General features: G+C 37.1%; 60 protein-coding genes, 1 tRNA gene and 2 pseudogenes (2 of these 63 cut by a window edge). 37 read left to right on the top strand and 26 right to left on the bottom strand.

Annotated features, from left to right (window positions below; translation table 11 throughout):
- A protein-coding gene (gene manA / locus VSAL_RS20690) for a mannose-6-phosphate isomerase, class I (protein WP_331386584.1) crosses the window boundary here: on the bottom strand, positions 1–678 show its 5' portion. 522 nt of this gene lie to the left of the window's left edge; the window shows 678 of its 1200 coding nt (coding positions 1–678); its start codon is at positions 676–678; its stop codon lies off the left edge, out of view.
- 76 nt (positions 679–754) lie between these two features.
- Positions 755–2656, bottom strand: coding sequence for a PTS fructose transporter subunit IIABC (locus tag VSAL_RS20685; RefSeq protein WP_012552163.1), 1902 nt, complete (start codon positions 2654–2656; stop codon positions 755–757).
- A 302-nt stretch (positions 2657–2958) separates the two neighbouring features.
- On the opposite strand from VSAL_RS20685, the gene VSAL_RS20680 reads away from it, so the two are divergent.
- The gene (locus tag VSAL_RS20680; RefSeq protein WP_012552162.1) at positions 2959–3813 is read left to right on the top strand and encodes a helix-turn-helix transcriptional regulator; all 855 of its coding nucleotides are present in this window, start codon (positions 2959–2961) and stop codon (positions 3811–3813) included.
- A 14-nt stretch (positions 3814–3827) separates the two neighbouring features.
- On the opposite strand, the gene VSAL_RS20675 is transcribed toward VSAL_RS20680, so the two are convergent.
- The 3 genes from VSAL_RS20675 to VSAL_RS20665 are packed head-to-tail and all read right to left on the bottom strand — an operon-like array spanning position 3828 to position 4665.
- Positions 3828–4226, bottom strand: coding sequence for a hypothetical protein (locus VSAL_RS20675; protein WP_012552161.1), 399 nt, complete (start codon positions 4224–4226; stop codon positions 3828–3830).
- Positions 4226–4450 carry a membrane protein insertion efficiency factor YidD gene (yidD, locus tag VSAL_RS20670; RefSeq protein WP_012552160.1) on the bottom strand — a complete coding sequence of 75 codons (225 nt, stop codon included), beginning with the start codon at positions 4448–4450 and terminating at the stop codon, positions 4226–4228. Before yidD ends, VSAL_RS20675 begins: the two co-directional genes overlap by 1 nt.
- Positions 4450–4665 (bottom strand): DUF4177 domain-containing protein, encoded by a 216-nt coding sequence (locus tag VSAL_RS20665; RefSeq protein ID WP_012552159.1) that lies wholly within the window; start codon positions 4663–4665, stop codon positions 4450–4452. The genes yidD and VSAL_RS20665 overlap by 1 nt, the downstream gene beginning before the upstream one ends.
- 268 nt (positions 4666–4933) lie before the next feature.
- On the opposite strand from VSAL_RS20665, the gene VSAL_RS20660 reads away from it, so the two are divergent.
- Together VSAL_RS20660 and VSAL_RS20655 are read left to right on the top strand one after the other, a co-directional pair.
- Complete coding sequence (locus tag VSAL_RS20660; RefSeq protein WP_012552158.1) at positions 4934–5536, top strand: flavin reductase family protein; 603 nt, start codon at positions 4934–4936, stop codon at positions 5534–5536.
- A 53-nt stretch (positions 5537–5589) separates the two neighbouring features.
- Complete coding sequence (locus VSAL_RS20655) at positions 5590–6465, top strand: DMT family transporter (RefSeq protein ID WP_012552157.1); 876 nt, start codon at positions 5590–5592, stop codon at positions 6463–6465.
- Between the two features lie 95 nt (positions 6466–6560).
- Here the strand turns inward: VSAL_RS20655 and VSAL_RS20650 are convergent, their stop codons facing one another.
- Positions 6561–7304 carry a phosphatase gene (locus VSAL_RS20650; RefSeq protein WP_012552156.1) on the bottom strand — a complete coding sequence of 248 codons (744 nt, stop codon included), beginning with the start codon at positions 7302–7304 and terminating at the stop codon, positions 6561–6563.
- A 142-nt stretch (positions 7305–7446) separates the two neighbouring features.
- On the opposite strand from VSAL_RS20650, the gene VSAL_RS20645 reads away from it, so the two are divergent.
- Positions 7447–7626, top strand: a complete 180-nt coding sequence (locus VSAL_RS20645) for a hypothetical protein (protein WP_012552155.1) — start codon at positions 7447–7449, stop codon at positions 7624–7626.
- 2 nt (positions 7627–7628) lie between these two features.
- On the opposite strand, the gene VSAL_RS20640 is transcribed toward VSAL_RS20645, so the two are convergent.
- The 4 genes from VSAL_RS20640 to VSAL_RS20625 all read right to left on the bottom strand — a co-directional run bounded on the left by VSAL_RS20640 (position 7629) and on the right by VSAL_RS20625 (position 12371).
- Complete coding sequence (locus tag VSAL_RS20640; protein WP_148234227.1) at positions 7629–9752, bottom strand: transporter substrate-binding domain-containing diguanylate cyclase; 2124 nt, start codon at positions 9750–9752, stop codon at positions 7629–7631.
- 280 nt (positions 9753–10032) lie between these two features.
- Positions 10033–10590, bottom strand: coding sequence for a glutaredoxin domain-containing protein (locus VSAL_RS20635; RefSeq protein ID WP_012552153.1), 558 nt, complete (start codon positions 10588–10590; stop codon positions 10033–10035).
- A gap of 172 nt (positions 10591–10762) precedes the next feature.
- A complete protein-coding gene (locus VSAL_RS20630; RefSeq protein WP_012552152.1) occupies positions 10763–11383 on the bottom strand; it encodes a LysE family translocator in 621 nt (206 codons plus the stop codon).
- Between the two features lie 115 nt (positions 11384–11498).
- Complete coding sequence (locus VSAL_RS20625; RefSeq protein ID WP_012552151.1) at positions 11499–12371, bottom strand: LysR family transcriptional regulator; 873 nt, start codon at positions 12369–12371, stop codon at positions 11499–11501.
- Positions 12372–12449: 78 nt separating this feature from the next.
- On the opposite strand from VSAL_RS20625, the gene VSAL_RS20620 reads away from it, so the two are divergent.
- The 3 genes from VSAL_RS20620 to VSAL_RS20610 all read left to right on the top strand — a co-directional run bounded on the left by VSAL_RS20620 (position 12450) and on the right by VSAL_RS20610 (position 15745).
- Positions 12450–13634 carry a multidrug effflux MFS transporter gene (locus VSAL_RS20620; protein ID WP_012552150.1) on the top strand — a complete coding sequence of 395 codons (1185 nt, stop codon included), beginning with the start codon at positions 12450–12452 and terminating at the stop codon, positions 13632–13634.
- A 238-nt stretch (positions 13635–13872) separates the two neighbouring features.
- Positions 13873–14529: a 2OG-Fe dioxygenase family protein gene (locus VSAL_RS20615; RefSeq protein WP_012552149.1), complete on the top strand. Its 657-nt coding sequence runs from the start codon at positions 13873–13875 to the stop codon at positions 14527–14529.
- The gene (locus VSAL_RS20610) at positions 14513–15745 is read left to right on the top strand and encodes a cysteine desulfurase-like protein (protein ID WP_044583602.1); all 1233 of its coding nucleotides are present in this window, start codon (positions 14513–14515) and stop codon (positions 15743–15745) included. The genes VSAL_RS20615 and VSAL_RS20610 overlap by 17 nt, the downstream gene beginning before the upstream one ends.
- Here VSAL_RS20610 and VSAL_RS20605 read toward each other — a convergent pair.
- Complete coding sequence (locus VSAL_RS20605; RefSeq protein WP_012552147.1) at positions 15712–16029, bottom strand: c-type cytochrome; 318 nt, start codon at positions 16027–16029, stop codon at positions 15712–15714. The two genes, VSAL_RS20610 and VSAL_RS20605, sit on opposite strands and share 34 nt — an antisense overlap.
- A gap of 203 nt (positions 16030–16232) precedes the next feature.
- On the opposite strand from VSAL_RS20605, the gene VSAL_RS20600 reads away from it, so the two are divergent.
- A complete protein-coding gene (locus tag VSAL_RS20600) occupies positions 16233–17069 on the top strand; it encodes a hypothetical protein (RefSeq protein WP_197535575.1) in 837 nt (278 codons plus the stop codon).
- A 12-nt stretch (positions 17070–17081) separates the two neighbouring features.
- Here VSAL_RS20600 and VSAL_RS20595 read toward each other — a convergent pair whose 3' ends face one another.
- Together VSAL_RS20595 and VSAL_RS20590 are read right to left on the bottom strand one after the other, a co-directional pair.
- Positions 17082–18569: an IS66-like element ISVsa2 family transposase gene (locus VSAL_RS20595; protein WP_012549008.1), complete on the bottom strand. Its 1488-nt coding sequence runs from the start codon at positions 18567–18569 to the stop codon at positions 17082–17084.
- Between the two features lie 291 nt (positions 18570–18860).
- Positions 18861–20054 carry an IS91-like element ISVsa9 family transposase gene (locus VSAL_RS20590; protein ID WP_012548955.1) on the bottom strand — a complete coding sequence of 398 codons (1194 nt, stop codon included), beginning with the start codon at positions 20052–20054 and terminating at the stop codon, positions 18861–18863.
- Positions 20055–20127: 73 nt separating this feature from the next.
- Here VSAL_RS20590 and VSAL_RS20585 point away from each other — a divergent pair, with 73 nt between their 5' ends.
- From VSAL_RS20585 to VSAL_RS20560, 6 genes and pseudogenes are all read left to right on the top strand, one after another.
- Positions 20128–21075 carry an NAD(P)/FAD-dependent oxidoreductase gene (locus VSAL_RS20585; RefSeq protein WP_231850942.1) on the top strand — a complete coding sequence of 316 codons (948 nt, stop codon included), beginning with the start codon at positions 20128–20130 and terminating at the stop codon, positions 21073–21075.
- Positions 21072–21803: a DUF1365 domain-containing protein gene (locus tag VSAL_RS20580; RefSeq protein WP_012552146.1), complete on the top strand. Its 732-nt coding sequence runs from the start codon at positions 21072–21074 to the stop codon at positions 21801–21803. The genes VSAL_RS20585 and VSAL_RS20580 overlap by 4 nt, the downstream gene beginning before the upstream one ends.
- 76 nt (positions 21804–21879) lie before the next feature.
- A pseudogene (locus VSAL_RS24200) lies at positions 21880–23081 on the top strand (class I SAM-dependent methyltransferase).
- Positions 23082–23138: 57 nt separating this feature from the next.
- On the top strand, positions 23139–23672 hold the full coding sequence (locus VSAL_RS20570; protein WP_012552145.1) for a DUF2878 domain-containing protein: 534 nt from the start codon (positions 23139–23141) through the stop codon (positions 23670–23672).
- On the top strand, positions 23656–24162 hold the full coding sequence (locus VSAL_RS20565) for a chalcone isomerase family protein (protein WP_017021437.1): 507 nt from the start codon (positions 23656–23658) through the stop codon (positions 24160–24162). Before VSAL_RS20570 ends, VSAL_RS20565 begins: the two co-directional genes overlap by 17 nt.
- Positions 24159–24662, top strand: a complete 504-nt coding sequence (locus VSAL_RS20560) for a DUF3833 domain-containing protein (protein WP_012552143.1) — start codon at positions 24159–24161, stop codon at positions 24660–24662. The genes VSAL_RS20565 and VSAL_RS20560 overlap by 4 nt, the downstream gene beginning before the upstream one ends.
- Positions 24663–24711: 49 nt before the next feature.
- On the opposite strand, the gene VSAL_RS20555 is transcribed toward VSAL_RS20560, so the two are convergent.
- Positions 24712–25650: a ChaN family lipoprotein gene (locus tag VSAL_RS20555; protein ID WP_012552142.1), complete on the bottom strand. Its 939-nt coding sequence runs from the start codon at positions 25648–25650 to the stop codon at positions 24712–24714.
- A 179-nt stretch (positions 25651–25829) separates the two neighbouring features.
- On the opposite strand from VSAL_RS20555, the gene VSAL_RS23690 reads away from it, so the two are divergent.
- Positions 25830–25967 (top strand): hypothetical protein, encoded by a 138-nt coding sequence (locus tag VSAL_RS23690; protein ID WP_017021440.1) that lies wholly within the window; start codon positions 25830–25832, stop codon positions 25965–25967.
- 20 nt (positions 25968–25987) lie between these two features.
- On the opposite strand, the gene VSAL_RS20550 is transcribed toward VSAL_RS23690, so the two are convergent.
- From VSAL_RS20550 to VSAL_RS20540, 3 genes are read right to left on the bottom strand one after another with little or no spacing between them, the layout of a single operon-like run.
- Positions 25988–27856, bottom strand: coding sequence for an alkaline phosphatase D family protein (locus tag VSAL_RS20550; protein WP_012552141.1), 1869 nt, complete (start codon positions 27854–27856; stop codon positions 25988–25990).
- Between the two features lie 51 nt (positions 27857–27907).
- Positions 27908–29347 carry a deoxyribodipyrimidine photo-lyase gene (gene phrB / locus VSAL_RS20545; protein ID WP_012552140.1) on the bottom strand — a complete coding sequence of 480 codons (1440 nt, stop codon included), beginning with the start codon at positions 29345–29347 and terminating at the stop codon, positions 27908–27910.
- The gene (locus VSAL_RS20540) at positions 29337–30281 is read right to left on the bottom strand and encodes a YbgA family protein (RefSeq protein ID WP_012552139.1); all 945 of its coding nucleotides are present in this window, start codon (positions 30279–30281) and stop codon (positions 29337–29339) included. The genes phrB and VSAL_RS20540 overlap by 11 nt, the downstream gene beginning before the upstream one ends.
- Positions 30282–30429: 148 nt before the next feature.
- Between VSAL_RS20540 and tyrR the strand changes: the two genes are divergently transcribed.
- The 3 genes from tyrR to VSAL_RS20525 all read left to right on the top strand — a co-directional run bounded on the left by tyrR (position 30430) and on the right by VSAL_RS20525 (position 32884).
- Positions 30430–31977 (top strand): transcriptional regulator TyrR, encoded by a 1548-nt coding sequence (gene tyrR / locus VSAL_RS20535; RefSeq protein WP_012552138.1) that lies wholly within the window; start codon positions 30430–30432, stop codon positions 31975–31977.
- A gap of 11 nt (positions 31978–31988) precedes the next feature.
- Positions 31989–32546 carry a ribosomal protein S5-alanine N-acetyltransferase gene (gene rimJ / locus VSAL_RS20530; RefSeq protein ID WP_026025403.1) on the top strand — a complete coding sequence of 186 codons (558 nt, stop codon included), beginning with the start codon at positions 31989–31991 and terminating at the stop codon, positions 32544–32546.
- A 131-nt stretch (positions 32547–32677) separates the two neighbouring features.
- On the top strand, positions 32678–32884 hold the full coding sequence (locus VSAL_RS20525; protein ID WP_012552136.1) for a hypothetical protein: 207 nt from the start codon (positions 32678–32680) through the stop codon (positions 32882–32884).
- A gap of 71 nt (positions 32885–32955) precedes the next feature.
- Here the strand turns inward: VSAL_RS20525 and bioA are convergent, their stop codons facing one another.
- Positions 32956–34224, bottom strand: coding sequence for an adenosylmethionine--8-amino-7-oxononanoate transaminase (gene bioA / locus VSAL_RS20520; protein ID WP_173362153.1), 1269 nt, complete (start codon positions 34222–34224; stop codon positions 32956–32958).
- A gap of 118 nt (positions 34225–34342) precedes the next feature.
- Here bioA and bioB point away from each other — a divergent pair, with 118 nt between their 5' ends.
- The 4 genes from bioB to bioD are packed head-to-tail and all read left to right on the top strand — an operon-like array spanning position 34343 to position 38041.
- Positions 34343–35395, top strand: coding sequence for a biotin synthase BioB (gene bioB / locus VSAL_RS20515; RefSeq protein WP_012552134.1), 1053 nt, complete (start codon positions 34343–34345; stop codon positions 35393–35395).
- The gene (gene bioF, locus VSAL_RS20510) at positions 35379–36530 is read left to right on the top strand and encodes an 8-amino-7-oxononanoate synthase (RefSeq protein WP_012552133.1); all 1152 of its coding nucleotides are present in this window, start codon (positions 35379–35381) and stop codon (positions 36528–36530) included. Before bioB ends, bioF begins: the two co-directional genes overlap by 17 nt.
- A 7-nt stretch (positions 36531–36537) precedes the next feature.
- A complete protein-coding gene (bioC, locus tag VSAL_RS20505; protein WP_012552132.1) occupies positions 36538–37365 on the top strand; it encodes a malonyl-ACP O-methyltransferase BioC in 828 nt (275 codons plus the stop codon).
- Entirely contained in the window at positions 37358–38041 is a 684-nt protein-coding gene (bioD, locus tag VSAL_RS20500) for a dethiobiotin synthase (RefSeq protein ID WP_012552131.1), read from the top strand. The genes bioC and bioD overlap by 8 nt, the downstream gene beginning before the upstream one ends.
- Positions 38042–38112: 71 nt before the next feature.
- On the opposite strand, the gene VSAL_RS20495 is transcribed toward bioD, so the two are convergent.
- Complete coding sequence (locus VSAL_RS20495; RefSeq protein ID WP_012552130.1) at positions 38113–38349, bottom strand: hypothetical protein; 237 nt, start codon at positions 38347–38349, stop codon at positions 38113–38115.
- Between the two features lie 159 nt (positions 38350–38508).
- Entirely contained in the window at positions 38509–39387 is an 879-nt protein-coding gene (locus VSAL_RS20490) for a LysR family transcriptional regulator (protein ID WP_012552129.1), read from the bottom strand.
- A 101-nt stretch (positions 39388–39488) separates the two neighbouring features.
- Here VSAL_RS20490 and VSAL_RS20485 point away from each other — a divergent pair, with 101 nt between their 5' ends.
- Both VSAL_RS20485 and VSAL_RS20480 read left to right on the top strand, forming a co-directional pair.
- Positions 39489–40556, top strand: a complete 1068-nt coding sequence (locus VSAL_RS20485; protein ID WP_012552128.1) for an HlyD family secretion protein — start codon at positions 39489–39491, stop codon at positions 40554–40556.
- A 12-nt stretch (positions 40557–40568) separates the two neighbouring features.
- Entirely contained in the window at positions 40569–41588 is a 1020-nt protein-coding gene (locus VSAL_RS20480; protein WP_012552127.1) for a DUF2955 domain-containing protein, read from the top strand.
- Between the two features lie 67 nt (positions 41589–41655).
- Here VSAL_RS20480 and VSAL_RS20475 read toward each other — a convergent pair whose 3' ends face one another.
- Both VSAL_RS20475 and VSAL_RS20470 read right to left on the bottom strand, forming a co-directional pair.
- Positions 41656–42129: a hypothetical protein gene (locus VSAL_RS20475; RefSeq protein WP_012552126.1), complete on the bottom strand. Its 474-nt coding sequence runs from the start codon at positions 42127–42129 to the stop codon at positions 41656–41658.
- Positions 42122–42766, bottom strand: coding sequence for a winged helix-turn-helix domain-containing protein (locus VSAL_RS20470; RefSeq protein WP_012552125.1), 645 nt, complete (start codon positions 42764–42766; stop codon positions 42122–42124). Before VSAL_RS20470 ends, VSAL_RS20475 begins: the two co-directional genes overlap by 8 nt.
- A 404-nt stretch (positions 42767–43170) precedes the next feature.
- Between VSAL_RS20470 and VSAL_RS20465 the strand changes: the two genes are divergently transcribed.
- The 4 genes from VSAL_RS20465 to VSAL_RS20450 all read left to right on the top strand — a co-directional run bounded on the left by VSAL_RS20465 (position 43171) and on the right by VSAL_RS20450 (position 45469).
- A complete protein-coding gene (locus tag VSAL_RS20465; protein ID WP_044583601.1) occupies positions 43171–43485 on the top strand; it encodes a hypothetical protein in 315 nt (104 codons plus the stop codon).
- A gap of 17 nt (positions 43486–43502) precedes the next feature.
- Positions 43503–43895 (top strand): EAL domain-containing protein, encoded by a 393-nt coding sequence (locus VSAL_RS20460; RefSeq protein ID WP_158306895.1) that lies wholly within the window; start codon positions 43503–43505, stop codon positions 43893–43895.
- A gap of 153 nt (positions 43896–44048) precedes the next feature.
- Positions 44049–45053, top strand: coding sequence for a glycosyl transferase family protein (locus VSAL_RS20455; protein ID WP_012552122.1), 1005 nt, complete (start codon positions 44049–44051; stop codon positions 45051–45053).
- A gap of 146 nt (positions 45054–45199) precedes the next feature.
- Complete coding sequence (locus tag VSAL_RS20450; protein ID WP_012552121.1) at positions 45200–45469, top strand: DksA/TraR family C4-type zinc finger protein; 270 nt, start codon at positions 45200–45202, stop codon at positions 45467–45469.
- Positions 45470–45536: 67 nt separating this feature from the next.
- On the opposite strand, the gene VSAL_RS20445 is transcribed toward VSAL_RS20450, so the two are convergent.
- Complete coding sequence (locus VSAL_RS20445) at positions 45537–46037, bottom strand: GNAT family N-acetyltransferase (protein ID WP_044583600.1); 501 nt, start codon at positions 46035–46037, stop codon at positions 45537–45539.
- 305 nt (positions 46038–46342) lie between these two features.
- On the opposite strand from VSAL_RS20445, the gene VSAL_RS20440 reads away from it, so the two are divergent.
- The 9 genes and pseudogenes from VSAL_RS20440 (at position 46343) to VSAL_RS20400 (ending at position 54770) form a co-directional block, all read left to right on the top strand.
- On the top strand, positions 46343–47521 hold the full coding sequence (locus VSAL_RS20440) for an MFS transporter (protein ID WP_012552119.1): 1179 nt from the start codon (positions 46343–46345) through the stop codon (positions 47519–47521).
- A gap of 6 nt (positions 47522–47527) precedes the next feature.
- The gene (locus VSAL_RS20435; protein ID WP_012552118.1) at positions 47528–47806 is read left to right on the top strand and encodes a GNAT family N-acetyltransferase; all 279 of its coding nucleotides are present in this window, start codon (positions 47528–47530) and stop codon (positions 47804–47806) included.
- Between the two features lie 89 nt (positions 47807–47895).
- Positions 47896–48240 (top strand): HopJ type III effector protein, encoded by a 345-nt coding sequence (locus VSAL_RS20430; protein ID WP_012552117.1) that lies wholly within the window; start codon positions 47896–47898, stop codon positions 48238–48240.
- Between the two features lie 26 nt (positions 48241–48266).
- Entirely contained in the window at positions 48267–49244 is a 978-nt protein-coding gene (locus tag VSAL_RS20425; RefSeq protein ID WP_012552116.1) for a Gfo/Idh/MocA family protein, read from the top strand.
- A 427-nt stretch (positions 49245–49671) separates the two neighbouring features.
- The gene (locus VSAL_RS23590) at positions 49672–49851 is read left to right on the top strand and encodes a hypothetical protein (RefSeq protein ID WP_044583599.1); all 180 of its coding nucleotides are present in this window, start codon (positions 49672–49674) and stop codon (positions 49849–49851) included.
- Positions 49839–50342: pseudogene (locus tag VSAL_RS20415) on the top strand (Na+/H+ antiporter NhaC family protein); the annotation flags it as partial. The gene VSAL_RS23590 and the pseudogene VSAL_RS20415, both read left to right, overlap by 13 nt.
- A gap of 211 nt (positions 50343–50553) precedes the next feature.
- Positions 50554–50628 (top strand) — tRNA-Gly (locus tag VSAL_RS20410).
- Positions 50629–51008: 380 nt separating this feature from the next.
- Positions 51009–53342, top strand: coding sequence for a Lon protease family protein (locus tag VSAL_RS20405; RefSeq protein ID WP_012552115.1), 2334 nt, complete (start codon positions 51009–51011; stop codon positions 53340–53342).
- Between the two features lie 189 nt (positions 53343–53531).
- Positions 53532–54770: a hypothetical protein gene (locus tag VSAL_RS20400; protein ID WP_012552114.1), complete on the top strand. Its 1239-nt coding sequence runs from the start codon at positions 53532–53534 to the stop codon at positions 54768–54770.
- A 27-nt stretch (positions 54771–54797) separates the two neighbouring features.
- Here VSAL_RS20400 and VSAL_RS20395 read toward each other — a convergent pair whose 3' ends face one another.
- From VSAL_RS20395 to VSAL_RS20385, 3 genes are all read right to left on the bottom strand, one after another.
- Positions 54798–55160, bottom strand: coding sequence for a DOPA 4,5-dioxygenase family protein (locus VSAL_RS20395; protein WP_012552113.1), 363 nt, complete (start codon positions 55158–55160; stop codon positions 54798–54800).
- Positions 55161–55349: 189 nt separating this feature from the next.
- Positions 55350–56381, bottom strand: coding sequence for an L-threonine 3-dehydrogenase (gene tdh, locus VSAL_RS20390; protein ID WP_012552112.1), 1032 nt, complete (start codon positions 56379–56381; stop codon positions 55350–55352).
- A protein-coding gene (locus VSAL_RS20385) for a glycine C-acetyltransferase (protein WP_012552111.1) crosses the window boundary here: on the bottom strand, positions 56381–56736 show its final stretch. It continues 841 nt past the right edge of the window; the window shows 356 of its 1197 coding nt (coding positions 842–1197); its start codon lies off the right edge, out of view — the gene reads right to left on this strand; it ends in the stop codon at positions 56381–56383. Before VSAL_RS20385 ends, tdh begins: the two co-directional genes overlap by 1 nt.

Here is a 56736-nt window from a genome sequence, read left to right as displayed (position 1 = left end):
CAATGCGAAAAGAGGGGAATCACACTGTACTTTGGCATATGCCATTAATTCATTAATTGCCGTTTCTTTCTTGTCATCTGATAATGAAAGAATGTTCTTGAAAAATATATTTAATCCCGTTGAATTAGGTTGTTCTTCAAATGCGGAAACAAAATGAGTAATACTTTTTAAGTTCATGCTTTTAAATAATGAAATGGACTCGTTAAAATCTCTAAATCCATTCATTGCTTGATAATCTGTTAAGGCGTAAACAAGCTCTGGTTTGTGGTTATTATCTTTGTAATTACGATTAAACGCAGTCAAAGGGATACCCGCTTGTTCTTCTTTATTATAGCCATCCACGGCTTGTTGTTTATTTGGATGAACTTGGATCGATAATGCTTTTTCTGCCGCTAATACCTTGAAAAGATAAGGTAATTCACCAAACATTTCTGCTGTTACTGAAGAAAGGAAAGACGCTTTGTCTTGATTAATTAAATCAGATAATAAAATAGATTCGTCATTAAACGTCGCGCTAGAGCAGCCATTTGGGTGGGCGCCCATCCACAATTCAGCTTGTGGTTTATGGCTTGGATTTTCAATACCAAATAGACTTTCAATTGAAGTGCTGCTTCCCCACGCATAATCTTGAATTACATTGTTCATTGGAAAAAAGAAAGGTTGAGTTTGATTGTTCATATAATGCTCACAAATCATCAGAAAGTCCCAATCACAAAATTAATAAGTGATTGGGACAAAAAATTAAGATTAAGAATTAAATTGCCGCTAGAGACAGGGCTTTCGCTTGACGCATCTTTTTAATGGATACGCAAACAAGTGCAGTTACAACTGCGCCGCCAGCCATACAAGCAAGTGCAAGTAATGGTTTATTTATCGCGCCAAGTAGGGCGACAACGGGACCACCATGAGCAACACTGTTTGTGATACCAAATGAGAAAGCCATTACTGCGGCCGTCATCGAACCAAGGATATTCGCTGGGATCACAGAGATAGGATCTTGAGCTGCAAATGGAATTGCACCTTCAGAAATACCAACTAAACCCATTGCACCAGCTGCTTTGCCTGCTTCAATTTCTGATTCTTCAAAGATATTGAATTTACGACCAATGATGGTAGCTAACGACATGCCAAGTGGTGCGACAGGAATAGCACATGCCATGGCGCCCATGAATTGAGTTTGACCACTCGCAATCATGCCAACAGAGAATAAGAAGGCGACTTTATTGAATGGGCCACCCATATCAAAGCCCGTCATTCCACCCAGTACGATGCCTAATAAAATCACGTTACCAGAGCTCATGCTTGTTAGTAGTGCGGTTAATCCATCCATTAAACTTGCTATTGGTGCACCAATAACAAAAATGAATAATCCAGAAATGAACAATGAACCGGCAATAGGGGCAATCATGATAGGAACAAGGGGTTGGATAAATTTATGGTAGTTAACGCTCACGATAAATTTGACGAAGTAACCAACAAGAAGACCGGCAATGATGGCACCAATAAAGCCAGTACCTGCATCTGCACCATAAAAAGAACCGTTGTTTGCAATCCAACCACCAATAAGACCTGGAGTTAGTGCTGGGCGATCTGCAATCGCATAAGCAATGTAACCTGCAAGAACGGGGATCATTAAGGTGAAAGCAACAACACCAACATCTAATACTTTATTCCACAAACTACCGGGAGGAATAGCCATACCACTCTCAGTAGGTTGACCACCAAGCGCTAATGCTAATGCGATTAACAAACCGCCCGTAACCACAAATGGGATCATGTGGGATACGCCGTTCATTAGGTAACGGTATAAATCTGAACGTGCTTGAGAGGTTTTGTCTTTGGTATCTGTTGGTGTATTTACACTGTCAGTATCAAAAGGTGGTTGAGTTAGAGACTGAGTGATCAGTCCTTTTGCGTCTTTGATCGGAGCCTTAACACTGGTTTGAATCAGTTTTTTTCCTGCAAAATGAGTGAGGTCTACTTGTTTATCACAAGCAATAATAATGGCATCGGCTTGTTCTATTTCTTCTGCTGTTGGGCTATTTCTGACCCCAATAGACCCGTTGGTTTCTACTTTTATCTTATATCCTAATTCTGCTGCGCCTTTTTCAAGGGCCTCGCACGCTAAATAGGTATGAGCAATACCGGCAGGACAACCTGTGACTCCAATTAAAAATCCATTTTTAGGTTCTATTGCATCAATGGTTTCTGCTTTTTGTAGCAATAATTCAAGCGCTAATTTAGAAGAGGTCGCATTAAGAAATTTTTTGATAAACCCTTCTTCAATCAGTTTTGAAGAGAGTTCTGCAAGAACTTCAATATGATGATCAGCTCCATTTTCAGGTGAGGCGATCATAAAAAATAAGCGAGATGGCTGCCCATCTTCTGCTCCGTATTCAACACCTTCTTGGCTTACACCAATCATTACGGCAGGTTTAATTACAGCTGAACTTTTTGCATGAGGAAGAGCAACACCTTCTTCAAAGCCCGTATTTCCTAGTTCTTCACGGGCGTAAATATCAGATAAAAACTGGCCTATATCATTAATTCGACCTTGCTGATGAAGTATCGCAGCCATTTCAGAAAATACATCGTCTTTGGTTTTTGCGTGTAAATTTAAACAAATTAATTGTTCATTGATTAAGTCTGTGATCATGAATCATTCCCCATTTTTTCTATAAATTATTGCAGTGGGAATAGTGTGATTCTGATGAGAAAAATTCGTAAGTGTGCGAGAAATGCATTTACTGGATTATTGTATCCTCACTCTTCAAGTGTGATTAAACTCTGATTTTTATAAATCGAAAACTCTATAATGCACTAGTCAGAAAAGTATTTATTTAATAGGTAGTTAGTGGCATTTATTGCTTGTTTCTTGCGGGCGTTTTCATCTGGGAAATTGTATTTTTAGGTCGTTTTAGTGGACTAACGTGACCTTAGTTCAAGTAAGAAGAAACTATGACTTTAGTGTTTAGTACGGTATTAGAAGCGCTTTTATCAGAAAGAGAAAGTTTCAATCAAATTTGGTTTGCAGGAGATAAGATCACGCCTCCACAATGCAGTTACCAAGTGAATTTTCCTCGTTTAGAGTTAGTAATTAATGGCGAGTATTTGAATCAAATAGAAGATTCAGAGGTTGGGATACGTGAAGTTAAAGTCATGGCGGGTGATGCGTTATATATTCCTCCAAACTGTTGGAATAAACCGAATTGGGATGAAGACTGTTCAGTATTAAGTTTGTTATTTGGACGCCGACAAGTTGGGTTTAGCCTAGTGAGTAAACGCAAAGGGGAAAGTGGTTTTTATGACGTGCAAAAATACAGTATTCCGACGCGAACAGGTCATGCTATTGATAACATTTTAGAAGCACTGAATGCGTTAGCTCGTGAACCGAATAAAAAACTAATAGACGAACATTTATTATTGGCATTACTTAGTTATAGCATGACAATGCTTGGTGAACCTTCAGAGACAAAGTCACCGAAAAACCGCAGTGAAGATCTATACCAAGGAATATGTATTTACATTCAAGAGAATTTCCATAAAAGCATAGATAGAAGCAGTATTGCGAATCGCTTTAATATTTCTCCAAACCACTTATCTCGTATGTTTAGACAGCAGGGGCACATGACGTTAGCTGATTATATTACGTGGGTAAGGATAGAACGTGCCAAATTTATGCTAAAGAAATACACTTTTCGTTTAACTGAGGTGGCGACACGCTGTGGTTTTCAGGACGTGAATTATTTTTATCGCGTGTTTAAAAACAAAACAACGTATACGCCATCTGATTATAGAGCAATGATAAAGTAGGGCATGAAAATACCCTAGATAAATAGTTTGTTCTTGATTTTTTCTACAATGAGACAAGAAAGTTGGTAGTTATGTTCTCTCGCAATTTTTTGTGAAAAGAAAAGCTGTGGAAGTTCAATAATGGCAATGGCAATCAATATACAGAACCCGAAATCTTCACCTGAAAAAATCAAAAATAGGCTTAAAATTAACGCTAATAATTCACCAAAGAACCATAAATACTTCTCTAAATATAGATGATGAAAACCACCTAAAAATAAATAATTAAGAGTGGCATAAGTGTCAGGATCTTTTAGTTTTTCACTTTGTTCTTTATAAAATGCTTTTCGTTCATCAGTCGGGAGAGCCGCTACTTGTTTTCTAAGTAGCTCTTCCTTTTCTTCTAAGTCATTTAAATTACCAAGAAAACCCATTATGGAACCTCATCATAAATAATTTCAACCAAATCAGGTTGATTACAACGTTTTATTCTTTGTAATCCTAGTTTCCAGCCCTTAAAGGCCCCGTATTTTTGAATGCATTGCTTTGTGTATTCAGAGCAAGTTGGTTTAAAATTACATTCCAGACTTAATAGTTTTTTTGAACCACCTTTATGTTGATAAGAGCGGATCAATAGGATTGATAATTGTGCGAACATTAACGACCTAATGTAATAATAACGGCTTCACGTTTCCAAAATAGAAGAAATCGCTTTTGTTCTACTATTTGAAATGCCAGTTGCCAACCATCTTGTGCCTGTTTATTTAATTCGGCTTCCATTTTCTGAATTGGAACCCCACTAGCACCAAGAAATACAGTGCCACAACCGCCTTCTGTTAAATGAATTACTTTGTATTCTTTAAAGCCTGTCATCGCATTTTACTCTGTTGTTTTTTAAAGAAAATAATGTATTTTATAATCTGTATATTTACAATGTAAAAGAATGAAATAGTGAGTATTTGTGGTGTATATCTCAATTAATTATTAGCCACTTGGTGGCTTAATTTATAAGTAGACTATTTATACGACAGAATCGATTTTAGTTGTGCATCTCTATTGTATTTATCGCCATGTATTTTTTCTCAAATGAGGTGATTTAGGTTAGAGTAATGTTAATAATTAATGATGATAAGGATATCTGATGCGCTTTGAAACGGCTAGGTTAACACCACAAGAAAATTATAAGTTGTTAATCGGAGGGATCTTACCTCGGCCAATTGCTTGGGTTTCAAGCATTTCATCGTCAGGAGAGGTGAATTTAGCGCCGTTCTCATTCTTTACTGTGGCGAGTGCCAACCCCCCAATTCTTTGTTTCAATCCTATGTATAACCAAGATGCGGAAGCTAAAGATACGTTGAGAAATATTCGAGAACAGGGTGAGTTTGTCATTAATACGGTCAGTGCTACACATTTAGAGGTGATGAATAAAACCTGTCATGGTTTAGCCCATGATATTGATGAATTTGAGTACGCAGGGATTAAAAAGGCACAATCAGATTTTGTTACTCCTCCACGGGTTGCTAATGCGATTGTGAGTTTTGAATGCCGATTAAACCAAATTGTTGATCTTGGTGATGATGTTTTATCAGGGCATTTAATTTTAGGTGATGTTATTGCAGTGCATGTTGCGGATGAAGCGGTTTATGATGGCAAGATTGACAGTGATAAATTAGATGCGATAGCACGAATGTCTGGAGCCGATTACAGCTTAACAAGAGAACGGGTTCAATTATCTCGTTCATGAGTTATGACGCTTGTATTATTGAAACTAAGACGATGTAGGCCAGAAGGATTATTGTGAACTGGATATTTTTTACGTTATTGGCTGCGTTCAGTCAATCATGGCGAAATGCGTTTCAAAGTCGTTTAAGCAAAGAGCTAAATGTGACCGGAGTTACATTGTCACGTTTTTTATGGGCAAGTCCATTGGCTTTTATTTATTTGGCTTTACTTTATTGGGTCGATCCTGTGCCATGGCCGACTTTTACTGAATATTCTTATTTGTTTATTGTTGGTGCCTCTTTTATGCAGATCATCGCGACGGCTTTGATGGTTGTTTTATTTAAACAAAAGAATTTTGCTATTGGTGCTGGGCTTGCTAAAAGTGAAGCTCCTGTAGCGGCTTTTCTTGGGGTTTTATTTTTTGGAACGTCATTATCACTGCTCGGTTGGGCAGGGGTTGCTATTGGTGCGGTTGCCGTTTTTATATTGAGTTGTCCTGATGGTATTAAAAGTATCTCACTGAAAACTGTAATGATTGGCCTAGGGTGCAGTACGTCTTTCGCGTTAACCTCATTATGGATTAGAGAAGCAAGCCTAACGCTTAACTTACCATTTCCTCACCGAGCCGCTTGGATTTTACTGTTAGTCATTTTATTGCAAACCATCTTCCTTGTAGGCTATATGCTTTTTAATGATCGCCAAACGCTAAAGGCCATGTTTGTTAAACCTAGATTGGTTGTGATGACCAGTATCGCAAGTTTTATCGGTTCTTTAGGGTGGTTTAGTGCGATGTCACTTCAAACCGTCCCATTAGTGAAAACCCTCGGACAAGTTGAGGTGTTTTTTACTATGCTAATTTCATTGTTTTGGTTAAAAGAAAAAATCAAACGTAAAGATATTATCGCGTTATTATTAATTGCAATGGCGGCAGTATTGGTGATGTGGCACTAGCGGTATATCGTAAGATAAGAGATAAGAGATAAGAGATAAGAGATAAGAGATGGAAGATTAACTCAATCTTCCATGTTCATTTCTAAAAGAAAGCATTATTTTGATAGTGCTTCGAATTCAGCAATTGGAGCATGTCCACGTAATGCTAGAAAAGCTAAAAACTGTTTCGGGGAATGAGTAATAATTTTATCGAAGGGAAAATCTAAGGCATCAATTAATTGTTCTACTTTTTCAAATTTTCCTATGTCTTGACAAAAATGCGCATCACTTCCTGTCGTTATATACGCGCCTAATTCTTTCGCTATCTTAGCGATTTCATAGCAACGGTCAACACTACCTACTCGGCTGGTTCCTTTCAGTGATGTATTGTTTATTTCAATGGCAACGTTATGTTTAACCGCCTCTTGAATTACTTCTTTAAAATCAAAATCAAAATTTGGATTGCCTAAATGGCCTAATGCATCCACACGACCTGATGAGATAATCTTGATTAATGCTTGGGTGTGTACTAACTTATTTTTAGGGGGAAAAACTGGCTCGTGGAAACTTGCAATGATCCAGTCTAGGTTTTGGTCAACCGAAAGGGGAATATCTATATCTCCTTCTAGATTACAAATGTTGACTTCGCAGCCCCTAAGAATAGCGACACCATGAAGAAAACGAGGTAATACGCGCTGATTACTGAAAAACCAATAATGTGGCGCGCCAGGCATTGAAGAGGCGTGATCTGTAGTACAAAACATAGGTAAACCAAGTGTGGATGCTGAAAAAGCATTCTCACTGATTGTACTGTAAGCATGGCCACTAGCATAAGTGTGAGTATCTACCTGAATGCGCATTTGTTTTCTCCAATCAACAGCGATACGAACAGTATAACTGATTTTTGAAACTTTTAGCTTTACATTTGTCTGACAAAGTGCAAGAAAAAGAGAACTATTATTGGTTTAATCAATATGAAAATGGATATGATCGGAGCTTGTTATGATTACTGCAGATACTCTTAAAATTGAATTGAATGAACTGACCGTATATCAGTTACGCAATCTTCAACATGCGATCAGTAAAAAATTGAAAGAAAAGTCGGCTCAAAGTTACACAAAAAGAGCCGAGCTTTTGACTCAAGAAGAACTGGATATGTTAGCGGAAGTGATGAAGAACTAACGCTACCCAATGACCACTTTATTTCTACCTTGCTCTTTCGCTGCGTATAAAGCCGCATCAGCTTTAATTAATAGTTCTTCATAACTCAGATTTTCATTAAATTGAGCTATCCCAAAGCTCATTGTGATTGTTTGCTCATTGGTTGCAGGCATCTTCTCTATTTTCTTCCGTAGACATTCCGCTAATACCTTTGCTCCTGATGAGTGAGTATTAGGGCAAATGATAATGAATTCTTCTCCCCCCCATCGACCTACAATGTCAGAGGTTCTTATGTTATTTAGTAAGAGTGCTGACATATTAACGATCACTTCATCACCTGCAATATGTCCAAAAGTATCATTAATCTTTTTAAAATAATCGATGTCACACATGATAACGCTGAGTGGCATATCGGTGCGAAGTGATAATTTTTGCTGCTTAACTAAATGAGTATCTATTACTCGTCGGTTATAGAGAGAGGTTAAGCTGTCGTAAGTGGACAGTTGAATTAACTTAGTGTTGTATTTTTTTAGTAGTTTTTGTCTATACAGTAATGCACCAATGATCGCGACGATAACACCAAGTAAAACTTTAAATAATTTTACATCAAATGGACTTGTGTATTTTACTGACAGCCAATTATTAATGAGTGTGTTGGTTTCTTCAGGAGGAATAGAATGTATTGTTTTTTCAATGATGCTTTTTAATAAAGGTTCATCATTACGAGTTCCTATCCTAAGATCCCAAGTGTTTTCTACTTTGCCACTGATCATTAAAGAGGGGTAATGACGTTGTATTGCGTAACTTAATATTTCAACAGAATCAATGAAACCAAATAATTCACCACTGTTGACTTTCGTTAAGCCTTCTTCTAAATCATCTACAAACTCAACTTTTACAGAAGGGTGAAATAGAGGCGTCATATTTGATTGAGAGTAACCCCTAATAATACCAATGCTTACATCTCTTAAGTGGTTGAAGTTGGTAATGAAGCGGGCGTCGGTTTTCGTCGCGATAACAATGTCACTTTTATAGACTGTTTTTGTATAATCTAATGTACTCAATGTCGCGATGGTCATATCTATAGGAAGGATTAAATCACACTCTCTATTGTTAATTTTTTGTAGACTCTCGTTCCAATCTTTTGTTGGAATAAATTGAAATGGAATACTTAATTTCTCTTGAATTAATGAGATTAAAGACGTTGACATTCCTATGGGGTTGCCATTGTTAACGCCACTAAACGGCATGAGATCATTAGGAAGGCAATAGTTGAATTGTGATTTTGTGTTTAAGTACTCCAACTCTGCATCAGATAAGGGCAGTAAACCATCTTTAAATGCAATGGGTTTTTTTATTAGCCATTTATTATTCAAATTATGTATATCATCCAAAGAAATACTCTCGATTGCTTTATCAAGTATGTTTTTTAGGAGAATATTATTCTTATTTGTTGCAAGGTAATTATAAGTATCAGTAAAGTGCGCTTGATGATTAACATCTTTAGTATTCAATGACGTGAAATAATATTTTGAAAGGTAGTAATTAAAAACAGCAAGTGGTCCTATCGCGGCATCTGCATTGCCATTTAAGACTTGTTCGATAGATTCAAGGGTATTGGAAGCGAGTAATACATCAGAGTCTGGATAATGATGAGATAAAATATCTTGGTAGGCGTATTGTTCTACGACAGAAACGACTTTATCGGCAAGATAATCATCAAACGTGCCTAGATCCATATTATTAAAATATAAAGGTGAATTTGTTTTTTTTGATAATAAGGCATTTGTCATCGTGAAAAGTGGATTATGACTGAAATTTAAATATTTCTTTCTACTTTCTGTTTTTCGAATGTTCGTGATGATATCAATCTCATTATTTTTAAGTAACGTTAATGATTGCGCCCATGATGTGTGCTTCACATAGGTAATTTCAATATTGAGTTGTGCGGCTATTAATTGCATATAATCAGGGCTATAGCCCTTTAAAACCGCGTCTTCAATGAAACTATAAGGAGGAAAGTGTTCGTCACTATAGACCGTCAGTGTGGGATGGGAATTTAGATATTCTTGTTCTTCTTTAGTAAGTGATACGGTATGTGCTGCTAAAGTTGACCAACTAACTATCAGTAATAGAAAAGTTAGCATTTGTAGAAATATCATAAATAATAAATGCCCTGTAATTTGAGTCGCTATTATAATTTATTGAAGCATCAAATGTACACCATTGATATTGTAAATGATGCTGGATATTTTTAATGCATACCTAGAATCTATCTCTCCTTATTATAGCATTAACTTTGGTAATGAATTATTTTGATATGATTTATTTCATTTATAGTCGATATTATTCATAAAGCTAATGTGTTCTGGATTTGGCTATTAATATAAAACTCATATTTAATTATGAGTTTTATATTTGAGACAATTACTTATTTAAATGCAAAGTTAAGTTATCAAAGCCACCAATATACTTACCATCAAGCCATATTTGAGGAACGGTGACTGGCGTTTTTTCCCCTATAATTGCTTTCACTTCAGGGATCATTCTATAAAGTGCTGCGCTGTTTTTAACGACATCATGATAAATATAGTCGATTCCTTTTTCATCTAATGCGGCTTTTGCTTTTATACAAAAAGGGCAGGTTGCTTTTCCATAAACTACATTACCTTTTATTTCATCTCGTTGTACTACTTGAGCGATTACTGCTTGTATTAGCACTCCACGATTCAAGGCTTCACCTTCACTTATCACTGTGTTTTCAACAATAATAATGGGAGTATGCCATGCCTTGAGTTTTAAAGGCTCCCACCAATAAGTCAACCAATCTTTAACTTCTAATTCTATTGGAATACCGGAAAGCTCTGAATCAAAGGTATCTTGAAGAATGTCTTTGGTGAGAGTGCATTCTCCACAGGGGATATTCACTTTAAAGGGTCCCCAGCTACCACCCCAACGGTATAAGGTTATTTTAATTGGTTTCATTGTGACCCTCTATAATTAATAAAAGCGATAATTCATCATAGAACGTTTGTTTTAAAAATGAAACTCAATTGCTAATTAAATGTATAGAATTGAATTGCTTAGAAATAGAGTTGAGGGTATAAAAAAGCGACTATATAAGTCGCTTTTTTATACTGTTTATAGGCTGTCGGGATTAGCCCATGAATAACCAAATAGCGACACCTATCATTAATGTGCCTGAAATGCGGTTCATGATTTTTACGTTATTTGAATGACCTAAAACACGTTTAAGGCCTTTGCCTCCTACCGCATACAAAGTCATGCATAAAAATTCACAAATTAAGATGATAGAGACTAACGCAATTAACTGAGGGGCAATAGCATTGCTTCCATCAATAAAAGGAGGCAGTAATGACACCATAAAAGCCCAACCTTTAGGGTTTGCAATGGCAGTAACAAAACCTTGTACGACTAAATCCCAATCTTTTCCTTTTGGTGCTTCAGCTTGTTTGCCTGTCATGGCTAACTTGCCTCTAGAACGCCACATTTGAATGCCAATATAAGCAAGATAGGTGGCTCCAATGGCTTTAAAAATAGTAAATAACCAAGGGTAGTTGAGCATAATTGCAGCAACACCTAAAACAGCAGCGACAGCAACAACGGCTACGCCTACTAGTTCTCCCATCATCATCCATAATGTGCGTTTATAGCCGATACTCATGCCTAAGCTAAGTGCTAATGTCATGCACATTCCTGGGGTAACAGAAACAAAAAAGAAGGTTGGGATAAAAGCCCATAAAATAGCGGTATTCATTCTATTTACAACTCAATAAACTAATCGATAAGCGACATAGAGTACGGAAATCTAATGTGAATGCAATGAAAATAATATCATTATAATGTTAATTTTATTATTACTGTTATAACGATCAACTTAGTTTGTTTTTTAAATATTTTATGAATAACTGAGTTCGCGTATGTTCATACGTGAGCGCAGGGTAATAGGCATTAACTGAGATGTGATCGGCGGTATAGCCAGGAAGGATAGGGATAAGTTCACCTAGGTTTATATCTTCAATAAGCATTTGTCTACTCGCAAATAAAATACCCATACCACGTTTAGCTGCATGAAACAAAGCGTCTGGATTGGTTGTCGCAAAGTTGCCTCTTAATCGAATTCGCTTACCGTCTGACAGTTTGATTTCTCTAACGGGTCTTTCCCCCCAAATAAGTATGTTGTGATTGTTAAGATCATCTAGGTTCTCTGGGGTACCATTTTTTTCAATATAGGCTTTAGAAGCAAAGAATTCAGAATGATGCTGAAAAAGTGGGGTATGTTTATAGCTAAAGGTATTTAGTTGTTCTAATTCTCGACTAATAAAGACATCAACATTAGTATCAGGGATCTGGCCTGGTAGTGTGGTAATCAGTTGGACTTTTATTTTTGGATAAGTCGTTAAAAAATCATCTAAGTATTTAATAATGAATTTAGAGCCAACAGTTAACGTGGCGCCGATTCTTAATAAGCCCGTTGGCGTTTGATTAATGGCTTTTGTTTCATCAACTAAGTGTTGCCACTGATCTAACTGCAATCGAGCTCGTTGATAAAATAAGATCCCCGCTTCGGTCTGATGAACAGAACGGGTAGTACGAGTAAGTAACTGAACACCAACACGATCTTCTAACCAGTTGATACGTTTACTAATAGCGGATCCTGAGGTGTTCAATTGAAAAGCCGCGGCATTGAAGCTGCCTTCTTCAACCACTTTTATATAGCTTCTAACACTTTCTATCCAATCCATGATTACTTCCTAGTAAGACGTAATGTGATTCCTATCTACTGTATTATCATTTATACAGAGTGAATGTAAACTTACGTGATGACGCTATTTAATACAACCGATTTTAAGAAAACCCCTTTATTTCTCGCAATGATGATCATTGCAACAGGTCAAGTAGGGGTGAGTATTTATTTGCCATCATTGCCCTTAATCAGCCACGATTTAGGTGTTTCTTCCGCTGATGTGCAATTACTTGTTACGCTATTTTTAGTGGGCTTTGGCGTGTCCCAATTATTCTATGGACCCGTGTCTGATGCGATTGGACGTCGGCCTATCTTTATTTTAGGTCAAGGGATTTATTTATTAGGCACTCTTTTGTGTGTATCTATGACGGATAATTTTACTGCATTAGTGTTAGGGCGTTTACTGCAAGGTTTAGGCGCGGGGAGTGCCTCAGTATTAGGACGAAGTGTACTGCGAGACAGCTACAGCGGCTATCATTTGACTAAAGCCATGTCGTATATTTCGATCACGGCATCTATCTTACCAATATTAGCGCCGGTTATTGGAGGTTGGATAGCATGGCATTTTAGTTGGGAATGGGTCTTTGGTTTTGTTTTATTGTATCTCATTGGCATTTTAACATTAGGGTATTTTATTCTTCCTGAAACTCTGCCTTATAAACCAAAAAAATTCAGCTTAGCTCAAACATTACGGGATTACGGTGCTTTATTTCGTAATGCTCAGGTGATCTCTAGTGCCAGTTTTAATTGGATCAGTTATTTAGCTAGCTTAGTCTCTGTATCATTATTGCCTTTTTTATTACAGGGTGATTTAGGGTTAACGACGGCTGAGTATGGCGAGATAATGATCATCCCTTCGGCTGGGTTAATGATGGGCAGTTTTATTCTGAACAGTCTAAATAAAAAGTGGTCAATTAATCAGCTAATATGTCTTGCTCTCGTCATCATGTCAATTTCTGGTATATGGTTGGTTGTTTTTACTACGTCTCTATTTTCGTTAATATTTGGGTTTACATTATTAGCGGTTTCACAAGGGATCATCTTTCCATTGTCGATTACTTTACTATTGTCACCACACACTAAAAACGTAGGCACTATTTCTGCGTTATCTGGTTCTATCCAAATGTGTTTATCAGGTATTCTTGGTGGCTATTTAGTTAAGCATTGGGTTGTAGATCAAAACAGTTTAGGTGTCTTTTATTTATTGATTGCCTCTATGATGTTGTGTGTATTGTTTTGGAATAGGAAAGTTAGGCTATAAATAATATTAAAAATCAATAAATTAAATTTATTACAGCCGAGAGTTCTGGTTTTAAGCATACGGTCAGTTGTTCAGTGAATGATACAACTGCTATTTTGTTATTCTGCAGCGTTATCTTTTTAATCTTTCTATTAATGTAAATTAATGAACTAAAAAGTTTGATTTATTAGCATTTATGCGTAAATAATAAAGAATGTAAACTAATTGTTAATTTCGATTGCACTACGCAGGAGGTGCTATGTTACATTCTCACGATACGTCCTTACAGTTGACTCAATTGAGTTATGACGCAGTTCATCAACTCGCCCCCTCCTTCTCTGGGTTGCCTAAAACCATGCACGCGGATGGTAACTATCGATTAAGACGTTACTCCGTGATCTGTGTTGTTAATAACGATGTAGTGGAAACAAATAAGCATAACTTTGTACAAAGTGAAGACATCAATCACTTTCAAGGTGATGTTGTTCGTGAATTTGAAGGCATTGAAAAGGCGATTCTTCACAGTGAAGGTATGGCTGAAATGTGTCAAGTATTCATGGAGCTAAACCATTTACCCAATGGGCAAGAAATAGAAATCCATCAAATGCGTATTGCCGCTATTTACAAAGAAACCCAAATCGCACCAGAAGGTATTCATCAAGATGGGTTCGATCACATTGCCCTTATTGGTATTGATCGTTCGAATATTGAAGGCGGTGAATTACTGATTTATAAAGATTCAGAAGAAGCCCCATTTTTTAGAAAGATCTTAGAAGACGGTGAAGTGGCAATGGTTGACGATAGAAAGTTGTGGCACAACGGTCAGCCGATCCGCTTAATCGATCAAAACCATGAAGGACATATGGATGTTTTTGTACTAACGGCTAAGGATAAGAACGATGAACTTCACTCCTAATCACGTTCGATCCCAATTTGCCGCGTTATCACAGAAAGTTAATGATCAATCAGTGGTTTTTCTGGATGGTCCTGGGGGCTCTCAAGTTCCTAGTTCTGTGTTGTCTGCAATGACTGGTTATCTAGGGTATGCAAATTCAAACTTAGGAGGTCACTTTTTTTCAAGCCATGTCACAGATGCTGTGCTTAAACAGGCTCGTCAATCGTGTGCTGTATTTTTAAATGCTCCGACTGAAGATAATATTGTGTTTGGTGCCAATATGACGTCATTAACGTTTCAATTGAGCCGTACGATCAGCCGAGCTTGGAAAGCTGGAGATGAAATTATTGTGACGGCATTAGATCATTATTCTAATGTATCAAGTTGGCAGCAAGCAGCAGAAGATAAGGGCGTTATCGTTCACCAAGTGAGAGTGAATCTCGATGATTGCACATTGGATATGGATCATTTTTACTCATTACTTTCACCAAAAACTCGCCTTGTTGCAACCACCTATGCTTCAAATACCACGGGATCATTAGTGGATGTAAAATCAATGATTTTGGCAGCACATAACGTGAATGCAATGGTTTATGTAGACGCAGTACATTATGCACCTCACCATTTGATCGATGTTCAAGAACTCGATTGTGATTTTCTTGCATGTTCTGCCTATAAGTTTTTTGGACCACACGTTGGGATCGCCTATGTGTCAACAAGATGGTTAAGGGAATTAACCCCTTATAAAGTTGAACCTGCAACAAACATAGGCCCAGAGCGATTTGAAACAGGAACTCAGAGCTTTGAAGGTCTAGCTGGGATTGTCGCCGCTATTGAGTATTTAGCGCAGTGGGGAAGTGAAGGAAGCAGCTTAAGAGATAGGTTAATCGACAGTTTTGAGCAATTTAATAAGCATGAACTGCAATTGACTCACTATTTTTTAAGTAAGTTAACTTCGCGCAGTTATATTCAATTATATGGAATTAAAAACAGTGAAAACCTGTGCTCTCGTACGCCTACATTTGCGCTTAGGTTTAGTGGTTATACGCCCGAATACGTAGCGACAGTACTAGGAAAAGAAAATGTTTGCGTATGGAGTGGGCATTTTTATGCGCTAGGTTTAATTCGTCAATTAGTGTTGGAGGAAAGCGGTGGTGTTGTTCGTATTGGATTAATGCATTACAACACAACGGAAGAGATAGATTATTTATTCTCGTTATTAGATTCACTCGCATAAAATGCCGCGATATCACGTAAGTCAGCATCATTTAAACGTTGCAGTTGAGCTTTCATCATTGCAGCAAGAGGTCCAGTACGCTCCCCATTTTTATACGCTTTCATTGATGAATATAAATAGAGTTCATTTTGCTTATGCAGATTGGGGTAGCTGCTATTTGTCGTCTCGCCAGTACTACCATGACAATATACACAACTTGGCGATTTTATTTTACCTAGTTTTGCATCACCAGACAGTACGTTAAAAGAACAAAATAAAAATAGAAGAGGGAGATACTTAAACATTTTCAATACCTTACTGTATGAATTGTGATTAAGCCTTTATATTTTGATGGAGTCAATCACCGAAGTAAGGATTTGAGATATAGTTACTATTTTTATCATTAACTTGATGATAGACTTAATTTTAATTGAAAACAAAGTGCTAAAAGCTATTTTATAGTATATCATTCGCAAATTTATGAATGGTTAACTGTAAAGGAGTCGCAGTGTTTACCTATCTAATGAAGCATTTACCTGCGAACAAGTACCTTGCTGGAATTAGCAACGTCTTTATTATGCTATTACCCGTCTCTTTAATTTCGTCTTTTTGTTTATTAGCCTCTAATGGCGCAAGTCTATTTGAGTGGCGTGAAGTCAGTAGCGAGTTGAAGATTATTAGTTCACTCATTGCACAATTATTCCCTGTTTTACTTGTTGTTTTCTTTTCTCAATATCTGGCTTCTCTTCATAAACAACCCGTTGTTGCCGTCATTACTTCATCTGTTTTATTGTATTTTATTCTCTGTTTTCAATGGGAGTTATTTCATGATGGCAGTGTAATTCCTATCAATTTCCCTTTTGCTATTCTTATTCCTATTATCGTTAGCTTTTTTTATCAATACCTCCAATTGTGGTCAGTGTTTAAAGACACGAATTTGCCTAATGTTGTCGAACGTTCAATCAATCTTGTTATTTCAGTATGCTTAGTCAGTAGTCTTATTGTTTGTTTGAGTTATGCGATTAGATATGTGGTATTTGATGGTTTAGATCTTAGGTTAGGAATGCCAGATTTAGATCCCATGTCATTATTTGATGGGATTATTTATGAACTGATAAGAGGCGTTTTTTTGTCTATTGGGATCAATGGGCACGTGATTTTAGCACCTTATAAAATAGAACTTTTTAGGGTTACATCAGAGAGTCTTGTTCTGATTGAAGCGGGCATAGGAACCATGCCGATCTTAACCAGTAATTTTTATGATTTTTATACCGGAATGGGGGGATCGGGCAACACGCTTAGCTTGGTGTTATGTGTTTTATTATTTGCGAAAAATAAAGGGTAAGCGTGCGGGGAACTACACCTTGTCTTTTACATTCCAAGGTAAAAGTGAATCGATATCTGGCGATCCAACACATAAACGATCTAGACAATACCTAATATAATCGTAAGGGATTAATCCGTTTGCCTTTGCTGTTTCTACAATGCTGTAAAGCATTGCACTTGAATCTGCACCAGCCGTTGAACCCGAAAATAACCAGTTTTTCCGGCCGATAACAAACGGTTTAACCGCTCGCTCTGCTCGATTGTTATCAATAGATAACAATCCATCATCAATATAACGAACTAATTTATCCCATTGATTTAATGTATAGCTAATCGCCTCACCTAATTTTGTTTTAGGTGATACTCGACTAACTGCGCTATCAAGCCAATCACGGAGCTCTTTAAGTAAATCGCGGGCTTCTGTCTGCCTAGCAACATACTTGGCTTCAGGGGAAGCCTCTTTTAATAACGATTCGATCCGGTATAGCTTTTGGATTTTACTCAATACCCAATCTGCACTCCCTGTTTTCCCTTTTACTTGAACACGTTGAGCCTCAATAAATCGTCGACGTGCGTGTGCCCAACAGCCAACTAAAATCGCTTCAGTTTGTTCATAACCTTGGTAACCATCGGTATGTAAATACCCGTTATAACCTTTTAAAAAGTTAACTGGATGGTAGCCATGCCTGCTAGATTGATAATCATAAAGTACAATTCCAGGCAAAACACCAGAGCCTGGAGAATCATAGCCAGAGCAGTAGACCCACATATAACATTTTGCTTTTTCAACATCCAACACATTTACCGTTGTTTCATCACAATGCAGAGTGGGTTGTTCAAGCAAAATACGATGTAACTCGTTATTAAGAGGGGTAAATAGTACCGAGCATTTTATTAACCAATCCGCCATCGTTCGCCGTCCAATAATGATACCCCATTGCTGAAATAACGTTTCTTGACGATAAAGTGGAAGACTGTATTGAAATTTAGCCGTAATAATTTGAGCAAGTAAACTTGCGGTCGCAATCCCTTTAGGGATTGGTGACGCTGGCATTGGGGCTTGTTTAATGTCTACTGAAGTATTGTTTTTTTCACAATTTCGGCAAGCATATTTAGGACGAACATGTTGAATAACTTCCACTTTAGCTGGTACAAATTCCAACTTTTCACTGATGTCTTTACCCATCGCATGCATCTCTAGACCGCAACACTTACAAGTTTTATCTTTTATGTCGTGGATAATAACAGTACGCGGTAAGTCTTCAGGTAAGCGTTGGCGTTTTGGCTTTTGACGAGTGTAGGTAATCGTTTGTGTGTCATCATTTTCAATGATGATTTCTTCTTCTGTTTCATTGAATAAATCAAATTGAGTCGAGTCAGATTCACTGCTTTTACCAAAGCGCTGATGTTGAGCCAGTCGAAATTGCTCTAGAAGACGGTTATATTTATTTTCAAGCTGAAGCACAAGTGCTTTCAGCTCGTCAATGGTATCAGGAAGTGGTTTTATTTTATCAGTCATGTAGATGACTATATAACGATAATACAGGTAATCAATCGGTTGCCTCCTATTCTTGACTGAGAATCAACTATTTAAAGGGTTGTTTGATAATGTACCGGTTGATGTCCTAAGATATCAAAACCTTGAAGGTAAGGAATTTGAATGTTGCTGAGTTAGCATTGGCCCGTCTAAAAAAGCCAATTTCACCATCGCTGTTTTTTTAAAAGGTATCGAAAATATAATTATCGGGGATTTTATAACTGTTTTAGCCCTATTTCATGAGTTTTAGATACACTTATCCTACAAACCTTATTATGCTGCCCTCAATTCTGACTGAACTATCGCATGGGTGACTAAATCATTGACCGAATTTCCGACTCGGAAATTCGTAAACACCAGACGACTTTCACATAAAATACATTCGTACGGATCTACTTTTACATATCCTTTTAACATTGCGGCATACCCTGGCATTTTCGGCTCAGCTTCTATTGTCATACCTAAAGCTGCATAAACTCTAGGCAGAGCTTCTCCACGACGACGCATTGATAAAAAACCGTAGTATCGGATCATCTTGAAATGTTTATCAGGATAGTGCTCTACTATCCGTCTTATCATCTCTTCTGGTGATAATGTTAGGCTGTCTGTTGTTCCTGTTCGATGGTCTAAATAATTAAACGTTATCATTCCGCCTTTGGCGTAATGACTTAAACGTGACGCTGAAATTGGGGGCCGTTTTAAATACCGACCAAGATAGTTCATCGTCGGTTTTACATTATTTGTCTTTTTAGCAAAATGAAGCTTCCAACGACGATTATATTGACTGCTTAAAAAGCGTGACCAATCCGTTTTATTACGGATATAGGGGCATTCTTCGCTTGATAAATCAAGCTCATAATAAGCCTTACCCAATAAACTGACGATAGCCGCTCTCCAACAAGGCTCTGTCGTTTTCATTTGGAAGTAAATGGGTTTCCATAAACCGGTACGTTCACAAATTCCCCCACGAGTGACCGATAAATGTAAGTGCGTATTCCAATTCAGTTTTCGACCGTAAGTATGAAGAGCACAAAAGATACCGACATCTATTCCTTTATCTTTTGCCCATCCCAGCAGAATGTTTGCAGCACATTTGAATAATTTATTTAACAGCCAACGGTTATGACGAAAGATAGGCCATAGCGTGTTTGGAAGGGTAAAGGTGATGTGTTGATATTCGCATTCAGGGAAGACATGTTGTTGCTTTTGTATCCATCGCTCTGTGGCTTTCATGCCACAGCTACTGCACGCTCGAGATTTACAGGTTTGGTGAATATATTTGATATGGGTACAGTCAGGGTTGCAACAATGATATTCGCGAGAGCCAAAAGCCGCTGTCCCACAGGACAGCATCTTTGTGACATTTTCAATCACGACCGCTCTTAGGTTAGCTTTGTTATTATGAAGAAATTTAAGCCAGTTATTTTGACTATTAAATAATTGTTTCAGGGGTTTATATGCGTGCATGGCGATAGGATAAACGATTTATTGGCAACAATGGAAGAGGTTGAGTCCTTTTGATTTGCGCCGTAGGCGCCTATTGTTCTTTAATACTAAATTTCTGTCATTGATCAGTGAGATTTTACGTTTTAATAAACAATGCAAAGAGTTATGGAATGAAGACCAAGGTGAGAATCATATTGAGCTTGATATTGATGGTTCGCTAGGGGATTTCCTATACAACAATGATTACAGTAGTTACTTCGCCGATCATTACATATTACCGATGGGGGCTGCTATTTGGTCTTCAAGCTTGCAAGACATGAAAGCGTTTCCGTTGCACTTCTTTATTCGATTCTTCCATAATCATGGCTTATTAGACATCGCAAACAGACCACAATGGTATGTCATCCCTAATGGATCTTACTCCTATATTGCGCCTTTAATTGCGTCGTTTAAAAATAACATTCATTTAAACAGTCCAGTGACCAGTGTTACTCGCCATATTAATGGCGTGATTCTTGAGATTAATCATCAAGATAAGTATGAATTTGATGATGTAGTACTGGCTTGTCATAGTGACCAATCTCAAGCGATGTTGAGTGATATTACCACCACAGAAAAAATGATATTAAGTAAATTAACGTATCAAGAAAATGAAGTGGTATTACATACTGATGAGAGTTTATTACCAATACAAAGACGTGCTTGGGCGGCGTGGAATTATCATCTAGATACTGCGAGCAAACATAACCCCTCAAGTGTTACTTATAACATGAATATGTTGCAAGGGTTGGAAACACAAGAAACGACGTTTTGTGTGACGTTAAATAATTCTCCTTTGATCCATAAAGATAAAATATTAGGGGCATATAAATACGATCATCCTGTATTTAATGCAGACACAATAGAAGCTCAAGCTCGTCGTAGAGAAATATGCGGCCATAATCATACGCATTTTGCAGGAGCATATTGGTATAACGGGTTCCACGAAGATGGCGTAAAAAGTGCGTTAGATGTTTGTCAGCGTTTTGGGATTAGCCTATGACCCATTCATGCCTCTATCAAGGTGATGTTAGACACAGACGGTTTCAAACTAAATTACACGACTTTAGTTACCGTATGTTTTTTGTCGCGTTAGATCTTGATGAGCTAGAAGAAACGCAACAAGTCGGGTGGTTTAAAAAAGGCGGTTTTGCGCCGCTTGCTTTTAATCGTTCCGATTATATAGGTTCAACTGACGAGCCATTAAAAAAATCAGTGAGAGATAAAGTGGTGGAGCTTGGTGGAGAGCTTAATGAAGGGCGAGTTTTATTCGTTGGTCAAGTTCGATGCTTTGGTTTTTATTTTAGTCCAATCAATCTTTATTATTGTTATAACGAATCAGAAGAGTTGACTGATTTATTAGCGGAAGTGAGTAATACCCCTTGGAATCAAACGCATTATTATTTAATTAAAATGGATTCAGATAAAGTTATAGATAAAACGTTTCATGTATCTCCTTTTCTTAATTTAGACATGAAATATCATTGGTTTGTAAAGGCACCGAATAAGCATTTATCTTTGCATTTAGAGAACAGAGGCTTAGGTATAGAGCAAGAAAAAGTCTTCGATGCGACGATTGCAATGACACGTACCGAATTTAATTCAAAAAATATACGTCAACAAGTGATCTCTATTCCTCTGATGACCGTAAAAATAGTATGGGGCATTTATTGGCAAGCATTGAAATTACTAATAAAGCGAATTCCGTTTGTGCCGTACCCAAAGTTATAAGGAAAGAACAATGGATAGTAACCAAATAGATACATCAACATTGAAAAACTCAACGGCCATTGATAATTACCCATCAATGCATTGGATTGATGGAATGGCACGTAAAATTCTTCTCGACTATTTAGGGAGAATGACTCAAGCGTCATTGACAATTAATGATAAAAAAGGACAAGTGGTATTAGGTAATCCTTTGGCAACGCTACAAGCCGTTGTTGAAATTAATAATACAGAAGCGTATAGAAAAATTTTATTTGGGGGGGGGATTGGTGCAAGTGAAGCGTATGTTTCAGGTTGGTGGACAAGCCCAAACTTAACGAAAGTAATTCAAGTACTAGGGCGAGAGCAAGGTGTACTGGATAGAGTAGAAAGCAGCTTCAGTAAAGTGATTCAATTATTTGATTTAATGAACCATAAACGCAATAGGAACACCGAGGAAGGTTCAAAAAAGAACATCTTAGCGCATTATGATTTAGGCAATGAGATGTATAAAACCTTTCTTGATAAGGAGATGCTGTATTCAAGTGCGATTTACCCACACGCTGATGCCAATTTAGAAGAAGCTCAACTGTTTAAGTTACAGACTATTTGTGAACGATTGGAATTAAAAGAAGGTGAAACGTTACTTGAGATAGGCACAGGATGGGGCGCATTAGCTATTTACGCCGCTCAACACTACGGAGTAAAAGTAACCACAACAACGATATCAGATGCTCAATTTGAATTTGCACAGCAGCGTGTAAAGCGTTGGGATTAGAAGATAAAATCACTTTGTTAAAGCAAGACTACAGAACACTTGAAGGGCAATATGATAAATTAGTCTCGATTGAAATGATAGAAGCGGTAGGGCACGAGTATTTAAGTACATTCTTTGATGTATGCAGTCGACATTTAAAACCTGAAGGTAAAATGTTAATACAAGCGATTACGATTTCAGACCAACGTTATGATCAATACAGAAAAAGTGTCGATTTTATTCAACGCTATATTTTTCCTGGTGGTTGTTTGCCTTCGGTTAGTGTAATGGCGAATAAAGTCGCTCAAAATACAGATATGGTGATCACCTCTCTGCACGATATTGGGCTTGATTATGCTAAAACCTTGCGTCATTGGTATGAGCGTTTTGATGATGCAAACGCTGAATTAAAACAAATGGGTTATGGCGACGATTTTATTCGCCTGTGGCAATTTTACCTTTGTTATTGTGAAGGTGGCTTTCTAGAACGTAAAATCAGTACGGTTCATTTAGTTGCCGCTAAACCTCAAAATGGTGTGGTTTAAGTGTTGATTTAAAATTCATTTATTATTGATTGCTAGTCGATAAGTTAGGAGGCTCCCATGCTACGTTACTTCCCTCTAATCAATGGAGTATGGTTTCAGCTTGCGTGGTTTGCTGCGATTATTTATAAGCAGCAAGCCATTCCTTTTTTACTGGTTTCTATCATTCTTCATTTGCTTGTTTCGCCAAAAAGAAAAGTAGATACGCTGTTACTTATCTCCGTCGCCACTTTTGGTGTTATGAGTGATGTTTTACTGTCGTATTTTAATATATTCCTGTTCACTAATGACGTGCTTATTCCTTTTTGGCTTATTCTGCTATGGTGCCACTTTTCTTTTGCTATCAATCATAGCCTAGGTTGGTTATCTCGTATTCCTATGGTGTTCGTGGTGTTACTCGGTGCCATTGTTGGGCCTCTTAACTATCTTGCAGGCTATCGCTTAGGAGCGGTTGATTTTTATTATTCATATGAAATTACTTTATTTTCAGTAGGAGTGATCTGGGCCGTGAATCTGTGCGTATTTACTATTATCCAGAAACAACTTTCACAGCGTTTTGATAATAAAGGAATAGCCGATGTTCAAGTTAATTAAGGTATTGATGATTGCGGGACTGCTAATGACAAACAGTGTATTAGCATCACCATTAAGCGGCTTATCTAGCAGTGGTAAATCTGAGTTGTCGTGGTTTTTAATATCAGTGTATGAAGCGCAATTGTTTACCTCGTCGGGTAAATTTCAATATGGTGATTATCCTCAAGCGTTAGAAATTGAATACTACCGACACATATCAAAAGAAAATTTAATCAAAGCAACCAAAGATCAATGGGAAGATCAATCTATTAACCACCCTAAGATTGACGCGTGGCTTGTTGAATTAGAAACGGTATTTCCGGATGTTAAACCCCAAGATAAATTAGTATTTACTATCGATAAAAATGGATCAAATCAGTTTTATTTGAACGATAAACCCTTAGGTAATATCGCGAACCAAGACTTTTCACAATTATTTTTAGACATATGGGTTTCAGAGAAAACGACCTACCCAGATTTACGTCTTGAGTTGATAGGAGATAGAAAATGAAACGATTGAGTTTGTTTTTATTCGGCTGTTCGTCTCAAGACATCAGTGATTATGAAGAGGCTTCTCCTACTTTTTCAATGAAAACCTTTTTTGAAGGTGATTTAAAAGCAGAAGGTATAGTAAAAGACTTTAGCGGTACAGTGATAAGAACGTTTGTCGTTGATCTTCAAGCTCAATGGAATGGAGACACATTAACGCTAGACGAGCAGTTTCTATTTAATGACGGCGAAGAACAAGACCGAACGTGGGTTATTAAGGACCTAGGTAATAATTCATACACAGGAACTGCCGGTGATATTCTTGATACCGCCTATGGTAAAAGTGCAGGAAATGCCCTGAACTGGCAATACTCTATGATATTAAAGGTCGACGATTCACACTATGAAGTTGAGTTTGATGATTGGATTTATCAAATATCAGACAGTGTTGTGATCAATGAAACTGCTATTTATAAGTGGGGAATACAAGTCGGCGAAGTGGTCTTGGTGATTAGAAAATAAGTCGTTCATACAAAGCCACCCCTTATTGAGGTGGCTTGAAAGAGGGCAATTATTTACAAACTAATTCAGAATTTCTTCCTTTTAACTTTTTATAAGCAGCCATCATATTGTCTTTTTTAACAAAACGTTGTGGCGGCTCTAGCACAGACAGCTGATAATCCGTATTTTCATTAGCTATTGATGAAGTTGGAGTAATTACGACGACGTTTAAATTTGGATTTAAGCGTTTTATTTGTTCTGCAGTACCAAGTCCATTTTCAATATGAAATTTCCCCGCGATATGCATTACTTGAGCCCCCGAGTGTCGCTTCAGATACGTGACAATGCTTTCTGCCATTGTTGCATCCCACGTTATTTGTGACGCAAACTGTTTTTGAGTTTGGTCTTTATCACCATGATGCATTGATGCGAAAAATTTTGATTTATAAGGCGAATCTGATGTATCTACGTTATTTGCTACCCATGTTCTTTCTGTGTCATCAAGTTTATCAAGATAAGTAATACCTTGTTGTCCAATACATTTAACTATTGGTTTTGGGGCATTAGACGCAATAATGTCATGATCAGTGGCTTTTGCGAGTTCAACTAATGGGCGATAATCACTTTCATAATTAGGCCATGCATCGGCCTCTGACATTAACGTTTGTTCACCAATTTCTCCTGCTATATACGCATCAATTACAGGTTGTTTATTGCGGCTAAATTGCTCCATAGAAAGGGCTAGTTTAGGGTTTTTGCTTGATAATTGTTTAAATAGGTCTGTTTGAAAGCGATGAACTGCAGCATGGGTATGCCATTCTCCAATTAAAATAACGTCAGCGTTGGTTATTTCACTTGGTAATTGAGATAAAGAGAGCCCTTCTCCGTTTGGAGATAATAATTGGTAATCATAGAAACTAGTAACCGAAGACGTGTTGGATTGAATGCTTTGGCTACACCCGGATAAAAGAAGCAAAGAAAGCGCAAAAATGAACGTGATAGATTTCATAGGAACAACTTAGTAAAGAACAGAAAAGTAGAATAGGGTAATTAACGACTATTTTCAATCTTAATAGTAATCATTATCAACTGTAGTGTGAGATCGCTTAAAGAAATGACATGGGTGTAACACCAATGTCATTCACGTTATTGTATAATAGGTTTCAACGTACTTAAGTAAGGATATTTATGAGTGCTCAATACTTTGATGAAAAAAGTAGTTATGAAGAAATCGAGCTAGAATGGCTTGATGCAATGGAAATTGGTTTGTATTTTGATGATTCAATGCATTCTGAGAGTGATACTGAAACCACTCTCAACAATTAATTCTCACAGAGTAATTAACTCTAATCACTTGATTTAGGCAAAAAGGAAATAGATTCCCCTTCCGCGGTTAAAATCGAAATCTGTACCGGCTTGCCTTTGTCATCCAGCCTTAATTCCCCTATAGAACTCTTGTTGATCAATTTATCGTTATTGGTTACTGACGGATCTCGTTTTATTACGACTAAATTTTTACGTTTCGTAAACCAATTTAATGGTGAATGTGGGCTATAAAGCACTCTATCCATAAAGTCACAGAAACGAAGCAACGTATTGGGAAATTCATTTTTAAACCCGCTACAGGTGATTTGATAGATATCAGGACTCGATTTACTGTGACGTAACTTGATGTCATAAGCAAAAGAGTAATGCACATCACCAGATAGAATAACAAAATTTTGAGGCGTTTTAGGATGAGTCAAAATACTTAATAAGGTATTTGCGGATCCTGGGTGAGCCATCCAGTTTTCTGCATCAATAACTAAAGGTTGACCTAGAATGGTCATTGTTTTTTGTAAGGCTTCGATAAACTTCACACCAAAAATTGGTGCAGCAGAGACAATAATGATGGCCTCTTGCCCAATAAGTTCGTGCTGAAAATCTAACATCGCTTCCCAATCCATGAGGCCAGAGGGTTTATTGGCGTTTGATTCTGAGCGCCAACGGCGGGTTCTTGTGTCCAATACTACGATTTTTGGAGTCGTAAGAATAGAGTAATGCCATTCCTCAAATCGAGTAAGTTGATGAATAATTTGCGTATGTTTTTTATGATCATAATGACTAAAGAGCTCACGAAAGCGATCAAGAAAATCCTCGTCGAATTGCTCTGGATTATTCCCCCATCCCTGACAAAGAAAGTACCCCATTAATCCATTACCAATGACCTGAGCGGCAAGAGGGTGACCATTAACGGCGTTTTCCCAGCCAATCGTTAAGTTCCAATCGTCAGTGATATCGTGATCATCAAAGATCATATAGGTGGGAATATGAGCAAACAATTGCTGAACGTCTTTAAGGCCTAAAACAAATTGTTCAATAATTTGTTTTTCTTTTTTCCAACACTGCTGCCATTTTTTATCGAGATTTGGCAGGGATTCAGGTAAAGAGACACAATCCCATAATGTCGGAGACCACACCAATAGGTACATGACAAAAAACTCAGAAAAGGTCATTAGATGGTTTTCGTGTTCGGTAGAGCTAAAAATTGGGCGAGATTTATATAAATTCCATCGAGAAAGGAAATTAGTATTATCGATATAATGAGGCAATATTTTATCGCGATAATAGAGATTATGCTCATGTGAATATAATGAAGATCCCGTTGGTATTGTTGAGTCCGGCAGTATTTCTTCAAATAAACCTAATTGAGGAATAATTTGTTGAATAGCGATTAACATTGGCCCTGCAACATCATCCGCATAGATTTGATCTCCACTCATCATCAATAAAGCGGCTCTTTCTTCTATTGCTTGTGTTTTTAGTTGTTGGTTTGCAATAACTAAACTGTCTTTACTTGGGTAATGAGGGTTACGGCAAGACCCATGCAGTACATAATCGGCTTTGTCTTTGATGATGAAAGAAAATGTTGTTTCGTTTGGATATAAGGCATGAGGCAACAAACTCGATAATGAGCCATGTTGAGTCGTTATGTCGTAATAAAGCGCTTGGTTTACAGGAAAACTTTCTTTGCATTGCAGTAGGTAAACCCAAGCATTCTGGCCAATGTTAATGCCTTGTTCGTCTGTGATGATGAACTGGTGTGAGTGCAACCCGCATTGAATTGTTGTATGTCCTTCAAGACGCTCAGAGGTTGTGAGCCATAGGTTCACTTCTGTTGGGCTTGATTTTCTAACAATAGGGCCAGCAAGAATTAAGGGTAAGATAATAGGCATCAATTAATACAACGTTGAATAATGGATGTCTATTATCATACGTGAGCGGCCTTAACTTGCAACATCCTGTATTTTAGCTTGTTTGTATAGTTCCAGTGTTTTAAGTCGTTGTACTGAATGATCAACAATGGGATCAACATAATTATCTGGTTTCAACAGTGGTTTCACACTGGGTTGATGTAGCTGCTTTCCTAAGAGAGCGGCTAAGTTAGGTAACCAGTATTTAATGAAAACGCCATTATTATCAAAGCGTTCACTTTGTGTTGTGGGATTAAAAATACGAAAATAAGGTGAGCTGTCACAACCTACCGAAGCACACCATTGCCAACCTCCATTATTTGATGCAAAGTCACCATCAATGAGTGTAGACATAAAATATTGTTCTCCCCAGCGCCAATCAATGTGTAAATCTTTTACTAAAAAACTCGCTGTGATCATACGTAATCGATTATGCATCCAACCTGTGGTATTCAGTTGTTTCATCGCGGCATCGACAATAGGGTAGCCAGTTTCACCATTACACCATTGTTCAAACTGATCTTGTTTATTATTCCACTGAATGTGTTTTTCAAAATCAAGGAACGCGTGGTTCTTCGATAAGCTAGGAAAAAAATAGAGTAAGTGGGTGTAAAATTCTCGCCAAATTAACTCATCAAGCCAAATTTCTTGACCTTGTGAGAGTTGATTATTGGCTTCTAAGTGCAAACGTAAAATACATTGTTTTGCTGAAAGTGCACCAATAGCAAGATAAGGCGATATTTGACTCGTACCATCGATGGCTGGGTAATCACGCTGATCATGATAATCTTGCGATTTCTCTCGGCAAAATAGACGCATTTTTTTAAGTATTGCAGTATTCGAAACTGGCCACACTTTGCTTTCATTATTCATCGATGAGGTAAATTTTCTATCTAAATAAGATGTTAATGTACTTAACTGTTGTTCAGACAGTGGAACTGAAGGAATGACTTTTTCTATGGTTGGGAAGTGCTGATAAAAATACGCTCTCCATGCTTTTTTAAAGGGGGTGAATACTTTATAAGGTTTCTGGGTTTTATTTATTATTTTACCAACCGTGACGGCGCACTTTGCATTATAGAAGTGGCTCTCAATATTCGTTAACTGTGATCTTACATCGGCATCTCGGGCTAATTCATCGGCTTCGTATTCTTTATTCGCAAACAGATGAGTAATATTGAGATCGTTGCAGAGCATTGTAAGTTGCTCTGAGGTATTTTTGAACCACGGGCAAGACACAATAATTAATGGGACGTTTATTTCTTGCAGCTCTTTTTCTAACTCAAGTAAACGTCTTTTAATTAAATCAATTTGAATAGAAGATTTATGGTGTTTTTTCCATTGCGCTTCACTAACGACATAAAGAGCAATGGTTGGTTCTTGATTGGCAAGGGCTGCCGATAACGCAGGGTTATCAGCAATTCTTAAATCAGTTCTAAACCAAACACATTGTGTCGTTGGTTTATAATCCATAGCGTAATCTCAATTCTTGAGGGTATGGATTCAGGAATGATTGTTTGGCTAAATATTCGTTAGTATGTATTCCTAAATGGTGTTTAATTAAGGTTATCGGAGACAATAGAGGCAGTAATCCTTGATTGTATTCTTGAATCACAAGCGCTAATTCTTTTTTCTGTGGTGATTCTAGTTCTTTTTTGAAATACCCTTGTAGGTGCATTAATACATTTGTATTGTTTTTGCGTGACGCACGAATCGACATGGTTTGCATTAATTGAGTACGATAAATAGCAAAGAACTCGTGAATGTCATAATCCGCGACTTTAGCGACTAATTTACCGAGTTCTCTATAACCTACGGTTGAATGAGACATTAAGGTGTATTTATAGCGGGAATGAAACGCAATGATTTTCCCTGGTGTTGGGTTGCCATCCATCGATTTATATAAATCATTTAAGCAGAACACACGAGTAATGAAGTTCTCTTTTAATACAGGATCAGAGAGTCGTCCATCTTCTTCTACGGGTAACCAAGGCATCTCTTTCATTAATATTTGAGTATAAAGACCTACGCCATTTTTAGTCGCACTATTTTTACTATAAACTTTGACACGCTCCATGCCACAGCTTGGAGAATTAGCGCAGACAATGTAACCACACATTTCGGTTTCTTTTAATCGATTAACGGTTTTCTGTGAGAATTGGATCATTGAATCGGTGTAGTCAAGTGATGCATTCTTTGAATCAACTAGGGCGATACGCTCTTCGTTAGTAACAAGACGTATGGTTGGCCTAGGAACTGACATTCCACTGCCGACTTCAGGGCAGATTGGAACATAAGTGAAATAAGGGGCAAGCACTTTAGAGGCAAACTTATTACTTTTGTGCCCGCCATCAAAACGAACACTTTCACCATTGACGCATGAACTTATACCAACTTGAATATCCATGATTTACACTCCATTGCTTATTTTTATTATATGTAGTTAATTAAACGAATTAACTCTCCATTTGGATCACTTCAGCTTGACTCTTTTTTTTTACTCACGCAAACTGCCTGTAAACATATTGTGACACCTCTCTTATTAAGGATTGTTTGTGCGTCTTGAAGTACAGTGTAAAGATCGATTAGGTCTAACCCGTGAGTTACTTGATATTCTTGCTTCTCAGAGTATTGATTTACGAGATATCGAGATTGATAAATCGGGCTTAATTTACCTTAACTTTCCTGAAGTTGACTTTGAAGAGTTTAGTCTATTAATGGCAAAAATTCGACGAATCGATGGGGTTATTGATGTAAGAAAAATTCAATTCTTACCGAGTGAACGTCGTAATACCGAATTGCTTGCGGTATTGAGTACATTACCAGACCCTGTTTTTTCGATTAATTTAAAAGGTAAAATTGACACGGTAAATCACGCGGTAATGTCATTGTTTAAATTAGAAAGAGAGGCGTTAATAGCTCAACCAGCGACGGTTCTTGTTCCTGATTTTAATGTCATGCTTTGGTTAGAAGAGTCGCGTATTCGTCAACGTGAATCAATGAAAGTTGATGGTGTTGCTTATGTGATGGAAATTATGCCGGTATACATTACGAATGACAGTAATGCATCGATACTGGTAAGCGCGGTGGTAATCATTAAGCCCGCAGTAGAATCACAGCACGCAAGACCTTTTATCCCTGAATCGTCTAATTTGGGTTTTGAGCATTTTGTCGGCTCATCGACTAAATACAAAAAATTGATTTCTCAAGCGAAAAAACTGTCCGATATTGATCAATCTTTGCTTATTCAAGGAGAGACGGGAACGGGCAAAGAAATGCTAGCACGTGCTTGTCATAATGCTTCTATTCGTTCGGGTAAGGCATTCATGGTAGTTAACTGTGCAGCCATGCCTGATGACGTTGCGGAGACTGAATTATTTGGTTATGCCCCTGGTGCGTTTCCAAATATGCCAGAAGGAAAGAAAGGGATTATTGAACAAGCCGATGGCGGAACCGTTTTCTTTGATGAAATCAGTGAAATGAGCCCTCTATTACAGATTAAGTTATTACGTTTCATCCAAGATGGTAATTTTCGTCGTGTTGGAGAAGAGAAAGAAATTCACGTTGATGTAGGTATTATTGGCGCGAGTAAGAAAGAACTTCTAGACTTAGTAGAACAAGGCATATTCCGAGAAGACCTTTATTATCGATTGAACGTGTTGTTTTTAGAGATCCCGCCATTGCGTGAGCGCCCATCAGATGTTGCTACGTTATTTGAATTTTTTGTTGCTCAATTATGCAAAGAGTTAGGTATCGTTAAACCGTCGATATCGGAAGATGTTTATGAGTATTTACGCAGTTATTCGTGGCCTGGAAACGTGAGACAGCTGAAAAGTGCAACCTTAAAAGCCCTAACTCAGATGGACCGAAATCAGTTGAATATTTCTCATTTCATGTTGCCTAATATGGATAAAAATAGTACGAATATGATGAATCTCAATATAGATGGTACGTTGGATGAAATCATGAAAACCTATGAATCTACTATTTTATCAAGTTTGTATAGTGATTTTCCATCGAGCAGAAAACTCGCTAAACGTCTGGGTGTTTCTCATACTGCAATTGCGAATAAATTACGTGATTATGGTATCGGTAAGAAGTAGGGATGAACAATATGGATGTACATTTTGATTTTGACCATTATCAAGTTCGTTTGATTAAAAGCAGTGATGCCGTAATGATTGCTAATTATTTTATGCGTAATCGTCATCACCTAGAGCCGTGGGAGCCAAAGCGTGCGAACGCTTTTTTTACTGCAGAGGGCTGGAAGCAACGTCTGCTGCAACTTGTTGAACTGCATAAACATAATTTGGCGTTCTATTTTGTGATCTTTGATAATCAAGAAAAGAGAATCATTGGTACAGTGAGCTACAGCAATATTACTCGATTTCCATTCTATGCAACGAATGTAGGCTATTCGCTAGATGAAAATGAACAAGGCAATGGAATCATGCAACGCGCCGTAGAAAAAACCATTCATTGGATGTTTACGGTTCAGAATCTTCATCGAATCATGGCCGCTTATATTCCCCGTAACAATAAAAGCGGTAATGTATTATCTAAACTTGGCTTTGTAAAAGAAGGTGAAGCGAAAGCTTATTTATACATCAATGGTGGGTGGGAAGATCATATTCTTACCTCAAAAACAAATGAACACTGGAAGCCTGATTAGATTGTGCATTGTTGATTTCTTAGAATGAATAATTGATATAGGAATAATGAACGAAAGATAAACAGAGCGCTAAGTGTTTGTTATACTCAGTTTGTTATTGAATAAAATTAATAAATAGAAAGGATTTTTAAATGTTAAAGTTCATTAAGTTTTTACAATTGTTGATTCTGGGTGTGGTAGGTGCGTTTGTTATCCAATCAACCGTATTACATGGTATTGGTATTTTTTCTGAGCGTTATGTGATCATGAGTTTACTACTTATGGCTCTACTTCAATTGGCTATCTTCATTATCTATAAGCTTGTAGAAGATGATTTCACCAATGAACCGAAAAAATAGCGCGAATTACGGCTAAAAATAAAAACCGATGACCTAATATGGCATCGGTTTTTTGTGTCTGTCGTTGGAAATCAGAATAATTCGGTTAATGCGCTATCAATGGCGTTAACTAATTTTGTGATGTGCTCAGGCTCTGAAATAAACGGAGGCATCATATAAATAAGTTTACCAAATGGTCGGATCCAAACCCCTTGGTCAACAAAGTGCGCTTGTATTTTTTCCATTTCGACTGGTGTTGTTAATTCGACAACCCCAATTGCCCCTAACCAGCGAACATCAGCAACGACATCGTGTTTTTTTAGTGTAGGCAATAGCTCTGAAAAACAGGTTTCAATTTGTTTAGTTTGAGTTTGCCAGCGGTTTTGTTTAATTATCTCTAGACTTGCATTAGCAACGGCACAGGCTAACGGATTCCCCATAAATGTAGGGCCATGCATAAAGCAACCTGCGTCTCCTCCACATACGGTATCTGCCACAACTTTACTGGTTAAGGTCGCAGAGAGTGTCATATACCCCCCCGTTAAGGCTTTACCAATACACATAATATCAGGTTCAATATCCGCGTGTTCACAAGCAAATAACTTACCTGTTCGACCAAATCCCGTCGCAATTTCATCCAAAATCAGTAGTAATCCATAATAGTCACATAAGCGACGCACTTCTTTTAGATATTGAGGGTGGTATAAACGCATTCCACCAGCACCTTGGACGATAGGTTCAAGGATCATCGCTGCAATGTCGTTATGATGTTCTGCTAACATCGTTTCTAAAGAAATAATGTCATTAGGGTTCCATTCTTCGCCAAACTTACTTGTCGGTGAATCCACAAATAGGTGCTCAGGAAGAAAGCCCTTATACAAACCATGCATAGAGTTATCAGGGTCAGTAACTGACATTGCTGCAAATGTATCACCATGGTAACCGTGACGGACGGTTATGAATTTAGATCGAGGTTGTCCTTTTGCATGCCAATATTGCAGTGCCATCTTTAAGCTGACTTCCACCGCAACAGAACCTGAATCGGCTAAGAAAACCTGCTCTAATCGAGAGGGGCTTAACTCGACTAATTTTTTACATAAATCAACCGCGGGTTGGTGGGTAATACCGCCAAACATAACATGTGCCATTTTATCGGTTTGATCTTTCAATGCTTGATTAAGATGTGGGTGGGAGTAGCCATGAATAGCTGACCACCAAGAAGACATGCCATCGACCAATTCTCGCCCATCTTCTAAATAGAGGTTAACCCCGTACGCGTGAGTGACAGGGTAACAAGAAAGAGGGTTCAAGGTAGAAGTATACGGATGCCAAATGTGCTGACGGTCAAAATCCAAATCGATACTATTGCTCATTAATTCACCAGTTGTAAACTTTGTACTTTCATTTAGGTTGACAGTGTATCGTTTAACCGTAGACTAGCCAAGTATAAAAACAACACAAAATTAAAGGAATTTACACGTGGAAGTGAGACATAACTGGACAGTAGTAGAAGTTAAGGCCTTAATGGATAAGCCTTTTATGGATTTAGTCTTTGAAGCTCAACTTGTTCATAGACAATATCAAGAAGCAAATTACGTGCAAGTGAGTACGTTGTTATCAATCAAAACAGGCGCATGCCCTGAAGATTGTAAATACTGCCCTCAAAGTGCTCATTACCGCACTGATGTCGATCGTGAACGTCTAATGGAAGTAGAAAGTGTGCTTGATGCGGCGAAAAAAGCGAAGGATTCGGGTTCAACGCGTTTTTGCATGGGAGCGGCTTGGAAGAATCCAAAAGAACGTGATATGCCTTATCTATTGGATATGATTAAAGGCGTGAAAGACATTGGCCTAGAGACATGCATGACTTTGGGGATGATCACATCAGATCAAGCTGGCGAATTATCAGGCGCAGGATTGGATTACTACAACCATAATTTAGATACCTCTCCAGAATTTTACGGCAATATTATTACGACACGTACTTATCAAGATCGTTTAGATACGTTATCACATGTTCGTGATGCCGGAATGAAGATTTGTTCTGGTGGCATTATTGGCATGGGGGAAAGTGTTAATGACCGTGCCGGACTGTTTGTTGAATTAGCGAATCTTCCGCAACACCCTGAATCAGTACCTGTGAATATGCTTGTAAAAGTAAAAGGTACGCCATTAGAAGATGCAGAAGACGTAGACCCATTTGATTTTATTCGTTTGATTGCTGTTGCTCGGATCATGATGCCAGAATCAGCGGTTCGCCTATCTGCTGGTCGTGAAAGCATGAATGAACAGATGCAAGCTTTGTGCTTTATGGCAGGGACCAACTCGGTTTTTTATGGTTGTAAATTATTGACGACGCCAAACCCTGATGAAGACAGTGACATGCAGTTATTTAAAAAACTGGGTGTGAACAGCCATCAAGTGGCTCAAAAGCCAGATGAAGTTCAAGAACATGAATTATTAGATCGCGTTGCTGAGCGTGTGGCTTCTCGCCCTGATAAAAACGATTTATTTTATGAAGCAAGCGTTTAGTGAACGTATTAGCTCTGCACTTACTTTGCGCAAGCAAGCAGGGCTAACTCGTGCCAGAACGGTTATTGAACAAGGTAATCAATCCAGATTAAGTGTCGATGGTAAATCGTACCTTAATTTTTCAGGGAATGATTATCTTGGCTTAGCCGGCAGTCAAGAATTAACACAAGCATGGCAACAGGGCCTCTCTTTATATGGCAGTGGCAGCGGTGCTTCACCTTTAGTTACTGGCTATTCAAAACCTCACGCTGATCTTGAATCACAGTTGGCTGAATGGTTAGGTTTTGATTGTGCTGTGTTATTTAATTCGGGCTTTAGTGCCAACCAAGCGGTTCTGTTTTCATTATTAGAAAAAGGCGATCAAGTCGTTCAAGATAAATTGAATCATGCCTCGTTGATGGAAGCAGGAATTTTATCACCTGCGAGCATGAAGCGTTTTAAACATAATGATGTAGCACACTTAGATAAATTACTGAAGGCATCAATTTGTAATCCTTCTTTGGTGGTAACGGAAGGCGTTTTCAGTATGGACGGTGATCTTTCCCCTTTATCTGAGTTATCAAGAGTAACGAAAGAAAATAACGCTTGGTTCATGGTGGATGATGCTCATGGGTGCGGGGTGCTAGGAAGTCATGGCCGTGGATGTTGCGATCTTTATCAAATTACGCCTGATATTCTCGTTGTTACTTTTGGTAAAGCGTTTGGTCTGTCTGGTGCTGCGGTATTGTGCAACGTTGAGTGTGGCGATTATTTATCTCAGTTTGCTCGTCATCATGTGTATTCAACCGCGATGCCACCAGCACAAGCACATGCGTTATCACATGCGTTATCGATGATCCAACAACAAGAATGGCGTCGTAAAAAACTAGACGAGTTAAGTCAACAATTTGAATCAGAGTTAAGATTATGTGTTGGTGTTATTACAACGCAAACACCAATCAAGCCGATCATTATTGGTGACAGCGAAACCGCGATAGCCTTATCTGATTCATTAAAAGAAAAGGGAATGTGGACTACCGCGATTCGTCCCCCCACAGTCCCGTTGGGTACTGCTCGTTTACGAGTGACGTTAAGTGCAAACCATTCAGAGAAAGACATTAAATTGCTTACTCAAGCGATAACAGAATTAAGGTGATGGAATTATGGTTAATCAAGCTGTCGCCATAGACGCCGAATATTGGATTAAAAATCACAGTAAAAATAAAGAAGCGATTGCTGCTGCATTTAGTAAAGCGGCTCATACTTACGATCGCTCGGCAGAGTTTCAACGTCAAGTCGCGGATCATCTTATGTCGTATTTACCAATAAAATTAGATGGGGTGCGTGTTCTTGATATCGGTTGTGGTACTGGATATTGCAGTGAACAACTGCTGAATCGTGGGGCAACCGTTGTTGCATTTGATTTGGCTCATGCAATGCTGGTCAAAGCGAAAGAACGTTGCGGTGATTATAACATTTCTTATGTTCAAGGTGATGCGGAAGATCTTCCTTTTGATGTGAATGAATTTGATGTAGTGATTTCTAGTTTAGCGTTGCAATGGTGTCAGGATTTATCTGTTCCTTTAGCTGAAATGAAACGAGTTACCGAAAATAAAGGCAAGGTTATATTCTCAACTTTGCTAGATGGATCTCTGTTTGAGTTAAAAAAAGCATGGTCAAAGGTTGATATATATCAACATGTGAATGAATTCATTACCTTATCGGCTGTAAACCTTGCGTTAGCGCAATCTGAGAACCATTCCTATCAACTAGACTGCATTCCTGTTGAGATGATGTACTCTTCTGCGACAGCTTTAATGAAGGATTTAAAAGGCATTGGAGCAACGCATTTACCTAGTGGCCGACAGTCAGGTTTGCTGAGTAAGCAAAAGCTATTAGCAGTAGAAGAGGCATATCAAATGTTTAAAAATGAATTTAACCGCTTACCTGCAACGTATCAGGTGGGTTATGGAGTTATACGTAATGATTGATGCATTTTTTATTGCAGGTACAGATACAGATGTTGGTAAAACCGTTGCTTCAAAAGCAATTCTAGATGCGTTAAACATGAAAGGTTTACGTACCGCAGCTTACAAACCTATTGCGGCTGGTTCAGAAGATAAAGGTGATGGTGTTCAAAACTCTGATGCGATTCATTTACGCTCTGTCGCTAACGTAGAGTTAAGCTATGATGAAGTAAATCCCTACGCATTATTGTTGCCTACCTCTCCGCATATCGCGGCGGCTGCTGAGAATATTGTGATTGATTATTCTGTTTTATCTAAAGGGTTAGCATCACTTAAAGCCAAATCTGATATCGTATTAGTTGAAGGGGCGGGTGGTTGGCGTGTACCGGTATCTAAAAGCGATTGCTTATCTACATGGGTGCAGCAAGAAAAGCTCCCTGTTGTGTTAGTTGTAGGCATTAAATTAGGGTGTTTAAGCCATGCGATGCTAACAGAAGAAGCGATAAAGCATGATGGTTTAGACATTGTTGGTTGGGTAGCAAACCGAGTGAATCCGGGCACTGAGCATTACGCTGATATTATCGAGATGTTAGAAGATAAGATGCCGGCACCAAAACTGGGGGAAATCCCGTATATGCCAAGTATTAAGCGCAAGAGTATGGGTAAATACATCAATCTTGATTCTTTAATGGAGATTTAATAATTTTAAATTGATGCCTTATGATTTAAAATGCAATAAAGCCAATATTTGTTATGATATTGGCTTTATTTTTATCTGATTTCAGTCATATACTGCTTTCTTTTACTAAATTGTATATTAGTAATTATTTGATCTTTTCTCTCTTCACCAACTAATCGAATTGCTGCTCTCATTATGGCTCGATCTTTATAATTTAAATAATAGATATCACACATGATCGATCGAATCGCTTCATTAATTGTCATACCTTGTATTTGCAATTGTTTCAGTATCTTTCGATCTGAAAAAGTAAAGTCAATTAAGTTCATGATGATATCCTATGCTCTATATAAAGGAAAAGTGCTTCCTTAATGTTTATAGACCTAATGATATTCTTATTAACAAGTTGGAATATGGCACTTGTAAATTAAAATCAAACACAAATGCCATTGTTGAATCATGGTTAATTAATTGAAAATTAAGGTTATTTATGAGAATTTTTGTCTAAATAATTTTACCATCATTCTTGTCTTTTCAGGTAAATAACTTGGTGTTGGGTATACTAATGTAATCGTAAGGTCAGTGAATGATTGCCTAGGTAAAACTTCAATTAACTGTCCAGATTGAATATTATCCTCTATTAATATTGAGGGTAGTAAAGCAATCCCTTTTCCGGATAACGCCAATCTTTGCAATAAATTAAGATCATCACTAAATAAATGATACGTTAATCCTTGGGGTAAAAGACTCTTATTATAACGACTGGCTAACAGATGAAAATTATTCAACTGAGTTATATTGTCAGGCTTTCCATTATTCTGTAGATATTCTGGTGACGTAACCATACTGTAAGGAATTTGAATTAAACGTTGCTGAACGTAATCATCATGCAGTGGTTCAATATAGCTTGGTAAAATTTGTAGATCAATATTCTCTCGGCGAAGATCAAGTGATTGAACATGGTGCTCTATTTCAAGTTTCACTTCAGAGTAGTCATCAATGTATTGTTCAATGAGCTGTGAGAATACCTCTGTCATTCCAAGAGCGGGTGGAATAGCTACTCTTAACGTGCCTTTTGGGCTTAAATGTTGTTCTTTCATTAATCGACTAGCATCGACAAGTGTATTAATTGGGTTCGACGCTTGCTGATACAGCCATTCACCTTGTTGGGTGAGTTCTATTGCCCGCGTAGTTCGAATAAGCAGTTGATGGCCTAAGCATTTTTCCAATTCTTGTAAACGACGACTGACTTTTGAGCGTTGTAGTCCAGAGAAATTAGCTGCAGAGCTAATGCCTTTATGCCTAACAACAAGCACAAATAGATAAATATCATCAAAAGAAGGCAGTGATTTTATAGTGTCGCTCATATTATTGTCCTATTTATAGGTCGTATATGGCTTATTTTGCCATCTATTCGAAAACTTTTCATTCTCTATAATGCATATTCAGATCCTTACCGAGAAAATTCATGCAAGCTGCAGAACAAAAATTTAAACAATGGATGCGAATCCTAATCGTCTTATTTCTCATTGTAACCGCGTATCTGGTCATGTCAGACAGATTGACGCCATTAACTACGCAAAGCAAAGTACAAGGATTTGTTGTTCAGATTTCACCTGAAGTGTCTGGCCGCATTGTGGAAGTTAGCCATACAAATAATCAGTTAGTAAAGAAAGGGGAATTATTGTTTAAAATTGATGATGAAAAATATCAATTAGCGGTGAGAAAAGCAGAGATAGCATTGGCTCAAGCTCGAGAGCAAGAAGCGTCATTAGTCGCTGATATTGAAGCATCACGATCAAACGTAAGAACAACACAAGTTACTGCGGATAATGCTAATCGTGAATATCACCGAATTAAAAGACTTGCGAAATCTGGAGCGGTGTCAGTCTCTGGATTAGATTCGGTCTTAACTAAAAGAGATCAATCATCGGCAAACCTTATGGCTGCTAAGCAAAAAGTACATGCACTAGAAGTGAAACTAGGGAAAGGAGATGGTCAAAGTAGTGCGGTGTTATCGGCTAAAAATACATTAAAACAAGCGCAACTTGATTTAGAGAACACACAAGTAATTGCTCAAAATGAAGGTATTATCACTAATATGCAATTACACGTAGGTGTATTTGCTAATGCAAACCAACCATTACTGACGTTCATTCCTACTGATTCGCTGTGGATCTCAGCAGATTATCGTGAAAAAGCGACATCAAAGATGAATAAAGGAATGAAAGCTGAAGTTGCTTATGATGCAATGCCTGGTGAGGTTTTTCCATTAACCGTTGAAAGCCGAGATTATGGTGTCGCGTCGGCGCAGCAGAAGGCTAATGGACAGTTAAGCAGTGTTGAAGTCAGTAATCGTTGGGTACGTGACGCTCAACGAGTAAGAGTGAACTTGATTAGCTCTGAGTCCTTGTCACCGCGCTTATTTGTGGGTTCTAGAGCTACGGTTATTATTTATACGTCAGGCAACAATATCATTGATTATATTGGACACAGCTTGATCGTGATGATCAGCTATTTACATTATATTTATTAGTGTGAGGCTACGATGAAAGCATTACGAATATGGTTTGGTTGTGTTGCAGGTTTTGCAATGTGTACATTATTGGGGTGGTCAAATGGGATGTTTGGTACGTTATTGCCATTATTCGTGTTATCTAATTTGAATCGCTGGCATTCAGAGATGTTTATTCAATTAATGGTCAGTATTTTTTGGGTAAGTATTCAGGTTTCTTTAATCGTTGGTTTTCTGCAACCTTATCCAATGTTAATGACAGTAGCAGTAGGCCTATTACTTTTGTTTAAATGCCATGCCATGCACTATAAAGCGAGTTATTTATTTGGTTATACCGGGTTACTCATTGGCTCAATCCTATTGAATTTTGGTTCTTACGCTAACTTTGACTTAGAAAATTTCATTATTGGAGTTTGGGTTGCAGCTGTTATGGTTGTACCAATTAGTGCGTTTGCTTTTTATTTTTTCCCTGATCCAGTCGAAGAGAGTAAACCCATATTAAAAGTAGAAGGGCAGAGTAAAGATCCAAGAGAAATGTTAGAGCAAACGGCTCTTGGCTGGATGGTTGCAATGGTCGTTTTTTTTATTTTTGAAATAGGTAATTTGAATGATTCATTATCAGCGCAAGCGTCTATGTTAATCATGCTCTCTCCTATGACGTTAGTGGGGTCTTTTGCGATGGCTCGTATTCGTATTATAGGAACCGTTGCAGGATGTTTAGCCGCAATGGCGATTCAGTTACTCTTATATGATTTGTATGAAAATCCTATTTTATACATCTTAAGTTTTGCTATTGCTTCAGGGTATTTTTGTAAGTGGTTAGCCAGTGACAAACCAGTAATGAAAGGTATCGGTTTTTCTGCAATGGCTGCATTAACCATCCCAATTACAGGGGCAATACCGGGTCAAAAAGACGCCTTCTTTGCTATTTTGTATCGAGCTTCATCTATTGTTGTCGCTGTGATTGTAACCAGTTTATTGATTTGGATATGTTATCGATTAATACAACTGTTTCCAATCTTCTTTCGTGGTGTAGAAAGAAATAAGGCGTAATAATAAAGATAGAGATAGAGATAGAGATAGAGATAGAGATAGAGTTAGGGTGAAAGTAACCTTAACTTTATTTTGTTCGATTGTTATTTTTACTACTAAAGAGGCTCAATGTTCCATGAACTTCTGCGATAAAGACATGCTCTTCTGGAAATTGCGAAAAAATGGCAATATGATGTTCAGATAAATCATAGTATTCATAATTTAGAATTGAAATATGGTCTAATTGCGTATTATAAATGTCTAAATTATTTGGTACATTCCCAATTTTATTTAAGCGTTCTCTTTTTTTTATAATATAGATGACATTGTTTTTAAATGAGAATGACCATGCCGTTACATTCCAAATAGAGCCATTAATTTTATTCTTTTGTGTTTCTATCCAAGATGTTTCTCCTAGTTTACAAATACCATTGTAAGACGTTGTTTTTGTTTCTATCTTCATTCTATAATCACAACTTAATGATGTGCCATACAAGAAGATAATGACGATAGTTATTAAAAAGATAAAAATAAATAAATTTATTTTCTTATATTTAATCATTTCCAATACTCATTAATATATTTGAACCTTCGTCTAGGATGATCGTGTTTTCTGGTGTTTTTAATATGACTTGTCCATCATCGATGTCATCAAGAAGGTTCAATGTGCTGAAGTTATTCGTTCCAATAGAACAAAGTGTTTTGTTATTTAATTTTTGGCATGATAAATAATCATGTTGAATGCTAACAAATAATCCAATTATAATGAATAAAATCACCATTAGAATATTAAATGTGTAAATACATACGGATATGATTTTCTTAAATTTAGTATAAAATGATGAGTTTTTCGGAGATGGAGTTTTTTTTGATTGGACGCCTATTTTTTCTATAATTAATGATGTTGAAATAAAGTATCCTTTTCTTGGTATATTTCTGATACTAAAGTCATTTATTGAATGTATTTTTTTTCTGAGAGAGGCAATCACAACCGTTAAGCTTGAGGTGCTAACAGGGTTACCTTCCCAACCTATATCTTCAAGTTCGTTTTTGTTACAAACGATGTTTAGATTATCAAGCATTTTTTTTAGAATGTAAGCTTCAGCCCTAGATAGTTCAACATCGCCTTTTTCTGGGTGTTGAATTATGTAGTGTGGCATGTTGAATGTATACTTTTCTGCTTTATAAACTGCACTCAAATCAATGTACCTTTATTATAGTGTTAAGTATTTATATGCTCATGCCATCTCTATCATAAATTATGCTATTTTAAGTTTAGCATAATATTTGATAGGTAAATTATCATTGAGTTATAAAATAACCGTTAATTTTATTGGATATTCAATGAAAAGAATAGAACCTACTTATTTAGGTGTGAAAAATTTAGATTAATGTTTTTTATTGGTGCTTTTTCATTTTAAAATTTTGATTTCATGTGTTTTTTATTTGCTTTTTAATGTGTATTTATGGTTTGTTTTGATGTTTTTTTTATAAAAATCATCAATGTGTAGTAGTCAGAAGTAACTATTAGTAACTTTTAGTTTTATTTCCATGATGAATTCATAGATAGTTTAATTCTATGATTAAAACTAGGTTATCCGGTATGGCAGTAAGTAATGACTTTCTTTTAGGTGAAAAGATAAACGTATCTTTCGATGTATATGCTCAAGGTATACATTCGAGGAGTGGTCTCTATAATGAAAATGACAGCAATTCAGTGGATGGTATTGAGTTAGTTTTTAGACCTAAAAACATGAATACAGATTTATTCTATAATACTATTTCAGATGTTGAGCATATCTCAACGAGCAGGGGGAATTTTAATTGGATTTATGATAATGTCTCTTTTATAAAAGAAAAATATATGGATATAACATTCATATCGATTAACATAGAAGTCAGTTCAATTTATTTTTGAAAAATGAATTAATAGTTTTGAGTGATAAATTGAATGAATCTAATATTAAATTAATCGTTGAAATTACAAAAAGAGAGCGTTTTTTTTCTAAACCTACATTGAAAAGTATTTATGAGTTACATGATGAGGGCGTTATATTTGCTATCGATGATGTTTCTATGAATGAAATGTTAACCCCGGTATTTAACTTAAGTGTGTTTATGTTTATAAAAATAAAGATTCACGCTTATTGTTCCATTATAAATAAACATAGCTTTATAGATAAGATGATTAAAAATAATAAGAAATTAATTATCGAGCATGTTGAGTCGAATGAGCAATTTATGAAGTTGGCTCTCGATCCTATTCCATTTTTTCAAGGTTATTTTTTATGTTCACCTAAAATTATAGGAAGCATTATCAATAATTAAGATTTAATCATGTAAAGGTGACCAATTAATCATAGATAGTTACCTTCGTTACAATACAAATAGTAAGCCAAGAGTTTCTAATCTCTTGGCTTTTTTTGTCGATGTGATAACGTCAGTGCAGTTGAAATTTAAAGGATTATTACAAGGATAGCTATGAGCTCAATTATAGAATGCATTAAAACGGTAGGGCGTGGTGAACGCAGTCGTAAGCCGTTAACGTTTGATCAAGCGTATTTGGTGATGGAAGAGTATCTTGCTGGGGACGTATCAAGCGATAAAATGGCGATGTTAATGATGCTTATCCGAGTTCAAAATGAAACGGTTGACGAGATAAGTGGCTTTACTACTGCTATCCGTGAATTTGTTCGGAATGTTCAAACACCAGAATTAAAAGACTTACAGGTTGATATTGATTGGGCTTGTTTTGCAGGAAAACGCCAAGTTCAAGGTCCGTCTTGGCAGTTATATGCAGCCCAAATTTTAGCGAATCATGGATTTAGGGTTTTACTGCATGGTCATCTTCAACTGGGAAGTACGCGTGAGCACGTATCACAAGTTATTGATAAATTATCTATTCCAAAGTGTGACAGTATAGAGGCGACTCATCGTGCACTAGATGAAGGTAACATTGCTTATTTACCTTTATCTGTTTATGCACCACAAGTAGAAACGATGTTGTTATGGCAACATGAATATGGTCTTCGTACTCCTGCCAATACTTGTGCTCGTATGCTAAACCCTGCGTCTGCACCGATTTCATTACGTGGGAGCTTTCATCCTGGCTTACCACAACTGCATGGGGAAGCTGAATCTAGATTGCAACAAGCAACCGATGACTGCTCTGAATTGGCATTATGTTTTAAAGGCATGGGCGGTGAATCAGAATATAACCCTAAGGTTAGCCAATCTTTGTGGTGTGCAACTAAAGGTGTATGTGGAGAGTTGTACTGGGAAGAAGCATTAATTGACGGTTTACCTGTCCCTCTGCACTGTTTGTTAGGAACAAAACCAGAGCAATTGCAGTTAATGGCAAATACCGTTATTTTTAATGTTGCTAATGTATTATGGGCAAATAAACGTACAGAAGATTACCCAAGAGAAGAGGCCATTATTACAGCTACTCAATATTGGGCAGACTACGTTAAAACACTGTCTTAGATTGTTTCTCTAAGTAATAAACCGCGGGTGAGTATCCTGTGGTTTATTATTACATTTCTGCAATAGTAATTCTCATTTTTCTCTATTATCAATCAATGGTTAATAATCGATAATGTCATTCTAGTCGTTCATTATTGGAGATCATTATGGCGAATGGATTTACAAGAGATGGTGGTGTACAAGAACAAATAGATGCTACCGTTACTGATGCAATTAATCGTGTGAGAGCACATTTAAATCATGAGCATAACGATACTGAATATTGCCTTGAATGTGGAGAATTGATCCCCCAAGCTCGGCGTAATATATTTCCTGGCGTAGATTGTTGTGTAACTTGTCAGGAAAAAGAAGATGCAAAAGAAAAAGTATTTAGTGCCTATAATCGAAGAGCCAGTAAAGACAGTCAGCTACGATAGTGATGATAGAAAAGGATGAAAATTGATGTTTCATCCTTTTATTGGTTTTAAGTCTGAAAGACAGAAATTACATCATTTTTCGATTAATGCGAGCTAAAAAATAGGTATTTACGTATCTTCCATTTCGAAATGCAGAATCAATCGCTTCACCTTCAATAACAAAGCCATGTTTTTTATATAAAGCTAATGCAGCCTTATTATCAACAAAAGCATCGATTTCAATACGACGCACGTTAAGCCAGTTATCTGCAAGATCTAATACGGTTTCTAATAATTTATTACCAATACCACGTCCGCTGTATTCATCATGTACCCCCATTCCAAAGTGGGCAACATGTTGAGTTCTAGGGCGAGTAACTTGTTCAAAACCGATATTCCCTACGACTTTACCATCAATAATGGCTACGTAACTGTAGACGTTATCAGGTACGCTTGAAAGACGTTTTTCCCATAATTTAGGTGATGGTTGTGGCAGTTGGAGTGTTTGAGCTTGTGCTTGAGGTTGACTATAGAGTTCACATAACCCACTTATATCTTTTAATTCTGTTGGGCGAATTACAATTTCCATTACACACATCCTTTGCCTAGTAAACATACACTTAACTTAACGATAACGCCGCTTTATAGCAAGAAGATATCCCATCAGTTTTTAATCATTGTGGTTTATCAGAATAATCGACCATTGGGCAGGTTCATTTATACATGGGTCTAATATTAATTATGTTGTGTATAAAAATAAAAAATAGATTTAAGAGATGTGGGTCGTTGACAAAAGTAAAAGTAAATTAAGTAAAGATGATCGCGATATAAACAGAGATCAAAACAATCTGTGCTACTGTAATATGTATCTAAATATGAATAAGAGTCACTATCATGTCGAGCACTACTCAATGGAGAAATCCAAAAACGTTTCTTATCTTAATCTCTATCGTGGTACCCATTGCTTTTTCTGCATGGAGTGCTTTGCTAAATAACTTTGTTATTGAAAAAGCCGCTTTTACTGGTGCAGATATCGGTTTATTACAAAGTGTTCGAGAAATTCCTGGTTTCCTTGCTTTTACTGCTGTGTTCGTCCTTCTTTTTCTTCGTGAGCAAAAGTTCATGATTCTCTCTTTGGTGATGTTAGCGGTAGGAGTTGCAATTACGGGCTTTTTCCCAAGTGTATATGGGCTCCTGTGTACGACATTATTAATGTCTACTGGATTTCATTATTTTGAAACACTAAAACAGTCATTGTCATTACAGTGGTTTACTAAAGAAGAAGCGCCTGAAATGCTAGGAACGCTTATATCTATAGGGGCTTTGGCTTCTTTATGTACCTATGGTGTCTTGTGGGTGCTATTGGAAGTGGTGCAATTAGAGTTTAAATGGATTTACTTTATCGCAGGTTCAGTGGCTTTAGCTATTATCCTTTTTATGTGGTTAGCTTTCCCTGAATTTAAAAGTGAAACGCCTCAAACGAAGAAACTGGTGTTACGTAAACGTTATTGGTTATATTACGCATTAACCTTTATGAGTGGTGCACGCCGTCAGATCTTTACGGTATTTGCAGGCTTTTTAATGGTTGAAAAATTCGGATATTCGGCCGCTGATATTACGTTACTATTTTTAGCTAATTATGCTTTCAATTGGCTATTTGCGAAAAAAATTGGTCGTTGGATCGGAGTAATTGGTGAACGAAAAGCGCTCATGTTTGAATATACTGGCTTAGTACTCATTTTTATTGGCTATGCTCTTGTACAAACGTCAGAGATGGCGGCAGCTTTATACATTATTGACCATTTATTTTTTGCTCTTGCCTTAGCAATTAAGACCTATTTCCAAAAAATTGCAGATCCAGCTGATATGGCTTCAACAGCGGGGGTTGCTTTTACTATCAATCACATTGCTGCGGTTATTATTCCGGTTAGCTTCGGTTTGTTGTGGCTAGTTTCTCCTGCTGCAGTATTCTATGTTGGTGCGGGTATGGCATTACTTTCCTTTATATTGTCTTTGAATATTCCTCAAGCACCGACAGAAGGGAATGAAACCCGTATTTTGAAATGGAATTAAGAAAACATGAATGTTATTACTCATGATGTAGAAAACAAATGCTATCAGGTTGTTCTGGAAGGAAAATCGGTAGCGAATATTTTTTATGAGAAAAAAGGAAAGGTTCTTGATGTCATTAGCACTCGTATTCCTGATGAACTTCAAGGTAGAGGCTATGGGAAAGTAATGATGGAAGCCTTTCTAAATGAGATGAAAGAGTCAGATTTAACCATTGTTCCTGTGTGTTCTTATGTTGTTCATTACATGAATAAAAATGAGCAATGGCATTTTTTACTTGCTAAATAAAAATAGGAGGTCCTAAATGGAGTGTCAGGCATTTAGAACCGCCTAAAATTTAACTGTAATTTAAATAGATGCAAGTAAGGATTATCATAATGGCATTGAATACGTTTCTTAATAAGTTAAAAACAGAGCCTAAATTAATAGAATTTTCAGAAACAATGGCTGTGATTGAGAACCATTATGAGTTTACAGCAACTGAGTTTGCAAACGGTGAGACCGTTAATGAAGCCGGACAAAATAATGGGTCATGCAAGATTTTTGCGTTTGCTAAATTACATGAACTAACAGTAGAGCAAACACTCGCTTGCTTTGGCCGCTATTACCGTAAAGATGTATTATTGCATCCAATGGAGAATGACCATCAAAATATCCGTAGTTTTATGGTATCGGGATGGTCTGGTGTCCACTTTAGCTCTCAAGCTCTGCAATTAAAATAACAATGAAATAAGCATAGAGAGTAATCATGATTAAACTTGCTGTAATAGGAACAAATTGGATCACTGAGCGATTTCTCGCTGCTGCATTAGAATCGGGTAAATTTGAATTGAAAGCGGTGTATTCTCGTTCGTTAGAACAGGCGAAAACATTTGCAGATAAATTCGGTGTTAATCGTACTTTCGATTCATTAGATGAATTGGCACAAAGCGATGAGGTTGATGCAGTATACATTGCCAGCCCAAACTCTTTTCACGGACCCCAATCGATTCAAATGATGAAGCAGGGCAAACACGTTATTTGTGAAAAGCCAATTGCATCAAATTATGCATTAGCGCAATTGGCTTATCAAACAGCAGTAGAAAATAATGTCGTATTATTTGAAGCGTTTATGTCACCGTATTTACCTAATTTTAAATTGATTAAAGCAGAATTACCAAGCCTTGGTGCAATCCGAAAAGCACACATCACTTATTGTCAATACTCCTCTCGTTATCCTAAATACTTAAATGGTGAAAATCCAAATACATTTAATCCGGTATTTTCTAATGGCTCGATCATGGATATTGGTTTTTATTGTGTAGGGTCTATGATTGAATTATTTGGCGAGCCAACATCGATTCAAGCGCAAGCACACTTATTAGACTCTGGTGTTGATGGTAATGGCAGTATTATTTGTGGATATGAAGGCTTTGATGTAGTCGTGATGCATTCAAAAACCAGCGATTCTTATGTACCTAGTGAGATACAAGGTGAGGATGGGGCTATCTTAGCTGATATGATTTCTATCGGTGAGAAGGTAACTAAAATTACTCGTGGTGGAGAAAGAGAAGACTTAACGGTCGAGCAAAACCCAAATCCTATGTTTTATGAGGCGATTAAGTTTGCAGAACAGGTAGAAGCAAACCAAATGGATAACCAAGCGGTCGAACGTTCTTTATTGATTTCTAAAGTAACCACTGAGATCCGCAAGCAAACAGGAGTCGTTTTCCCTGCGGATAACTAACGAATACACTGAAAAATAGCGTTTATCGCTAAATAAGACACAAAAAAGCCAAATGATGATGAATCATTTGGCTTTTTTTTTATACTTTTTTCTTCCCATTTAGCGTTATAAAGATTGGTTTTTATTGTCTATTTTTAACTTAAAATATCGATTGTAGAAAGAGTGGTAAATAATTGTTATTAAATTGCTTTGTATTGTTTACATCGTTATTTTTTAAATATATAGTCATCAATAGTGAATTTATAGTGAATTTATAGTGAATTTATAGTGAATTTATAGTGAATTTATAGTGAATTTATAGTGAATTTATAGTGAATTTATAGTGAATTTATAGTGAATTTATAGTGAATTTATAGTGAATTTATAGTGAATTTATAGTGAATTTATAGTGAATTTTGTTTTATGCAGTAGCAAAAGGAATATCGTTATGGAACAGACAGACATTAGTTCCCTTATCCCCATTATTATTACGCTCTTTATCTCCCTTACGATGAAAAATGTCGTTGTTGGTTTATTTGCCGGTGTGCTTAGCGGGGTTGCTATGCTGAATGGTTTTTTTACCCACGGAGATCCATTAGAAACGTTTGGTGTAATGGTAAAGAGCTAGGCGCCGCCGCTTATATTGCGGAGCAAGCTCAAAGTGGTTTCCCATACTGGTTGGTACCGGCAGTGGCTTTCTTATTGGCTGCGATTATTTCATTTGCAACAGGCTCTTCTTGGGGGACGTTCGCGATTATGATGCCTTTGGTTATTCCAACCGCTATTGCTATTGATGCGCCATTATTTGTTTGTATTGGTGCCGTGCTATCTGGAGGTTTATTTGGTGATCATTGTTCTCCAATATCTGAAACCACGATCTTGTCATCGACAGGAGCTGGGTGTGATCAGTTTGAACATTTTAAAACACAATTGCCTTATGCGTTATTAAATGGTGCGATTGCATTTGTAAGTTTCATTATTGCAGGGTTAATTGATAGTCCTATCGTATTTATTGTTGCTTTGATTATGCAATTTATCTCAGTGTTTACTTTGGCTAAATGGACTGAAAATAGAGAAAAGAAAGAAATAACGTGTTCAAAAGTGACTGCATCATCATAACAGTTAGAACAATGTAATTGTTACCATGAGTTAAGAGCCGCTTTTTACGCGGCTCTTTTGTTTGAAAGGTATGGTTAACAATGCAATGTTGTATGATAAATGAACTCTTAACGTTCTTTCGTTTAAATATCGAGCAATCAAATAGTTAAGTGAAAGAAATAGCTTTACGAATGAAATTATTATGGCATTATCTATCTCGTCTTCACGATGTGCGTGCATCGTATAATGGCTATTACCTCAGCCTTCCAAGCTGATGATGTGGGTTCGATTCCCACTGCACGCTCCACTCTTCAAGTTTGATCCCCTCTGATTCCAAATCAAAATAAATTTTCAGTCTTTTTGAATAAACATCTAACAGTATTTAAATTCATTTATTCAAGCAGATCATCGATGTATTCGTCTGTCAATGGAATTAACCCAGAAACGACCTTAGAAGCTAATATGCCTTCAGAGCTTATCTGTAATTGAACGTATTTATATTTTAATGATAAGCATTGTTTTCATTAAAGACTAAAATTAATTTTATTATGGTTATTTGATTAACCGATAGGTTTATTTATTTCTTCCAAAATACCTATCAATTCAAATATTTACAGGACAGGTCACTAAAATAGCGATTTTTTCAAACTATACTGGTAAAAATTACTAATAAAAAGAGGTCGCCTTATGTCTACTTTACCTCTCACGCATAAGCAAGTATATCGCTCTGCAAACCTAGATGAGAACACCTGTAAATCTACCAAATATATTACACCTATTGATGAAATTGTTGGTCAGGATAGGGCGCAACAAGCTGTTGAGTTTGCGATGTCTATTCCCGACCGTGGTTATAATATTTATGCCGTTGGTCAAAATGGTCTTGGCAAGAGAACGATGGTCTTACGTTATTTAAAGCGCCATAAACCCGTAGGGAACGGAGTATGTGATTGGTGTTATGTCACTAATTTTGATGATACGCGAAGCCCTAAAATTTTACAGTTACCAGTGGGCAGTGGGTTAAGCTTTAAAAAAGAAATTGAAAAAATAACATTAAAATTTGTTAAAGCAATTCCACTTGCGTTTGACAATGAGCTCTATTACAGCCGAACGGGTATATTAAAAAATCAGTTAGTCGATAAGCAAGAATCATTACTTGAATCGTTGACTAAAGAGGCTAAGAGTAAAGGGATCAGCCTTGCTGTGACAACCCAAGGCGAGTATCAATTTATTGCTATGAATGGCGAAGAATTACATACTGAAGACAGCTTTGATGCGCTAGATAGACAAGAACAACGTCAGCTTGAATCTATTATCGATGAACTGGAAATAAAATTAAGAAGTTTGGTTCGTCAACTGACTGAATGGGAAGATAAATATTCGGATAAGATCGAGAAGTTGAATCAAGAAGTTGTCTCTCAAGTATTAAGTGTTAACTTTGAAGTGATTAAGGTTAAATATCAAGATTCAAAGGTGATCACTCAGCATTTAAAAGACATGGAAAAAGACATTTTAGAAAACTTTGATGTTTTTATTCAAGAAGGTAATGAAGATGCTGAACTTGCTTATGCGTCGTTAGAAAAGAAATTACCACGACGTTATCAAATCAATCTTATTGTTAGTCAAAAGACAGAACAGTTTCCCTTAATCGTTGAGGAAAGTCCTAGCTATCATAATTTGTTTGGTTATATAGAAAATGCAACCTTCAAAGGAACTGTATTTACTGACTTTTCCTTAATTCGCCCTGGTAGTCTTCATAAGGCAAATGGCGGTGTTTTATTAATGGATGCCGTAAAAGTGCTTGAACGCCCTTATGTTTGGGATGGTTTAAAGCGAGCATTGCGTTCTCAAAACCTCAATTTAAGCTCATTAGAAAGGGAGGTAACCCTATCTGGAACGGTTTCTTTAGAACCAGAGCCGATCCCTCTTAATGTGAAAATTATTTTATTTGGTGATTACCAAACGTATCAACTGTTACAGCATTATGATTCTGAATTCAGTGAGCTATTTAAAGTTACGGCTGATTTTGAAGATGATATGCCAAGAACGGATGCTTCTGAGTTTCATTATGCTCAATTTATTTCGAGCATTGTAAATGATGGTAATATGCTGCAATGCGATAAAAGAGCGATAGAACGAATTATTGAATACAGCTCTCGTCAAACGGGAGATCAAAATCGTTTGTCGTTGCACTCTGCGGATATTTCTAATTTATTGAAAGAAACTAACTACATCGCACGAGCTGCGAATTCAAATATGATCCGTTTGAAGCATGTAGAATTGGCTTTATCTAATAAAGAACATCGTGTTAATCGGGTTCAAGATGGGGTTATGCAGAGTTTTGTTAACGGAACTACGTTGATGGAAACCGAAGGCCGTGTGGTAGGGCAGGTTAATGCGTTATCTGTGTTATCTACGTCAAATCATCAATTTGGAATGCCAAATAGAATTACGGCCACAACGTCATTTGGTAAAGGTGAAGTTTTTGATATTGAAAGAAAAGTCGAGTTAGGTGGAAGTATCCATTCTAAAGGTGTGTTGATACTGAGTGCATATCTTGCCTCTCTATTTGGGAGTGAAAAAACGATCCCATTAAAAACGTGTTTAGCATTTGAGCAATCTTACGGTGGTGTTGATGGCGATAGTGCATCGATGGCTGAATTCTGTTCTATTATTTCTGCATTTTCAGGAAAAGGTATAAGACAAGATATCGCTATTACAGGTTCAATGAATCAGTTTGGAGAGGCGCAACCTATCGGTGGAGTAAATGAAAAAATTGAAGGATTTTATCAAGTTTGTAAAATTAAAGGATTAAAAAGCTCTCAAGGGGTCATTATTCCTGAATCTAATGTTCAAAATTTGATGTTAAATACTGAAGTAACTCAAGCCATTGAAAAGGGAACATTTGCTATCTGGCCTGTTAAACGAGTTAACGAAGCTATTGAATTATTAATAGGTGAAATGATTAATACCAAAAGTAATGATGGTATTTATGATATAATTCGTTCTAAATTAAGCGTTTAATCTTTAATTATCAAGAAAGGCATGAGATCAATCTTATGCCTTTTTTTATATTGTTAGTAAGAAGTCTAAACTAATAATTAAAACAGTGATATAATTAAAAAATCAGATAACAATGAAATAAAAAGCGCTTCCTTCAAGGTTTTTTCTCGACTGTAATTTATCTATTTCATATATTGAGGTTTTTACTATATGTACCATCCGCTTTCTCCACGATTGGATTTCGATACGTTTCTTGTCGTTCGTGGTAAAAAAACTTACATAGAAGAAAACTTATTACTACGGGTAAAACCTGTTGATATTAGTGGAACTGAATATTGGATCCCTATCGGTATTAATTGGAATGATGGTCAATCAACGAAAAGACGAAGAATGGAATTTGCACAAGTCCGTTTTGCTCGTAAAGGAAAACCATATTATAGCAAAGCGTATTATGCTGATTTTGATAATGAAGATAATGATGTTGATGCACGTTCTGAAGCAATTATTGAAGCGGCGTGGTCAATAGCAGAGTTGATTGAACAAGAAGAATATGAAACGGCAGATGACGCAAGAAAAACAAAAACCTTTACTGCAAAATCTGTATATCAAGGATTAGATCCTAATATTCAATTAAAAGTATCAATGATAAATGGTACTCCTTACATTAATAGCCATTTTGAACGCCATGAAAATAAGCGTTCTTATCGCTCTCATAATTTCTCACGTAGTTTATATAACATTAATTTTGATGATCTCGGTACTTTCCTAGCAGAGTTAAATGCAATAGGAGAGGTATTAGATACGTATATGAAGACGAATAGTTCTGAAATTGAAAAGTTCAAGCCGAGTAAAACACTAATCACAACACCGCTATCTAGATTTGAAATGCGTGAAATCTGCGATCAACTAATTCAAAAAGCAATGGATAGCAATAAAGTGATGTTTGAAAAAACATGGTTTGAATTTAAAAGAAAACCAAAGAAAATTCAAATGATTGAATCAGAAGATAAATCTGAATTCATTGTAAAAAAAGAACATGCGAAAATAGGTACAAAAATAGAGATTAATAAATTCAAAACATGTACACATCCAGCGCATGTATTGCGTAAAGTTGCCTTGATGAAAGCGAACTACAACTGGGCTAACTTTGAAAGTAAACGTAAAGAAGAATCAGCGAAAGGGAAGTACTTTGTTGCTAAGCATCCATCTTCAGGAATAATCGGAGTCGTTGTTAAACGAAGAGAAGATGAAACAATATTCAAAGGTATTGTTGGCCAAACAGCACGAAGTAGTTATAAATTTAAAGAATTTTCTACTAGAGAAATGGGTGAGAAACTGGCCTTTATTTCAGCGAAGCGTGCGTTTATTGAAAGTCGTGAAAATGAAAAGATGTGGTCTGACTATCATTTTAATAAAGAGTTTTTAGCTTATAAAACCTTTACGATTTAATTAAACCTATAATGAGTATTTAGGTCTTCATTTCTTTTTATAATAAATGAAGACGTGAATACTATTGATGTTGTTTATTAAAATATATTTTCCTAACCACACTGCAGATTCAGTATGATCACGATATTCATCCTCGGTTAAGGGATGGATTAAAATGGACAAATCAGAACGATTCGCCTCCAGCCATTGAAATACCGCTTGATAATCGTCTTTTCTAAAGGAAACTTGGCGACTCCATACTGGATGGGGACCAATCGGTTTTGTGTTTATATTCCCAATCTCAAAACCAAATGCTTGGTATAAGGCTTCTGTTAGAGCAACTGCACAATTAATATTATGTTCATTAAAATAGACGTGAACATGAAACCCGTTATGTTCTGAATTCTTCATACTACTTTCTCTTTTTAATTATATACTACCCAATAGATTGAGATAACTGCGAGTGCGGATTCTATTCATCAGTTTAATATCTACAAGATTATACTTTGAATCTCTTGAGAATAAATAAGCGCGAGTAATATAATAAAGGCCAAACCGAAGTTTAGCCTTTTATCGTTTGTTAGTATCTGTCGTTAGGGATTATTCCCAATCTAAGATTACTTTTCCTGACATTCCTGAACGCATCATATCGAAGCCTGCTTGGAAATCGTCAATTTTGTAGTGGTGCGTAATGATTGGCGTTAGATCTAGGCCTGATTGGATCAAACTTGCCATTTTATACCAAGTTTCAAACATCTCACGACCGTAAATACCTTTGATAACTAAGCCTTTAAAGATGACTTGGTTCCAATCTACTGCCATGTCAGATGGCGGAATTCCTAATAAAGAAATCTTACCACCATGGTTCATGTTGGTTAGCATGCTGTTGAACGCTGATGGATTACCAGACATTTCAAGACCAACATCAAAGCCTTCAGTCATACCAAGATCTGACATTACGTCTTCAAGTTTCTCGTTCATCACGTTTACTGCACGAGTAACGCCCATTTTTCTAGCAAGATCTAAACGGAATTCGTTAACGTCAGTAATTACAACATGGCGAGCACCTACATGTTTTGCAACCGCAGCAGCCATAATACCAATTGGACCAGCACCAGTGATAAGAACGTCTTCACCCACTAAATCAAATGATAGGGCAGTGTGAACCGCATTACCAAATGGGTCAAAGATGGATGCTAGATCATCTGAAATACCTGCAGGGATCTTAAATGCATTGAATGCAGGAATAACTAAGAACTCAGAGAAAGCACCAGTACGGTTAACACCAACACCTGTTGTATTGCGACAAAGGTGGGTACGGCCGCCACGACAGTTACGACAGTGACCACAAGTAATGTGACCTTCGCCAGAAACACGGTCGCCAATCTCAAAACCACGAACTTCTTGGCCAATACCAACAACTTCACCAACATATTCGTGACCTACAACCATAGGGACTGGAATGGTTTTTTGTGACCACTCATCCCAGTTGTAGATATGTACGTCAGTACCACAAATAGCCGTTTTCTTAATACGGATAAGAATATCATTATGACCCATTTCAGGTTTTTCAACCTCGGTCATCCAAATGCCTTCTTCAGGTTTTAGTTTTGAAAGTGCTTTAATTTTCATTATTTGATGATCTCCATGTCTTTACCTACAGCGATAAAGGCATCAATTGCGCGATCTAACTGCTCACGAGAATGAGCCGCTGACATTTGTGTACGAATACGAGCTTGGCCTTTAGGCACCACTGGGAAAGAGAAAGCAACAACGTAGATGCCTTTTTCTAACGCACGCTCTGCGAATTCGGCGGCTAATTTTGCATCGCCTAACATAATTGGGATGATAGCGTGATCAGCTCCGCCCATAGTGAAACCAGCAACTTCCATACGAGTGCGGAAATGTGCAGAGTTTTCCCATAAGTTTGTGCGTAGATCGCCAGATTCAGCCAGTAAATCGAGAACACGAATAGACGCAGAAACAA

Origin of the sequence: Aliivibrio salmonicida LFI1238, assembly GCF_000196495.1 — a bacterium.
In the GTDB taxonomy this organism is placed as follows: domain Bacteria; phylum Pseudomonadota; class Gammaproteobacteria; order Enterobacterales; family Vibrionaceae; genus Aliivibrio; species Aliivibrio salmonicida.
The sequence above is the reverse complement of the archived record's forward strand: the minus strand, read 5'-3'. Positions and strand labels throughout refer to the sequence as shown.

Bases quoted from the DNA above. Each gene is read 5' to 3' on its own strand.
- VSAL_RS20665 (WP_012552159.1), bottom strand. From the start codon at position 4,665: ATGACAGGCTTTAAAGAATACAAAGTAATTCATTTAACAGAAGGCGGT.
- VSAL_RS20430 (WP_012552117.1), top strand. From the start codon at position 47,896: ATGGCATTGAATACGTTTCTTAATAAGTTAAAAACAGAGCCTAAATTA.
- VSAL_RS23590 (WP_044583599.1), top strand. From the start codon at position 49,672: ATGGAACAGACAGACATTAGTTCCCTTATCCCCATTATTATTACGCTC.
- VSAL_RS20580 (WP_012552146.1), top strand. From the start codon at position 21,072: ATGACCCATTCATGCCTCTATCAAGGTGATGTTAGACACAGACGGTTT.
- VSAL_RS20625 (WP_012552151.1), bottom strand. From the start codon at position 12,371: ATGGATTGGATAGAAAGTGTTAGAAGCTATATAAAAGTGGTTGAAGAA.
- bioD (WP_012552131.1), top strand. From the start codon at position 37,358: ATGATTGATGCATTTTTTATTGCAGGTACAGATACAGATGTTGGTAAA.
- VSAL_RS20595 (WP_012549008.1), bottom strand. From the start codon at position 18,569: ATGACTGATAAAATAAAACCACTTCCTGATACCATTGACGAGCTGAAA.
- VSAL_RS20440 (WP_012552119.1), top strand. From the start codon at position 46,343: ATGTCGAGCACTACTCAATGGAGAAATCCAAAAACGTTTCTTATCTTA.
- VSAL_RS20640 (WP_148234227.1), bottom strand. From the start codon at position 9,752: ATGCTAACTTTTCTATTACTGATAGTTAGTTGGTCAACTTTAGCAGCA.
- VSAL_RS20615 (WP_012552149.1), top strand. From the start codon at position 13,873: ATGTTACATTCTCACGATACGTCCTTACAGTTGACTCAATTGAGTTAT.
- VSAL_RS20620 (WP_012552150.1), top strand. From the start codon at position 12,450: ATGACGCTATTTAATACAACCGATTTTAAGAAAACCCCTTTATTTCTC.
- VSAL_RS20480 (WP_012552127.1), top strand. From the start codon at position 40,569: ATGAAAGCATTACGAATATGGTTTGGTTGTGTTGCAGGTTTTGCAATG.
- VSAL_RS20445 (WP_044583600.1), bottom strand. From the start codon at position 46,037: ATGGAAATTGTAATTCGCCCAACAGAATTAAAAGATATAAGTGGGTTA.
- VSAL_RS20405 (WP_012552115.1), top strand. From the start codon at position 51,009: ATGTCTACTTTACCTCTCACGCATAAGCAAGTATATCGCTCTGCAAAC.
- VSAL_RS20425 (WP_012552116.1), top strand. From the start codon at position 48,267: ATGATTAAACTTGCTGTAATAGGAACAAATTGGATCACTGAGCGATTT.
- bioF (WP_012552133.1), top strand. From the start codon at position 35,379: ATGAAGCAAGCGTTTAGTGAACGTATTAGCTCTGCACTTACTTTGCGC.
- VSAL_RS20650 (WP_012552156.1), bottom strand. From the start codon at position 7,304: ATGCGCATTCAGGTAGATACTCACACTTATGCTAGTGGCCATGCTTAC.
- VSAL_RS20660 (WP_012552158.1), top strand. From the start codon at position 4,934: ATGCGCTTTGAAACGGCTAGGTTAACACCACAAGAAAATTATAAGTTG.
- VSAL_RS20400 (WP_012552114.1), top strand. From the start codon at position 53,532: ATGTACCATCCGCTTTCTCCACGATTGGATTTCGATACGTTTCTTGTC.
- VSAL_RS20590 (WP_012548955.1), bottom strand. From the start codon at position 20,054: ATGCACGCATATAAACCCCTGAAACAATTATTTAATAGTCAAAATAAC.
- VSAL_RS20645 (WP_012552155.1), top strand. From the start codon at position 7,447: ATGATTACTGCAGATACTCTTAAAATTGAATTGAATGAACTGACCGTA.
- yidD (WP_012552160.1), bottom strand. From the start codon at position 4,450: ATGTTCGCACAATTATCAATCCTATTGATCCGCTCTTATCAACATAAA.
- VSAL_RS20610 (WP_044583602.1), top strand. From the start codon at position 14,513: ATGAACTTCACTCCTAATCACGTTCGATCCCAATTTGCCGCGTTATCA.
- VSAL_RS20605 (WP_012552147.1), bottom strand. From the start codon at position 16,029: ATGTTTAAGTATCTCCCTCTTCTATTTTTATTTTGTTCTTTTAACGTA.
- VSAL_RS20635 (WP_012552153.1), bottom strand. From the start codon at position 10,590: ATGAAACCAATTAAAATAACCTTATACCGTTGGGGTGGTAGCTGGGGA.
- VSAL_RS20525 (WP_012552136.1), top strand. From the start codon at position 32,678: ATGTTAAAGTTCATTAAGTTTTTACAATTGTTGATTCTGGGTGTGGTA.
- VSAL_RS20685 (WP_012552163.1), bottom strand. From the start codon at position 2,656: ATGATCACAGACTTAATCAATGAACAATTAATTTGTTTAAATTTACAC.
- VSAL_RS20555 (WP_012552142.1), bottom strand. From the start codon at position 25,650: ATGAAATCTATCACGTTCATTTTTGCGCTTTCTTTGCTTCTTTTATCC.
- VSAL_RS20455 (WP_012552122.1), top strand. From the start codon at position 44,049: ATGAGCTCAATTATAGAATGCATTAAAACGGTAGGGCGTGGTGAACGC.
- VSAL_RS20485 (WP_012552128.1), top strand. From the start codon at position 39,489: ATGCAAGCTGCAGAACAAAAATTTAAACAATGGATGCGAATCCTAATC.
- tdh (WP_012552112.1), bottom strand. From the start codon at position 56,381: ATGAAAATTAAAGCACTTTCAAAACTAAAACCTGAAGAAGGCATTTGG.
- VSAL_RS20560 (WP_012552143.1), top strand. From the start codon at position 24,159: ATGAAACGATTGAGTTTGTTTTTATTCGGCTGTTCGTCTCAAGACATC.
- VSAL_RS20570 (WP_012552145.1), top strand. From the start codon at position 23,139: ATGCTACGTTACTTCCCTCTAATCAATGGAGTATGGTTTCAGCTTGCG.
- VSAL_RS20465 (WP_044583601.1), top strand. From the start codon at position 43,171: ATGGCAGTAAGTAATGACTTTCTTTTAGGTGAAAAGATAAACGTATCT.
- VSAL_RS20395 (WP_012552113.1), bottom strand. From the start codon at position 55,160: ATGAAGAATTCAGAACATAACGGGTTTCATGTTCACGTCTATTTTAAT.
- VSAL_RS20435 (WP_012552118.1), top strand. From the start codon at position 47,528: ATGAATGTTATTACTCATGATGTAGAAAACAAATGCTATCAGGTTGTT.
- VSAL_RS20680 (WP_012552162.1), top strand. From the start codon at position 2,959: ATGACTTTAGTGTTTAGTACGGTATTAGAAGCGCTTTTATCAGAAAGA.
- VSAL_RS20490 (WP_012552129.1), bottom strand. From the start codon at position 39,387: ATGAGCGACACTATAAAATCACTGCCTTCTTTTGATGATATTTATCTA.
- VSAL_RS20495 (WP_012552130.1), bottom strand. From the start codon at position 38,349: ATGAACTTAATTGACTTTACTTTTTCAGATCGAAAGATACTGAAACAA.
- VSAL_RS20475 (WP_012552126.1), bottom strand. From the start codon at position 42,129: ATGATTAAATATAAGAAAATAAATTTATTTATTTTTATCTTTTTAATA.
- rimJ (WP_026025403.1), top strand. From the start codon at position 31,989: ATGGATGTACATTTTGATTTTGACCATTATCAAGTTCGTTTGATTAAA.
- VSAL_RS20565 (WP_017021437.1), top strand. From the start codon at position 23,656: ATGTTCAAGTTAATTAAGGTATTGATGATTGCGGGACTGCTAATGACA.
- bioC (WP_012552132.1), top strand. From the start codon at position 36,538: ATGGTTAATCAAGCTGTCGCCATAGACGCCGAATATTGGATTAAAAAT.
- VSAL_RS20675 (WP_012552161.1), bottom strand. From the start codon at position 4,226: ATGGGTTTTCTTGGTAATTTAAATGACTTAGAAGAAAAGGAAGAGCTA.
- VSAL_RS20540 (WP_012552139.1), bottom strand. From the start codon at position 30,281: ATGGATATTCAAGTTGGTATAAGTTCATGCGTCAATGGTGAAAGTGTT.
- phrB (WP_012552140.1), bottom strand. From the start codon at position 29,347: ATGGATTATAAACCAACGACACAATGTGTTTGGTTTAGAACTGATTTA.
- VSAL_RS20630 (WP_012552152.1), bottom strand. From the start codon at position 11,383: ATGAATACCGCTATTTTATGGGCTTTTATCCCAACCTTCTTTTTTGTT.
- VSAL_RS20550 (WP_012552141.1), bottom strand. From the start codon at position 27,856: ATGCCTATTATCTTACCCTTAATTCTTGCTGGCCCTATTGTTAGAAAA.
- VSAL_RS20450 (WP_012552121.1), top strand. From the start codon at position 45,200: ATGGCGAATGGATTTACAAGAGATGGTGGTGTACAAGAACAAATAGAT.
- VSAL_RS23690 (WP_017021440.1), top strand. From the start codon at position 25,830: ATGAGTGCTCAATACTTTGATGAAAAAAGTAGTTATGAAGAAATCGAG.